Origin of the sequence: Actinokineospora pegani, from assembly GCF_009745975.1 — a bacterium.
Classification (GTDB): Bacteria; Actinomycetota; Actinomycetes; order Mycobacteriales; family Pseudonocardiaceae; genus Actinokineospora; species Actinokineospora pegani.
Genome location: NZ_WHOL01000077.1, coordinates 1 through 49,481, shown reverse-complemented (window position 1 = coordinate 49,481; position 49,481 = coordinate 1). Strand labels below are relative to the sequence as shown.

Genomic DNA, 49,481 nt, shown 5'->3' with positions numbered 1-49,481 from the left:
TGGTCCGGGGCGGCGCCGGCGTCTCGGTGTGTTGAGTGCGGTGCTGTCCTTGTTGTGTCCCGGTTTCAGGCGGTGGCGCGGCCCGCGGGTGGGACCGGCTCCTTCGGCGGACCCGGCGGTGTGCCGTCGCCGAAGGGTCGGCCGCCCAGGGACTCGCGACCGTGCGGGGTGAGCCACAACGACCCGTCCGGGCCGCCGGGCAGGATGTGGTTCGGGTTGGACTCGTCGAGCACCAGGTGGTAGTGGCGGTTGATGTGGTCGAAGTCCACCGTGTCGCCGAAACCGGGGGTCTGGAACAGGTCGCGGGCGTAGGCCCACAGGTTCGGCAGCTCCGCCAGCTTGTTCCGGTTGCAGCGGAAGTGGCCGTGGTAGACGAGGTCGAACCGCGCCAGGCTCGGGAAGAGCCGGACGTCGGGCTCGGTGATGGTCTCGCCCATGAGGTAGCGGCGGGTGGCCAGCCGGGCCTCCAAGGCGTCCAGGCGGGTGAACAGGGCCTGGAACGCGCGGTCGTAGGCCGCCTGCTCCTTGGCCATGCCCACCTCGTAGACGCCGAGGATGATGTCGGCGTGCAGGTCGGCGTTCAGGGCGTCGATCTCCTCGCGGAGGGCCGCCGGGTAGAGCTCGGGCGCGCCGGGGCGGTGCAGCGGGCGCCAGTCGGTGGCCAGGTCGAGGGTGATGGTGTCGAAGTCGTTGGTGACCACGTGGCCGCTGCGGACGTCGACCACCGCGGGCACCGGGAAACCGCCGTCGTAGTCCGGGTCCGCGGCCAGGTACGGCTCACTGACGTAGCGGACCCCGAGCACCGGGTCGCGGCCGTCGGGGTCGAGGGTGAACCGCCAACCGCGCTCGTCCTGGATCGGGTCGACCACCCCCAGCGACAGCGCGTCCTCCAGGCCCAGCAGTCTGCGGGAGATCAGCACCCGGCCGGCGAACGGGCACGCCCGGCTGGCCAGCAGCCGGTAGCGGCCCGCTTCGACCGGCCAGGGTGAACCCGCGCGGACGCGGGCGTCGAAACGGCTGGCGGTCATCACCGGTTCGTCGGTTCCCATGCCACCTCCTGGTTGTCCTCGGTCGAGACTGGCAGATCCGGCGCGGCCGCGCCGGACCGCCTGCCGGTGAACAGCAGCACCGCCGCGACGGCGTTCAGCGCGGCCAGCGCCAGGCACAGCGCCACCAGTCCGCCGATGGCCACCATCACCCCGGCGATCACCAGGCTGCCTGCCGCGCCCGCGGCCCCCATCGCGAACTCGCCAAGCCCCTCGGCCCGCGGCCGCAGCGGCTCGGGGGTGACCTCGATGAGCCACATGCTGCCGCTGATCAGGTGGGCGTTCCACAGCAGCGCCACCAGCACCAACAGCACCAGGTCCACCACCAGGTTCCCGCTGAGCAGGCCGAGCAGCATCAGCGCGGCCATGCCCACCATCGCGACCAGCGCCAGCCGCTGCGCACCCAGGCGGGCGGCGAGCGCGGCGGACAGCGGCGCGAAGCCGAACATCGCTCCGATGTGGACGGCCATGACGACCCCGACCAGGTCCAGCCCGGCGCCGTGGTGCTGCAGGTGGTTCGGTGCGGCACCCATCAGCGCCACCATGGACAGGTTCCCGATGCCGAGCACCGCCAGCGGCCGGACCCGGCCGGACACCCGGACCGGGTGGTCGGTGCGCGGCGGCTCGACCACCGGCGTGGTCTGCCCGCGCAGCCCCAGGCCGATCAGCGCCGCGATCGGGAACACGACCACGGCGAGCAGGTGCAGCGCGGTCTCCGGGGCGAACCCCAGGGCCGAGGCCACCGGACCCAGCGGCCCCAGCAGCAACGGCCCCACCACCGCGCCGATGGTCACCGCGCCCACGGCGATGCCGATGGACCGGGCGACCTTCTCGCGCGCGGCCACGTCAGCGGCCACGTAGCGGCCCAGCATCACCCCGGTCGTCCCGGCGCCCAGCAGCACGGAGCCGATCAGCAGCGCCGCCATCCCCCACTGCGGGGAGAACACCGCGATGGCCGCGCCGAGCGCGGCGGCGAGGTAGCAGGCGAGGATGCCGTACATCCGCCCGCCGCGGCGCATCACCCAGGCCGCGGCCGGTCCGGACACGGCGGACCCGGCCACCAGGGCGCCCATGGCGACGGACCCGGAGGCCGCCGACCCGGTGATCAGCTCGGCCAGCAGCGGCCCGGAGGCCGCGCCCGCCGCCAGCCCCAGTGATCCCACGACCTGGCTGACGCACAGTAAGACCAGCGCACGGTTCATCACGACACTCCTAAGACAAGGATCGGCAACAGGGGACTCGGCAACCAAGAGACACAGCAAGGACAACGAAAGCGGCCGGTGGCCAGCCCGCGGGACGACAGCGGGGCGGCCACCGGCCGTGTGGCAGACAAGGTGTGCGCCGCGGCGGGCGTCCGGACCGGCGGGGTCACCGCTCGGCCCACCAGCGCACCCGGTCGTCGACCATCCGGTCGGTCGGGCTCATCGTGGAGCGCATGGTGGAGGACAACCGGGCGACCAGCCGGACGATGGGCGCGGGCGCCTGCGCGAGCATCCCCTCCAGCAGCGTCTTGGCCAGCCGGTCCACGGCCTCCTGGACGGCCGCGGGTTCCCCGGCGGCGCTGTGCCGGTCGATCCGGTCCATCAGCCGCCCCGCCACCGTGGGCAGCCGGAACCGGACCGGGACCAGGTCGATGGCCGGGGACGAGGACGGCACGGCCAGCGGCGCCTCGAAGGCGTTGAGCAGCGCGCTGGCGCCCGAGGTGCCCATCGGGCCCGCCAGGTCGGGACACCCGTCGTGCCCGTCGGAGTCGTCGGCCAGCGGCACCGCCGCCAGCCCCTCCTCGGCGAGCGCCCCCAGCACCAGGTCGAACGCGCGCACCGGGTGGACCAGGTCGCGCACCGCGTGCAGCCCGGAGGCCTCCTCCCCCGCGCCCAGGGCGGTGGCCAGCAGCAACCGCGCGCACTCGCGGGCGGACTGGATGTGGAAGCGGTGCCCGGTGTCCGGCAGCCACACCACCGAGTCCCGCTCCCCCGCCCGGATCAGCCGCTCGACCAGCGGCGCGGGGTCCACGACGTGCGCGGCCCTGGCCACGGCGGTGCGCAGCAGCCCGCGGGTGGCGGCGTCGGCGACGATCAGCTCGGCGACGCGCTCGGCGGCGGTGACCGAGTCGCGGGAGTAGGGCATCAGCGACCGCTCGGTCGAGCCGAGGACCAGGGCCCCCACCCGGCTGCCGATCGCCGCCTCGACCACGTGCCGGGTGCCCAGGATCGTGGTGGTCGCCCGCTCCGGGCCGGGGTCGTGGCCCAGGCCGTAGTCGCTGTGGCCTGGGAGGTGGAAGACGATGTCGGGCCGGGCGGCGCTGAAGACCGCGGCCACCGCGGTCCGGTCGCGGACGTCCACCACGTGGTGCTCGACGGGCCCGGCGGGGGCCGTGGGGGTCGCGGCGACCGTGCTCAGCACCCGGGGGCCGAGGTCGAGCAGCGCCGCGCACAGCGCCGCCCCCACCTGGCCGGACGCGCCGGTCACCAGGATCCTGCGGTGCGCGATGAGGTCGTGGACGCGCACGACCGGGATCGCGATGTCGCGCTCGGCGGCGTCCAGGAAGCGCCGGTACTCCGCGGCTCCGTGCCGGTGCAGGCGCACCAGGGCGGTGGACAGGCCACGCAGCCGCTCGCGGGTGCCCGGGTCGACCGGCGCACCCCGCGGTGGGGTCGCGGATCGCAGTTCCGCGAGCACCTGCTCGATCTCGCGCGCTCGTCGCATCCCTGTCGCCTCACCCACCGGACCGTTGTCGCTCTGACGGTAGAAAGAACCGCTCTTCAGGCGGTCTCAGCCGCGAAGAGCGCGGGTGGTGGGCAACCCGTCCGGCCGTCCCACCACCCGTCCGCCCCGGGGCGGCCGTGCGCCCCTACGCGCCTCCCTTGATCCCGCTGATCACGCCGTGCGGGGTCCAGGTGTCGCCGGGGGCGCGGTGCACCTCGGCGAAGCCCGCCGCGCGCAGCCACTCCTCGTAGTCGCTCCAGGGGTAGATCATGCTGCGCGGGGCGGTGAGCGTGGCGAAGTACGCGTTGTCCAGCGCGGAGTACAGCGGCCCGTCGCCGGAGTCGTCGGACATCACGTTGAACACCATGACCTTGCCCCCGTCGGGGAGGGCGGCGTGCGCGAGGCGCAGCAGGTCGATGTTCTGCTCAGCCGACCAGATCACCAACTGGTTGGCGAAGAGCACCGCGTCGTGGCCCGCCGGGTACTCGTCGTGGAAGATGTCCAGCGGGGCGAGGTCGATGCGGTCGGACAACCCCGCCTCGGCGATCTTGCCCCGGGCGATCTCGATCGCCCCGGGCAGGTCGACCACGGTGAACCGCACACCCGGGTTGGCCCTGGCCAGGGCGATGGCGTTGACGCCGTCGCCGCCGCCGACGTCGAGCACCCGGGACACGCCGGTCAGGTCGGCCTTGGCCACCAGGACCGGGTTCGACAGCCGCGACCACGACCGCATGGACCGGTAGAACAGCGCTTCGAGGTGCGGGGTCTCCGGCAGCCGGTGGTAGAGGTCGTCGCCCTCGCCCGCGAACCGGGCCAGGCCCGCGTTGGTGTTCGAGCGCAGCGACTCCACCAGGTCCGACAGCGGCAGGTAGACCAGCTCGGCCTCGAAGGCCACGATGTCGGCGAAGATCTCCCACGAGCCGTCGGTGAACATCTCCGCGAGCACCGGGGTGTTGCGGTGGCGGCCGTCCTCGGTCACCTCGGTCAGGCCGAGGGAGGTCACACCGAGCAGCAGGATGCGGGTCGAGCGCTCGGACAGACCCAGGGCCGGGCCGATGTCCGCGGCGGGCAGCTCGCCCTTGTCCTGCAACAGCCCGAACAGGCCGAGTTCGACGCCTGCGCGCAGCATCTGGAAGGCGGCGGCGCCGAACAGCGGGCCGACCAGGTCCTCCCTGGATGAGATCTTGGTCATCGGGACTCCTCTCAGGACACGTCGAACAGGGTGCCGGGCACGGGGTTGCAGCGCTGCTCGCCGAGCGCGCCCAGCGTGGCCATCTGGGCCGCGTCCAGGGTGAACCCGGTGAGGTCGAAGTTCGCCCGGATGCGGTCGTCGCGCTCGGACTTGGGGATGACGACCACGCCGAGCTGCAGGTGCCAGCGCAGCACGACCTGGGCCGGGGTCCGGTCGACGGCGCGGGCGATCGCCACCACGTCCGGGTGCTGCAACAGGCCCTGGTTGCGCCCGATCGGGCTCCAGGCCTGGGTGATGACGCCGCGCTCGGCGTGGGCGGCGCGCAGCTCGTCCTGCGGGAACATCGGGTGCAGCTCGACCTGGTTGACCGCGGGCACGACACCGGTCTCCTCGGCCAGCCGGTCCAGCTCGGGCACGCCGAAGTTGGACACGCCGATCGACCGGACGCGACCCTCCTCGCGCAGCCGCACCATGGCCCGCCAGCTATCGACGTACTTGCCCAGCGCCGGGCGGGGGAAGTGGATGAGGTACAGGTCGACGGTGTCGAGGCCGAGCTTGTCGGCGCTGCGGTCGAAGGCGCGCAGGGTCTCGTCGTGGCCGTGGTCGTCGTTCCACAGCTTCGTGGTGACCACGAACTCCGAGCGCGGCACGTCGGAGTTGGCGATCGCCTTGCCGACGCCCTCCTCGTTGCCGTAGGCCGCGGCGGTGTCGATGAGCCGGTAGCCGGTCTCGATGGCCGAGTTCAGCGGCGCGACCACGTCCTCCGGGGAGATCATGAAGACGCCGTAGCCGATCTGCGGGAGCGTGGTCCCGTCGTTCAGTTCAAGGTGCGGCACAGGGGGCACGGGCTCTGTCCTCTCGGGCTAGGTCGTGTTTCGGGAGTCCGTTCGATGAGAGTCGTGATCGGGGTGGTTCCAGGGGCCGCATCCGGCGCGGCTATCGCGGACAGCGGCTTCCGAAACACGACCTAGCTGTAGCGGGCGGGCTCGGGGACCTCGTCCAGCAGCCGGAACAGCCCGACCTCGCGGCGCTGGTAGGCCACCGGGTGGTGCAGGGTGTGCGTGCGCACGTTGCGCCAGAACCGGTCGAAGCCGAAGGAGTTCGCGGTGGAGCGGGCGCCGGTGACCTCGAAGATGCGGCTGGTCACCTCCAGGGCGACCTCGTCGGCGCGGGCCTTGACCGCGGCGGTGCGGACCTTGTGCTCGCCGCGCATGCGCGGGGTGACCGAGAGCCGGTCGCGGTGCAGGGCCAGGGCCTCCTGGGCGACCTGGTCGGCGAAGGCCTCCGCGGCCCAGACCTTCGCGGTCAGGTCACCGATGGTGTCCTGCACGCGGGGCTCGTCCACCGTGCGGTCGTAGCCGCCCCAGCCGCGCTTGCCCTGGGTGTACTCGATCGCGGCGTTGAGCGCGCCGTTGGCCACGCCCAGCCACAGGTTCGCGAACAGGAGCTGCCCGATGGGGATGTTCATCGTCATGTAGGGGTGCGGCTGGAACTTCTTGTCGGTGAAGCCCAGCGCGTCCTCCCACGGGACGCGGACGTCGCGGATGGACACGCCGCCGCTGTCGGTGAGCCGCTGGCCCATGTTGTCCCAGTTGTCGTGGTAGACGATGCCGGGCTGGTCGGTCGGCACGACGCCGATGACGTGGTCGCCGTTGTCCAGCACGCCTTCGAGCACGGTGTGGTCGGAGACCTTCACCCCGGTGCAGAAGCTCTTCTTGCCGCTGAACACGAGGTGCTCGCCCTCATCGGTGGCCACCACGTCGGCGTCGCGCGGGTTCAGTGCGCAGCCGAAGAACCAGTTGCCGCGGGCGGTGTCGCGCTCGACCCGCTCGATCTGCTCGGCGGTGCCGACCATGCGCGGCAGCCAGCACCAGGTGTAGTGGTCGCCGACGAGCTGGCCGATCGACCCGTCGGCCGAGCCGATGGCGCGGACGACGCGGTAGGCGGTGGGCCACTCCTGGCCGCCGCCACCGTGCTCGGCGGGGCCCAGCAGGGTCGCCAGGCCCGCGTCCTTGATGACCTGGACCTCCGCGTGCGGGGTGCGGTGGTCGCGGTCGCGCTCGGCGGCGCCCACGGCGATCACCTGGGCGGCTTCGTGCGCGCGGGCCACCCACCCGTCGGGGGTGGTGGGGTGCTCGGACCACTCGGGGTGCTCGGTGTCCGCGGGTGCGGGAAGGGTGCTGGTCACGATCATCTCCTTCTGTCGGGCGTGGACGGCGGGCCCGGCGGCGGGTCAGGCTTGCGGCGTGGTGGTGCCGTGCGGGTTGTCGATGACCGAGCGCCAGAGGCCGTCCGCGCCGCGGCGCAGGACGTCGGTGCTGGAGCCGGTCAGGCACAGGTGCGAGCCGTCGGGCGCCTCGCCCTCCACCCGCCAGTCGGCGATGATCAGCGCGGTGTCGTCGGCGACGTAGACGTGCCGGTCCTGGATGTCCATGGGCAGGCCCAGGGCCAGGAAGTCGGCCACCGCCTGCCGGGCGTCGGCCCCGGTGACCCCGTCGCCGGGGCCGCGGACGAAGACCGCCTTCGGGTCCATTGTGGCCACGACGGCGTCCGGGTCGCCGGAGTTGAACGCGCGGGCGAAGTTGGCGGTGTGCTCGTGCGGGTCGGCGACCGGCGCGAAGGTGTCGGTTGAGGGGGCCATGGGTTTCCTCTCGTTGTCAGGCGGTGACGGCGGGCTCGGGCCAGGCCGAGTAGGACCGCAGCCCGTAGAGCAGGGGGCGCCGGACTCCCCGGCGCAGCACACGTTCGACGGTGCCCATGACGACCGTGTGGTCGCCCACGGTCTCGGAGCGGACCACCGCGCAGTCGGCCACGGAGTGCGCCGCCGAGCGCAGGTGCGGGCCGCGGGCCTCCTCGTCGACCGTCCACTCGACCCGGTCGAACCGGAACGGGTCACCGGAGGCGAAAAGCTCCGCGGTGCGCCGCGCGTCGTGTTCGAGCAGGTTGACCGCGAAGGTCGCGCGGTCGAGGACCGCGGCCAGGGTCGGACTGGCGGTGCGCAGGCACACCAGCAGCGTCGGCGGTTCGACGGTCACGCTGCACACCGAGGAGCAGGTCATCCCCCACGGCGCCCCGTCGTCGGACAGGGCGGTCACCACGGACACGCCGGTCGGGAACCCCGCCATGAGCGCACGGAAGTCGTCCTCCCGCACGTCCTGGGGTTCATTTCGGTCTGACATGGACACCGCCTCTGCCGGTAGGGGGCCGCGCACGGCCCTCACGGACTCGCGATCACCTCGCCACCCACGCTATGAGCGCGTCCTCTCGCCCCACTCTCCGCAGCCTCTCCCCCGCCTGATCGCCCGCAAACGCGTCACGGCCGCCGGGCGAGCCCGGCGGCCGTGACGTGGGTTTTCGGTTGTGCTGCGTGAGGTGCGGTACCGCTCAGGCCCCGGGCCGGACGGCCTTGAGCGCCTCTGCGACGCGGGCGAACCTGCCGCCGTGGAACTCGGCGGCGGCCTGGACGTGCTTGCGCAGGTCCTCGTCGGTGTGGGTGGCGCTGATGCCGTACGGGTTGCCACCGGCGGCGTGGATGATGTCGTAGTCGGCGTAGCCGGTGGGGACGATGATCGAACCCCAGTGGTGCATGACGTTGTAGAGGGCCACCAGCGTGGTCTCCTGCCCGCCGTGCAGTTCGTAGCTGCTGGTGAAGCCGGTCGCGGCCTTGCCCACCATGACGCCCTCGTTCCACAGCCCCGACGTGGAGTCCAGGAACTGCTTGAGCTGCGAGGACACGTTGCCGAAGCGGGTGGGCGTGCCGAAGGCGAAGCCGTCGGCCCAGCGCAGGTCGTCCGGGGTGGCGACCGGGATGTCGGCGGTGGCGTCCAGGTGCGCCCGCCACTCGGGGTTCTTGTCGACCTGGTCGTCGGGCACCAGCTCGGCGGCGCGGCGGAGCCGGACCTCGGCCCCCGCGGCCTCCGCGCCGCGGACGATCCCCTCGGCCAGTCGGTGGATCGTGCCCGTGGACGAGTAGTAGATCACCGCAATCCGAGCAGCCATCGTTCACCTCTCAATGATTTGTTTTCGAACTGTTGTTGTACGAACAGTACGTGGAGGACTATTCTCATGTCAACTGTTGCGAGCTAGACTTCAGGGATGACGAACGCTCAGGAGCAGGCGTGGGGCGCGGTCTACCGGTTCACCGCCATGGCCAACACCCGACTCGACGCCGCCTTGCGCACCGAGAGCGGCATGTCGCTGGCCGAGCACGAGCTGCTGGCCACCCTGGACGCGCACGGCGGCACCGCCCGGATGGGCGAACTGGCCAAGGCCATGGTGTTCTCCAAGAGCGGCACCACCCGGCTGGTCGCCAAGCTGGAGGAGCACAACGGCTGGGTCGTGCGCACCCTGCGCCCGACCGACCGCCGGGCCACCTGGGCCGAGCTGACCCCGCGCGGCCACCAAGCGCTCGCCACCTCGCGCCCGGTGTACCAGGCCGCGGTGGCCGCGGTGTTCGGCGACCACCTGCCCGACACCGACCTGGTCCGGATGGCGGGCGGCCTGGAGCACGTCATCGGCGCCAACGGGTGGTCCGCCGACCCCGGCACCTGTTCGGACAGCTTCGCCACACCGGGGCCCTGATCGGCGAGCGCCGCGCTCATCGCGCCTGCGGGGAGGTCAACTCGGTGACGTCGGTGCTGAAGTCCCACCGGTCCAGGCCCGCGGCGGGCACCCGCACCCCGGTCGCGCGGTCGCGGTGCCGGGCGGCGAAGCGCAGTCCCTCGGCCTCCAGCAGCAGCCAGCCGCCGGGGTCGGACTTGACCATGTCGATCATCTGCTGGCAGGCGCCGTTCGGGCACTCCAACAGCTCGGAGTCCTCCGGGACCCCGCTGAGCAGTTGCTCGGCGCGCTGGGCCAGGCCGAGCCAGCAGTCCGCGGTCCGGTCGAGCAGTTCAGCGCGCTCGGCCGCGGTCATCTCCCCCAGTGCCCGCTCACGGGCGTAGAGACCACCGAGCCGGTGCATCCGGTAGCGCATGACGCCCATGTGGTCGTCGCCCGCCGCGTGCAGCAGGCCGCGGTCCACCAGGTGTTCCAGCACCGTCTCCACGGCCGGGATGGGCGTGTTCGTCGCGGCGGCCGCCACCCAGGCGCCGAAATCGGGGACCTGTAGCAACCCCACCGCGATCCACGCCCGCCGCGCCTGCTCGGACAAGGCGTCCGCGCTCGGCTCCAGGTAGGACCGCATGTCCAGGTTCCCGTGCGAGAGCTCGTCGAGCCGCCGGTAGGGGTCGTTGAGCCGCCCCGCGAGGTCCTCGACCCCCAGGTGCGGGCGGGCGGCCAGCCGCGCGGCGGCGGCGCGCACCGACAACGGCAGCCTGCCGGTGGCGCTGACCAGGCGGTGGACGGCGTCCGGCTCGGCGGCGACCCGCCCCGCGCCGACCACGTTGGACAACAGCCGCACGGACTGCTCGACGGTCAGCACCCCCACCTCGACCGGCACCGTCCCCGGCACGTCGGACATGTGGCAGCGGCTGGTCATCAGCAGCGCGGCCTCGGGGTGCGCGGGCATCACCGGGCAGACCCAGTCCGAGGTGGGCACGTCGTCGAGCAGGATCAGGACGCGCTTGCCGTCGATGAGGCTGCGGAACAGCCCGGAGCGCTCGGCCTGGTCCGCGGGGATGGCGGAGTCGGACACGCCGAGGGCGCGCAGGAAGCGGGCCAGCACCTCCGGCACCGCGACGGTGTCGGAGCGGGACCCGCGCAGGTCGACGTAGAGCTGTCCGTCCGGGAACTCCCCGCGCAACTGGTGCGCGACGTACACCGCGAGCACGGACTTGCCCGCGCCGAAGTTGCCGTGCACACCGCACACCCGGGGCGCGACCTGGTGGCGACCGGTGAGCGCGGCCCGGATGGGGTCGGCGTACTCGGGGCGGTCCACGAAGTCCGGCACGGTGGAGATGAGCTGCGCCGGGACCGGGATCGCGCGCGCCGCGGGCTCGACGGCCGCGGGCTCCCCCGCCAGGATGCGCTGCTGCATCTGGCTGAGCGCACGGCCCGGTTCCAGGCCGAGTTCATCGATCAGCCGGGTGCGGCCGCGGGCGTAGACGTCCAACGCCTCGGCTCGGCGATCGGCACTGTAGAGCGCGTGCATCAGCTTGGCCCGTAAACCCTCGCGTAACGGATGTTGCTCGACCAGCGCCGTCAACTCGTCGATCAGCTCGCGGGCGCGACCGCACTCCATCTCCAGCGCGACGCACTCCTCCAGCACGGCCAGCCTGCGCTCCTCCCACTGCGCGGCCATGGCCTGCACGACGGGACTGTCCACCTCGGCCAGCACCGGACCGCGGAACAGGGCGAGCGCGCAGCGGAACCGCTTGGCGGCCATGGACTTGTCCCCGCCCGCGGCCAGCGCGCGGGCCTCCTCGACCCCCTGGGTGAACTGGTGGGTGTCGATCGCCTCCTGGTCGACGCGCAGGCTGTACCCGGCGGCGGTGGTCTCGATCAGGTCGGGGGCCCCGGCGACGGAGAAGGACCGGCGCAACCGCCAGACACAGGTCTGCACCTGCTCGGCGGCGGTCTTCGGCGGGCGGCCACCCCACAGGGCCTCGACGAACTCCGGTATCGAGACCGTCCGTCCGGGCGCGGACAGCAGCAGGACGAGGACGATGCGCTGCCGGTTGCGCCCGACATTGACCGCCGCGCCACCGAAAGCGGCTTCCAGCGAACCAAGAAGTTGGAAGAACATCCTATGATTGCCCCCTATTTTTCTTGGGTTCCCCGCCGACAACACGCAAGATCCCTTGTTGTCAATACCGGAAGATCAACCAAAGGGTATCAGCGGGCCCAGAGGACTGCCCAACCGGACATAGCCATCACCGGAATGGAGTAACGCCCATTACTGAAAGTCTTCGCAGAAAGCCACGACTTGTTGTCGTATTTCCGCTCTCTTAATACGCGCGCATCCGCGCGTACAGCGCCTGGACACCCCCCTCCTGGCTTATTTGCCCAGGTCACGACCTGTTTGAGCAGTCGCGAAAGACATGCTGAGTTTTACTCATAACGAACTCTTCCCGATCAAAATGAACAACAGGTGCCGCAGTCACGCATTAACAGGTCTACCCCTGTTCGGCCTGTCCGCCACTTTCCCCAAGCGGCACGGCAAAGAGCAGCATAAACACCGGGTGCGGCGCGGCGGCGCGACTGGGCGGTGGGGCGCTCCCGAACGCTTCCCGCGCCAACCCCCGGTCCACCCCCCATCGCGATCCACAGCGCCGACGTTAGCGATTCGCGTTCTCAACCCGCTCTTACACCGACCCAGGTGCCCACATCGAGCGCCGTTCAACCCCCTGCGCTCTCGCCGGGGCGCACCGAGCCGCATCCGCGCACTTCACGGGGCTCGAATCGACCACGCCACGTCGTGTGCGGGGAAATCGGATGACGGGATGATTGACCCGGTCCATGTCCGGAGAGTTCCGAGCGCACGTCACACGGCTGCTCTCGGTGATGGCCGCCAGTCCGGAGTAGCTCGTCAGGGAGTTCTGGGGCCGTGGTGCGCCGATCGCGTGAACACCAAGTGAGAGCGTCGTCAGCCATCTGAGGCCCTACGCCACCCACCCAGGTTGTGCGCGGTCGGCGATGTTCCCTTGCCCACGCCTGACCTGCCAGGATGCTGGAAGACGAAGAACGGCACCACGACCGGACCGCCGACCTCACGCATCGGTGACAAGTCTCAGCGCATCGATGTCAGCCGACAATACTCCCTCCTCCTTCGCGGAGGAGTTCAGCGAGCGCGGAGCACGGACGCCCACCAGGGCTGCTCGGCCACGGTCAAACGCGCCGAGCACCCGCCTGGTTCACACCATCCACCGGAACTGTCGCAGAACTCTAAGGACGGCCATGAGTTTGCAGCGCGTGATCACCGACGATCAAGACTTGCAGGTAGCCCCCGTGTTCGCACAGCGCATCGACGAGGACACCGTCCCGAAGGGACGGATCCCGGAGGACCCGATGCCCGCGAACGTCGCGGAGGGCATCGTGCGGTCCCGGCTGTTGCTCGACGGGCGGGCGGCGCTCAACCTCGCCACGTTCTGCACGACGGCGGCGGAGCCCGAGTTGGAGCGGATCTACGCAGAGACCGCCTCGATCAACATCATGAACCGCGAGGAGTACCCGGCGAGCTCCCACATCGAGCAGGAGTGCGTCAACGCGCTCGCCGACCTGTGGCACGAGGACGACGGTCGGTTCATCGGGTGTTCCACGAGCGGCAGCTCGGAGGCGTCCATGCTCGCCGGGCTGGCCATGCTGCGCCGGTGGCGGGAGGGCGGGGGCACCGGCAGGCCCAACATGGTCTTCGGGACCCACGTGCACGTCTGCTGGCCGAAGTTCTGCAACTACTGGGATGTGGAAGCGCGGATGGTGCCGCTCGCGGAGGGCCGCACCACCCTGGACCCGGCACTGGCCGCGGCGGCGGTCGACGAGAACACGATCGGTGTCGTCGCGGTGCTGGGCAGCACCCAGGACGGGCGCTACGACCCGGTCGCGGAGATCGCGGCCGCGCTCGACGGCGTGGCGGCCGACCGGGGTGTCGACGTGCCGCTGCACGTCGACGCGGCCAGCGGCGGGTTCGTCGCGCCGTTCCTCGACATGGACGTCGCCTGGGACTTCGCGCTGCCGCGGGTGGTGTCGATCAACGCGTCCGGGCACAAGTTCGGCCTGGTCTACCCGGGCGCCGGTTGGTGCCTGTGGCGCGATCCGGAGCACCTGCCGAAGTCGCTCATCTTCGACTGCAACGTGCTCGGCGGCCACCACCCCACGTTCACCCTGAACTTCTCCCGACCGGCCTCCGGCGTGATCGCGCAGTACTACCAGTTCCTGCGCAACGGGCTCGCCGGCTACCAGCTCATCGCGCAGCGGTGCCAGGAGGTCGCGCGGTACGTCGCGAAGGGCGTCACGGCCATCGGACCGTACGAGGTCATCAGCGACGGCGAGGACCTGCCGGTGGTGGCGCTGCGCGTGCGCGACCCGGAGGCGGTGGGCTTCACCGTCTACCACCTGTCCGAGGCGCTCAAGAGCGACGGCTGGCACGTGCCCGCCTACAGCCTGCCGCCCGACCTGGAGCACGTGGACGTCATCCGCGTGGTGTGCAGGCAGGGGTTCACCCTCGACCTCGCGGCGAGGTTCCTCGAGAGCCTCGCCAAGCACACCGAACGGCTGACGGTGCACCCCTTCCCGCTGCCCGAGCCCTCGGCCGTGCTCACGTTCGCGGACTGACGCCGTGCCCACCATCTCCGAACTCGAGACCGACCCCTACCCGGTCTACGCGCGGCTGCGTGGGCAGGAGCCGGTCACCTGGGTCCCGGAGGCCCGCCAGTGGCTGGTGACCGGCTGGCACGACGCGCACACCGTCCTGACGGATGCGGAGCGGTTCACCACGGACCAGCCGGGGTCGCCGATGGTCGACCTGTGCGGTGGGACACCGCTGCTGATGCGGGAGGGCGGGTCCCACCAGGACGTGCGGGGGGCGTTCCAACCCGACTTCGCGCCGCACCGGGTGACCGAGTTCCTGGACTCGGTCGCCTGGCCCGTGGCGTACAAGGTCGCCGACCAGCTCGTCCCCTCCGGGCGGGCCGACTTGGCCGCGGACTACTTCGAGCCGGTCGCGGCCACCGCCATGACCACGCTGCTCGGGCTCGACCCCGGCGCGGGCGCCGACACGCTGCGCCGCTGGGGGAACCTGCTGACGAAGGTGGCCAACGACTTCGGGCGCGACCCGGCGCTGCACGGGGCCGTGGCGGCGGCGATGGCCGAGGACGCGGCCGTGACCGAGGTGGTCGAGCGACTGCGCGCGGGGCCGGACAGGTCGGTGGTCTCCCACCTGCTGCACACCAACCGGCCGCGCGGTCAGCCGAGACCGGACGCCGACGTGGTGCCGGTGCTCAAGCACCTCGCGCTGAGTGTGGTCGAACCCGGCTGGCTGGCGGGGTGGACCCTGGTGGCGCTGTGGTCGGCGCCCGACCAACTCGCCGCGGTCCGCGCCGACCGGGCGCTGCTCGGCCCGGCGGTGTACGAGGCACTGCGGTGGAGTGGTCCGGTGGGTGTGCTGAACAGGCGCACGACACGCGCGGTGACGCTGGGCGGACGGGAGATCTTGGCGGACAGCATGATGGCGGTGGCGATCGCCTCGGCCAACCGCGACGACGCGGTGTTCAGCGAGCCCGACCGGTTCGACCTCCACCGCGACACCCGCACGCATCTCGGGTTCGGCACCGGGCCGCACCGGTGCCCGGCGCACCCCTTGGTCATCGCCTTGGCCCGCACCGCGCTGGAGGTGCTGCTCGAGCGGATGCCGGGCGTGCGGCCCGCCCCGGGCTGGCAGGTGGCGCCACACGGCTGGAAGCTGCGGCTGCCCGGCCCGCTCGACGCGGTGTGGGACACGATGCTGCCGGAGGTGTCCTGAGCGCGGCTGTCGATGTGCGCCGACCGGGCAGCGTTTCCGCTTCCGTTGGCGGGGAGCACCATGCCGCGGCTGAGGAGCACCATCGCGGTCAGCGCAGGCGCCGGGCCGCGGCGCCTGCGCTGACCGCGTTCCGGCCCGCTCGATGGTCCACGGCGGTCTCGACTCGGGCGGACGCCGAGGGGCGCGGGTCAGCGCCTGCGGTCGACGCGGCGTTCGTCCCAGACCGGTTCGGCGGTCTCGCGGACCTCGCCGTCGGAACCGAAGACGAGGTAGCGGTCGAAGGTGCGGGCGAACCACCGGTCGTGGGTGACGGCGAGGACGGTGCCGTCGTAGGCGGCGAGCCCGTCCTGGAGGGCCTCGGCGCTCTCCAGGTCGAGGTTGTCGGTGGGCTCGTCGAGCAGCAGCGCGGTCGTGCCCGCCAGCTCCAGCAGCAGGATCTGGAAGCGGGCCTGCTGGCCGCCGGAGAGCTTGTCGAACCGCTGCTCGGCCTGGCGTTCCAGCTCGTAGCGGCGCAGCACCCCCATGGCCTTGCCGCGGTCGTGGGAGTGGCGGTCGGCCAGGATCTCCAGCAGGGTGCGGTCGAGCAGCTCGGGGTGGGCGTGGGTCTGGGCGAAGTGCCCGGCCAGCACCCGCGCGCCGAGCTTCCAGGCGCCGGTGTGCGCGACGTCCTCGCCCGCGAGCAGGCGCAGGAAGTGCGACTTGCCGGAGCCGTTGCTGCCCAGGACCGCGACGCGCTCGCCGTAGAAGACCTCGAGGTCGAACGGCTTCATCAGCCCGGTCAGCTCCAGACCGGCGCAGGTGAGCGCGCGCACACCGGTGCGGCCGCCGCGCAGCCGCATGGTGATCTCCTGCTTGCGCGGCGGCTCCGGCGGCGGGCCGACCTCCTCGAACTTGCGCAGCCGGGTCTGGGCGGCGGCGTAGCGGGAGGCCATGTCGTGGCTGCGGGCGGCGTACTCGCGCATGTCCAGGACGAGCTTGCGCAACTGGGCGTGCTTCTCGTCCCACCGCTTGCGCAGCTCGTCGTAGCGGGCGAAGCGCTCGGTGCGGGCGGCGTGGAAGGTGGCGAACCCGCCGCCGTGCACCCAGGCGTCGGCGCCCGCGGCGCCGGGCTCGACGCTGACGATGCGCTGGGCGGCGGTGGAGAGCAGCTCGCGGTCGTGGCTGACGAACAGCACGGTCTTCGCGGTCTCGGCGAGCCTGGCCTCCAGCCACCGCTTGCCGGGCACGTCGAGGTAGTTGTCCGGCTCGTCGAGCAGCAGCACCTCGTCGGTGCCGCGGAACAGCGACTCGAGCACCAGCCGCTTCTGCTCGCCACCGGACAGGGTGCGCACGTCGCGCCACTTGGCCACGTCGTAGGGCACGCCCATCGCCGCGGTGGTGCAGATGTCCCAGTGGGTCTCGGCCTCGTACCCGCCCGCCTCGCCCCAGTCGGCGAGGGCCTGGGCGTAGGCCATCTGGGCCTTCTCGGTGTCGGACTCGATCATCGCCGTCTCGGCCGCGTCCACCGCCCGCGCCGCCTCGGCGACCCGGGGCTGGGCGACGGTGAGCAGCAGGTCGCGCACGGTCCGGTCGTCGCGCACCGACCCGATGAACTGCGGCATCACCCCGAGCGCCCCGCTGCGCGTGACCGACCCCCCGTGCGGCGCCAACTCCCCGGACAGCAGCCGCAGCAACGTCGTCTTCCCCGCGCCGTTCGCCCCGACGAGCGCGGCCACGGCCCCGTCGCCGACCCGGAAGGACACGTCCCCGAGCAGCGCCCGCCCGTCGGGCAGGTAGTACTCGACGTGCGCGGCCTCAAGGTGTCCCATCGTGCGCGCTCTCCTCGCTCGGCACCGGCTCCGCCCGCGCCCCGCGCGGTCCAGACACCCATGGGCGGCAGGGCGGCGGGCACGCAAGGGTACAGGGCACGGCCGCGTCCGATCCGAGCCAGTCGAGCAACGCCCGCATCGCCCGCGGCCGTCCATGACCGGTGTCGTGGCTCCACGCCGTGCGAGACCAATGGCGGCTCCGCGCGCGGGGTCCGTTCGACACCGAACCCTACGTGCGGAGCTTCTTCTCGCGGATCGGCCAGTGCGCCCCGACTTCGTCTTCCCTGTGCGGTGCGGGCCTCAACCGGTCCCGTGCCTCACCGGGAAGCGGTGGTCGCGAGTTCGGCCTTGGGGGTGCTCGGCGCCGCCGTCGGGGTGCTGCCGGACGCCGGGGCGGGCTCGGTGCGGCCGAAGAAGTCGTTGGGCAGCGACAGGCGGATGACCTTCTTCCAGGCGGAGGCCACCTGTCGGGGCAGGCTGCCGGTGGTGTAGCTGAGCCCGTAGCGCTGGAACAGGTCCTGCACCTTCGGCGCGATCTCCTGGTAGCGGTTGCTGGGCAGGTCCGGGAACAGGTGGTGCTCGATCTGGTAGGACAGGTTGCCGGTCATGATGTGCATCAGCCTGCTGCCGCTGATGTTGGCCGAGCCGAGCATCTGCCGCAGGTACCACTCGCCGCGGGTCTCGCCCTCGATCGAGTTGCGCTCGAAGGTCTCGACGCCCTCGGGGAAGTGGCCGCACATGATGACCGAGTGCGACCACAGGTTGCGGATGAAGTTCGCGGTGAGGTTGGCCGTCAGCGTCGTGGCGGCCGAGGGGCCCGACAGCACTGGGTGCACGACGTAGTCCTTGGTGGCCTGTCGCCGGATCTTGCGCAGGGTCTGGCGCACGCGGGAGCGGAACTCGGGGTTGCCGCGCCGGGACTTGCGCAGGTTCTTGCCCAGTTCGAGGTCGTAGGCGGCGATCCCGTACTCGAAGACGCAGGCGTTGACCAGGTTCCACAGTGGCTGTCCCAGGTGGAACGGGTGCCACCGCTGGCCCTCGTCGACGCGCATGATGCCGTAGCCGAGGTCGTTGTCCTTGCCGAGGACGTTGGTGTAGGTGTGGTGCAACTGGTTGTGCGAGTGCTTCCACAGCTCCGCGGGTGTGGCGTGGTCCCACTCCCAGGTGGTGGAGTGGATCTTCGGGTCGCGCATCCAGTCCCACTGCCCGTGCAGGACGTTGTGCCCGATCTCCATGTTCTCCAGGATCTTCGCCACCGTCAGCGCGGCGGTCCCGAGGAACCAGGCGGGTGGGAACCTGGAGGCCAGCAGGACGGTGCGGCCGCCCATCTCCAGCACCCGCTGGGTGGTGATCACCCTGCGGATGTAGGCGGCGTCATCGGCGCCGCGACTGGCGATCACCTGCTCGCGGATCGCGTCGAGTTCGGCGCCGAGGCGCTCGATGTCCTCGGCGGACAGGTGGGCGATCGGGTTGTTCGCCTGCTTCTGGATGGTGGTCATGCTGTGTTCCTCGGATCGCTGGTGGGTTCAGATATCGAGCTGGCAGGGGCCCGCGGCGGCGGACACGCAGGTCTGCACGAGCACTCCGTCGCCGGGGACGGCGCTGGTGACCTGCCCGTTGCGCAGGTCGCGCACCGACCCCTCGCGCAGCGGGACGACGCAGCCGAAGCAGATGCCCATGCGGCAGCCCGAGGGCATCAGCACTCCGTGGGACTCGCCGGTGTCGAGCAGGGAGGTGGCCGCGTCGGCGTCGGCGGTGACCGCCGAGCCGGTGAACGAGACGGTGCCGCCGTCGCCGACGGCGATCAGGGCCGGGCGGAACCGCTCGGTGTGCAGCCGCGCCCCGCTGCCCGCGGCGTCGTAGGCGTCCTGGAGGGCGTCGAGCATCCCGTTCGGACCGCAGGCCCAGGTCTCCCGCTCGGTGAGGTCGGGGACGAGCGCGGCCAGCCCGCCCGGGTCGAGCATCCCGTCGGCGTCGGTGTGCCGCTCGATCAGGCGCAGGCCGCCGCGGGCGGCGAGGCCGCGCAGCTCGGCGCCGAAGATGACGTCCTCCGGCCGGGGGGCGGAGTGCACCAGGACCACGTCGTCGAGCTGGTCGGCGCCGTCGCGCAGCATCCCCATCACCGGGGTGATGCCACTGCCCGCGGTCACGAACAGCGCCTTCGCGGGGCGGGTGGCGGGCAAGGTGAACTCGCCCGCCGCCTGGTCGAGCTGCACGATCGTCCCGGCCTGGAGGCGGTGCACCAGGAACTGGGACACGGTGCCGCCTGGCAGCGCCTTGACCGTGACCGTGACGGTGCCGTCCGGTCTCGGCGGCGAGGTCAGCGAGTACGAGCGCCACTGCCGCACCCCGTCGATGTCCACCCCGAGGCGCAGGTACTGCCCCGCCGTGTGGCCCGCCCAGCCGCGGCCGGGACGGATGACCAGGGTGGCGGCGTCGGCGGTCTCCGGCAGCACCGCTTCCACGCGTCCGCGCAGGTCGCTGCTCGATCCGAGGGGGTCCAGGATCGACAGGTAGTCGCCGGGGACCAGCGGCGTGGTGACCAACCGGGCCAACCGGCGTGCGCGGGCGCGCAGCGTGTCACGGAGGGGAACCGGGGTGTGCGTCGTCGCCATGACTTCATGATGACTGCACTGGCGGTGTAAGTTCCAGTGTCCGGGACGTGAATCGGGGAGCAAATCTTGTTCGCAGAGAACAGTTCACTCGAATCTGAGGGTTTTCGCCTACCCGCGGGCATGGCGGAGGCGATGCGGTCGGTGCTGCAGTCGGTCGCCGAGCGCACCGTGGCCGCGATCGTGGCCGAGGTGCCCGCCTACACGGAGGTGTTCACCGACGGCACCGGCCGCAAGATCGAGAACGCCGTGCAGCTCGCCCTCGGCGGCTTCCTCGAGCTGACCGCGGGCGCCGGGGGCGCGGTGGCCAGCACCCCGATGGTGCCCGCCCTCGACGGCGCCTACCAGCTCGGCGCGGGCGAGGCCCGCAGCGGCCGGTCGATGGACGCGCTCCAGGCCGCCTACCGGGTGGGCGCGCGGATCGCCTGGCGCGAGCTGAGCACCATCGCCACCGCCTGCGACCTCTCGCCCGGCGCGATGGCCCGGTTCGCCGAGCTCCTGTTCGCCTACATCGACCAGCTCTCCGCCATCAGCGTGGCGGGCCACGCCGACGAGCTGGCCACCACCGGCCGCGTCCGGCAGCAGTACCTCGACCGCCTGGCGCGCGGCCTGCTCACCGGGGGCCACCCGGACGAGCTGGCGGTCGCGGCGGACCGGGCCGGGTGGGGACCGCCGCGCTCGCTGACCGCGGTGATCATCCCCGAGGCCCGCGCCCGCGGTGTCCTGGTCCGCCTCGACCCGCGCACCCTGCAGGCCGTCGAGGACGACCCGGGGCTCCACGACGGCCGGACGGTGGTGCTGCTGGTGCCCGACGCCGAGGGCCCGTTCCGCGGCTCACTGGTGGCGGGGCTCGCCGGTCTGGGCGCCGTGGTCGGCCCGGCCCGGCCGTGGACCGGGGTGCGCGCCTCCTACCTGCGGGCCCAACGGGCCGCCCGGCTCGGCCTGGGCCCCACGGCCGAGACCACCGTGGACACCGAGCAGTGCCTTGCCGACCTCGTCCTGCGCTCGGACCCCGACGCCCTCGACGACCTGCGGGCCCAGGTCCTCGCCCCGCTCGACGGCCTGCGCGCCCCCCAGCGGGCCAAGCTGGAGGAGACCCTGCGCTCCTGGCTGCTGCACCACGGGCGGCGCGAGGAGATCGCGGCCGAGCTGTTCGTGCACCCGCAGACCATCCGCTACCGGATGGGACAGCTCCGCGAGCTGTACGGCTCCCGCCTCGACGACCCCGGGACGGTCCTGGAACTGACCATCGCCCTGGGCGCGGGCTGAGCCGCTACGCCGCCGCGCAGGGCGCCGGGGTCGAGGTGCCCAGGGCGACGGCCGTGCTGGTGGGCGTGGTGGAGGTGGGCGGGTCCTCGGTGATCGGCGGCCCCTGCGCGGCCGGGCGGGTGCCCGAGCACAACCCGGTCTCCACGACGCCGTCAGCCGCGTCGCCGGAGGCGAACACCACGTAGCCCTCCCAGACGTTGAGCCGGATCCCGCAGGTGGCGCCTGCCACCGACGTGTCGAGGTTGACCAGGATCGGCGGCTGCCCCTTGTGGGTCTGCAACCGGAGCACCCGGTAGCGGATCACGTCGTCCAGCGCGGTGTCCGGGTCGGCGCCCGCGAGGGTCTCCTCGCCCACGACCAGTCCGGTGAAGACGTGGTCCGCCCGGTCATAGCGCGAACCCTCACCACCGGGGAAGCACGAACACGCGCTGGCGGAGGTGACGAACAACCCGCCGAGCATCGCCGAGACCGCCAGGACAACCGCGAGCACACGCCCGAACCGCCGCCTGCGCGTCGTGCGAAAACGAGACACGTCGTTCCTCCATACCCCGCGCCGTGATCCGGTCCCCCAGCCTAGACAGCCACCGCACCGCGTAGCACCGCCGATCGCGGCAATGACCCGCTCGGGGCACGGGGGTAATGGATCACCCACAGCGGACGACTCCTTGGACGTCGGAGTCGACCGGGAAGAACGAAGGACGAGCATGTCGAGAACACAGGTGGCCGCGGTCCTCGCGTCCGTCGCTCTGGGACTGGCCGCGTGTGGGGGCGACCAGACGCGCGAGGACGCCACGACGGCCGGGAAGGGGCGGCAGGCGAGCACGGGCGGGAGCGGGACCGGCGAGGCGAGCGAGCCGACCAGCGCGGTGAGCGCACGGCCGAGCTGCACCGTCCGTGGTTCCTTCACCCCGGACGATTCCCAGGAGACCGGCGAGAAGCCGACCCTGGCCGACATCGAGGCCCAGCGGTTCCCGGCCTACGAGCTGGACGGCCCCGCGGCCGGCCTGCGCTTCTGGTCCACCACGGCCCGCGGGACGGTAGGTGGCTCCGGTCCCCTCAAGACCTACGGGGTTGAGTTCTACGACGACGCCGCGTCCGTCGGCTTCAACGTCGACATCACGCTGTTCGCCACGTCGCCGACGAAGAGCAAGGTCGAGGTCCGCGCGTTCGACAAGCCGATCGGCACGACGACGAGCAGGTCGAAGGTCGTCACCTGGGGTGTCGACGAGAAGACCGTCGACGCGGCGGGTCTGGCCGATGACGGCAGCGGCGGTCGCATCACCTTCGTCACCGCTCGGGGCGGCCGGAGCGAGAGCACGGGCAACAGCACCTACTTCTACCCCGTGCGCGTGGACCTGGATTTCAGCGACTGCCCCCCGGCCGAGTGAGAGCCCGTCCCCCGGGCCCCGCCCAGGGGAAGTCGGCGGTCAGCTCGGTCCCGCCCACCGCGGTCGTGGCGAAGCGCGGACGGACGATGCCCTCCACGACGGTGAGGCTGAGCCGGTGGTCGTCGTCCACCCGCTCGTCGGGCGGCGGCCACGGCCCGACGTCGTGGACGCGGAGGGTGACCAAGTCGTCGCTGACGAGCAGGTCCACGGTCACCGTGGTCTCCGGGCCGCCGTGCTGGACGGCGTTGGTGACGGCCTCGTTGGCCACGATCAGCACGTCGGTCGTCACCGGTTCCGCGACGTCCTGGCGGCGCAGGAACGTCCCGACCACCTGTCGGGTGGTCGAGACAGCCGCGAGTTCCCTCGCGAGCACGACCCGGCACGACTGAGGCGGCTCCACGGCGACGTCGGTCACCCGCGCGATATTCCTCCGTGCGCGCGAAGACCGGTCTGCCGATCGCTTTGCGGTCGTGTGACGGTCGTCCGACCTGACGTGAGCCCCCGTCGCTCGCCGGCACGGCGCGGTGACGGGTGCTCGTCCGCGGGGGTCCTGCGGTTGCAGAAGCTGTCCACCAGGGCGATCAGCAGGGCCAAGAGCCCCAGGACGACCGCGAGTCGCGGCACGCCCTCGATGCCTGCCACCACGGCGACGGTCACGGCCGGGGTTGTCGCCAGGAAGCTCCACGGGTCCAGCGGACCGAGCACGGCGTTGCGGCGCGGTCCCGGGTCGTGTCGAACAGGAGTCATCACCTCCAGTGTCGTGCAGGCAGGGGGCGCCCGCCCACCGATGTTCGCGCATCGGCATCAGGCCTTCACCCCACCGCAAAGTCGGCAGCCGACACACAACCGCAACGACCTCGGCGGGGCCCGCTCAACCTGCCGTCTGGAGGCTGGGCACATGACCGACACCGACACGCGCGAAGTGGCCCAGGCGAGTCGAGTCGTCTTCGCCCAGTCCGCGCACGTGCTGCTCCCCGCGGGCGAGGACGTGTCGATGCTGCCCGCCGACACGTGGCCGGTGTTCGCCTTCGCGGTCTCGGACGCGGACCTGGGCGCCTCGCCCGCGGGGCGGGTGCTCCTCGAGGTCCTGCGGGCGCGGCAGCCGGTCCGGTTGCTCGACACACCCGCCACGTGGACCGTGCTGGCGCAGGACCCGCCCCTGCTGTGCCTGCGCCTGTCCGCCACGGCGCCGACGCCGTTCGCGCTCTCGATCGCGGTCGCCGCCAGTCCGTTCGCCGACCGCCTCGACGCGCTCGCGGAGGGCGCCACCGTCGCGGTCACCACCCCGGGCCGGGCGCGGGAGCTGACCCCGGGCATCGGCCGGGCCGACGCCCTCCACGCGCTGGTGTTGGCGCGCGCCGAGCGCTCGACCGCCGTGGAGTCCCTGGCCTGCCGCGCCTGAGAGCTCAGCGGGCGTGTCGCCCCCGCTCTCGCGACCTGGCGTCCAGGACCATCGTCGACCGGCTGGTCCCCCTGGTCGCTGCCATCCCCGCCGAAACCGCGCGCGTGCGCCCGGGTCAGCGATCCTGCTCGTCGTCGTCGGCGCGGGGCAGCACGACGTGGAAGCGCGCTCCGCCGCGCGGGCCGCTGACGCAGGCGACCGAACCACCGTGCGCGGCGATGGTCTCGGCCACCAGGGCCAAGCCCAGCCCGTTGCTGGTGGTGGAGCCGCGGGCGGCGCGGCCGGTGGCGAAGCGCTCGAAGATGCGGTCGCGCTCGCTCTCGGCCACACCCGGGCCGTCGTCGTCGATGTCCACCACGATGGTGTCGTCCACGGTGCGCAGGGTGATCGCGCTGACACCGAGCCCATGCCGGTCGGCGTTCTCGACGAGGTTGGTGAACGCCCGCACGAGGGCGAGCTTGTGCCCCCGGATGAGGCCGCTGCCGTCGGCGTGCAGCAGGTCGGCCGCCCGGTCGCCGACGACGTGCTCGAGCAGTTCGCGCACCTCGACGGGTCCCACGTCGTCGTGGTGCAGGCCTGCCTCGGCCCTGGCCAGGGCGAGCAGGTCCTCGACCATGCCGCGCAGGTGGACCAGCTCGGTGTCGACCAGCCGCAGGGCGGTGCGCGACCGCTCCGACATCTCCCCCGCGTGCTTTCCGAGCACTTCCACGCTGGTCACCAACGTGGTGAGGGGGGTGCGCAGCTCGTGGGTGACGTCGCCGACGAAGCGGCGTTCGCGCTCGATGCGGTGCTGCAGCGAGTCGACCATGGTGTTGAACGACGACAGGATGGGCCGCAGGTCCGCGTCGGCCTCCTCGGGCAGCCTGCTGTCCAGCTTGCCGCCCGCGATCCTGGCCGCCGTGGTGGCCAGCGGGCGCAGCGGGCGCAGCACCCGCCTGCTGGCCCACAGACCGAGCGTGGCGCCGCCGATCGTCGCGGCCAACCCGCAGGTCAGCAGCACCACCCGCAGCACCTGGATCGTGTTCTGCAGTTCCACGACGGGGGTGAACTCGTACAGGACGCCGTCGTCGATCGGCACGCCGCTGATCAGGTAGGGGATGCCGTCCAAGGTGGTGGACTCGGTGGCGGTCCCCCCGTCGGCCAACGCCTCCGTGAGCAAGGGGGACGGGTCCTGCGCGGGCACCACGGGGTCGCTGGAGGCCCAGGTGCCGCGCCACCGCAGCAACAGCACCGTGTCGGCTGACGGGTCGAGCGCCTCGAGCGCCTGATCCGGCCCGACGCCCGCGATCGTCAGGCTCCGGGCGATGAAGTCGGCGTCGGCCTCGGCGAACAGCACCGCCGAGCGCTCGCGCTGGGCCAGCAGGTAGCCGCGGGAGATGGTGAACACCGACAGCGCCAGCACCAGCGACACCAGGGCCGCGCCCGCCGCGAACGACAGGGTCACCCGTCCGCGCAGCCCCAGCCCGCGATCCGCGGACGCGCGCTGCTCAGCGGACATCGAGCCGGTACCCCAGGCCGCGCACCGTCACCACCACCCGCGGCGCGGACGGGTCCTTCTCGATCTTGGTGCGCAGCCTGCGGACGTGGACGTCGACGATCCGCTCGTCACCGAAGTAGCCCCGGTCCCACACCCGCTCGAGCAGGCTCGACCGGCTCAGCACCCGGCCAGGGCTCTCCGCCAGTTCGCACAGGAGCCGGAACTCGGTCAGGGTGAGGTGGACCTCGGCGTCCCCGCGCCGCACCGTGCCCGCCGCCACCGACAGCACCAACGGGTCCGGGCCGGACTCGAGGACCTGCTCGGGCACGGGCTGCTGGTCGACCGGGACGACCACCGCCGCCCGCCTGCGCAAGGCCCGCAGGCGGGCGGTGATCTCCTTGGTCTGGAACGGCTTGGTGACGTAGTCGTCCGCGCCCGCCTCCAGCGCGGCGACCACGTCGTGGGTGTCCACCCTGGCGCTGACGACGATGATCGGCAGGTTGCTGCTGCGCCGGACGGCGCGGATGCAGGTGAAGCCGTCCATCTGCCCCAGCATCAGGTCGACGATCATGAGGTCCGGCTCCTGGCCGGTCGCCAGCACCAGCAGGGCCTCCTCGCCGCTGGCCGCCTCGTCGACGGTGTACCCCTCGTCTTCCAACGCCAGGCGCAGCGAGGTCCGGATGCGGTCATCGTCCTCGACGATCAGCAGTCTCGTGCGCACCGTGTCATCCTGCCCGACGGGCACGCTCCGGGCACTCGCGCACCGCCGGGCGGGCCACGCAGAGCCCGCGCAGGCGCGCGCGAACGGCGGAACGGGCAGCGGCGGGGGGTGGGTGCGGTGGCATGCCGCGACTGTGCCCAGCGCTCCTGTCGACCGACCGTGTCACCGCTTTGCGATCGCGTGACGAAGCCGCCCGGGGCTGATCACCGACTGTGGACGACCAGCGCGGCGGCCCTAGGTCGTGTTTCGGAAGTCCGTTCGATGAGAGTCGTGATCGGGGTGGTTCCTGGCGGTGCGGGGTGGAGGTGCCGGTACAACACCGGTACCGGCACCTCCGCCCCGTGCCGCCAGGGGCCGCTCCGGCGCGGCTATCGCGAACAGCGGCTTTCGAAATACGACCTAGCCCGCCGCCGCACGGTCGTCCCCGGAACCGGGATCGGCCGCGGGGGCGCGAGTCGGGGAGACCATGGTCCGGCGGTCGCGGCTGAACTGCTTGTACAGAGCCACGCACATGGCGAGCATCACCACGCTGAACGGCAGCGCGATCGCGATGGCGACCCCCTGCAACGCGGACAGCCCACCCGCGAACAACAGCGCGATCGCGACGACACCCTCTGTGACGCCCCAGAACACCCGGCTCCACTTCGGCGGGTCGGTGTCGCCGCCGGAGGCGAGCATGTCGACCACGAGCGACCCGGAGTCCGAAGAGGTGACGAAGAAGAAGATGATCAGCAGGACGCCCAGGCCGACGACGACGGCGCCGCCGGGCATCGAGTCGAGCAGGGTGAACAGGGCGCCGTTGGTGTCGACGGTCGCCGCGCCGGTCTCGTCGGTGCCGACCAGGCCGCCCTCGCCGACCAGCTCGCGGAACAGGCCCGCCCCGCCGAACACCGAGAACCAGAAGAAGCTGAGCAGGGTGGGCACGAGCAGCACGCCGCCGACGAACTCGCGCACGGTGCGGCCACGGGAGATGCGGGCGATGAACACGCCGACGAACGGCGCCCAGGACATCCACCACCCCCAGTAGAACGCGGTCCAGTACCCCTGCCAGGTCTCGCCCTCGGGTCCTTGGTAGGCGGTGGTGTTGAAGCTGAGCCGCACCAGCTCCTGGAGGTACAGGCCGGTCGACTGCACGTACTCGCGCAGGATGAACAGCGTGGGCCCCGCGATGAGCACGAACAGCAGCAGCGCCCCGGCCAGCCCCATGTTGGCGTTGGACAGCCACTTGATGCCCTTGCCGACGCCGCTGACCACCGACGCGATGGCCAACAGGGTGATCGCGCCGATCAGCACGACCATGGTCAGGTTGCCCGGGTCCCGCACGACCCCCATGAAGTCCAGGCCCGCCGCGATCTGCGCGACGCCCAGGCCGAGCGAGGTCGCCACGCCGAACAGCGTGCCCACGACGGCGATCACGTCGATGGTGTCGCCGAGCCAACCGTTGACCCGCTTGCCCAGCACCGGCTCCAGCGCCCACCGGATGGACACCGGGCGCTTGCGGCGGTGCACGGCGTAGGCGATGGCGAGGCCGACGATGACGTAGATCGCCCAGGGGTGCAGGCCCCAGTGCAGGAAAGTCCGCACCATGGCCGCCTGCGCGCCCGCCTCGTCGGCGGCCTCGATCCCGGAGGCCCGGTTGGGGATGCCCGCGAAGTGGTTCAGCGGCTCGGCCACACCCCAGAACACCAGGCCGATGCCCATTCCCGCGGCGAAGAGCATCGCCAACCACGACAGCCGGGAGAACTCCGGCCTGTCGTCGTCGTCCCCCAACCGCATCGTCCCGAACCGACCGAGGCCCAGCCAGATCGCGAACACCACGAACCCGGAGACCAGCACGGTGTAGTACCAGCCGAAGGTGCCCACGATCCAGGCCGAGACGTCGCTGACCGCGTTCTGCGTGGCCGTCGGCGAGATGGCCGTGGTGGCCACGAACGCCGCCACAATGCCCACGGCGGGCCAGAAGACCTTGCCGTAGACGCCCCTGCGGGCCACCTGGACCTGGGGCTCGGGCGGCTCGTGCGCCGACTCGGTCATTGTTCCTCCTGCTCGCGCTGGGACGATCACGGCCAGCGGACCCTAGCGAACGAACTTGACGACTGTGTGACGGCGACCGAGGGGTCCACTGTGCTCGAAAGGCCCGGTGAGCGGCGTTCGACCGCCCGTGTGCGCGCTTGGCCCCACGGGGAGCCCGGCGCTCACTCGCGGTCCGACGGCCGGTCCTCCTGGTAGACGTCGGGAATGCCGTCGGCGTTCTCGTCGACCTGCTCCTCGGCAGAGATCCGCCGGTGGACGCGGTTGCGCGCGCGCAGCAGCACGGTCGCCAGCAGGGCCGCGACGAGGGAGCCCACCAGCACGCCCACCTTGACCTCGGCGTCGCGTTCGGACCCGGCGCCGAAGGCCAGTTCGCCGATGAGCAGCGAGACGGTGAACCCGATGCCCGCCAACAGGCCGAGCCCGAGCACGTCCCACCAGCCCAGCCCATCGGCCATCCGAGCGCGGGTGAACCGCTGCACCAGCCACGTGGCGCCGACCACACCGATGGCCTTGCCCAGGACGAGGCCCAGCGCGATGCCGATCGTGATCGGGTGCGTCAGCGCGTCCGCACCGCCCGCGTCGGCGATCGACACGCCCGCGGCGAAGAACGCGAACACCGGGACCGCCACCCCCGACGACAGCGGGCGCCACCGGTGTTCGAAGTGCTCGGCCAGCCCCGGCCCCTCCCCCGGCGCCCGCCGGACCACCGGGACCGCGAAGCCCAACAGCACTCCGGCCACCGTGGCGTGCACTCCGGACTCGTGCACCAGCACCCACGTCGCCACCGCCAGCGGCAGCAGCAGCCACCACGACCGCACCCGCTTCTGCACCAGCAGCGCGAACAACGCCAACGGCACCACGGCCAGCGCCAGCGGGATCGGGGAGAGGTCCTGCGTGTAGACCACCGCGATGATGAGGATGGCGATGAGGTCGTCCACCACGGCCAAGGTCAACAAGAACGTCCGCAACGCCGTGGGCAGGTGCGTGCTGATCAGCGCCAGCACGGCCAGCGCGAACGCGATGTCGGTCGCCGTGGGGATGGCCCACCCCGACAGGGCGCTGGGGTCGCTCAGGTTGACCAGCACGTAGATCAGGGCGGGCACGATCATCCCACCCACCGCTGCGGCCACCGGCAACACCGCCCGCCGGAATTCGCGCAGGTCGCCCGCCACGAACTCGCGCTTGAGCTCCAACCCCGCGACGAAGAAGAAGATGGCGAGCAACCCGTCGGCGGCCCACTGCGCCAGCGTCAGGTCGAGGTGCAGGGCCGCAGGCCCCACGCGCAATCCGCTCAGCCACTCATACCCGGCCGACCACGGTGAGTTGGCCCACACCAGGGCGATTCCCGCGGCGACGGCGAGCAGCACACCGCCCACCGTCTCGGTCCGCAGCACGTCGCCGATGCGTCGAGCCTCCGACCAGGACCCGCGGCCGAAGATGGTGAACGTGCGACTGTCAGGCTTCTCAGCAGACACCGAGCCTCCATAAAGGGTCGACAACGACGGTGCCGACCAGACTTCCCGGCTCACCCGCGCATCACCCTTCCCGACCCGGGCCCTGACCGCAACTCAGTCGGATCGGCCGGGCGGCCCACCCGTCGACGGGGCGAGGACGTGGAACGCCGCAGGTCGACAGCGCCCTCGGTGGACGCGTGCCCGGGCGGCTCGCCCAACCAAAGCCGGTGGGCGCTCGACTCCGTGGCGCATCGCACACGGCGAGCGGGAGGCGGCGCCGACGATGGTGCGGCCTGCCCAGGCGTGCTGCCCGAGCCGATGGCCAGGGGTGTCGTCCTCGGCTCTGCCGGGGCGCCCGGTCAGGCGGACGCGGGCAGTGGGGCAGGCGGTGCCGCGCCCGGTTCGCGGGACGCGTGGTCGCCCAGTGCGGCGGCGAGGCGGGCGGTGGCGGTGGCGGGGTCGTCGGCCAGGGCGGTGGCCAGCGTGCCGCCGCCCGCGAGCGGGGTCAGGGACCACCACGGGCCGGTCGAGGCGGTCGCCGGGTCCTCGTCGCCGACGACGAGTTCGGTGGCCAGGACCTTCGCGCCCACGAGGTGGCCCGGGCTGGCCAGCAGTCTGGGGTCGGTGAGGTCCAGGGTCTGGCGCAGGAGGGGGGAGCCGGACAGGACGACGTGGGTCGCGGTGGTCAGCCTGCCGGGGTCCTCGGCGTGTCGGCCGAGGACCAGCACCTCCCGGGTCCGCAGTCGACTGCCCGCGGCGAGGTCGGCGCGCAGTTCGGTGTGGTGGTCGGCCCCCGCGCAGACGATCGTCTCGTCCGGCAGGTACTCCAGCACCCCGCCCGGCTCGACCTCGATGCGCACGGTCGCGCGGCTGGGTTCCCCGCCGGGGCCGGGCAGTGCCAGCGTCGCGCCGGTGCCGACCAGCCGCAGGTGCGCGCCCGCGCCCACCCGCACCCGCAGTTCCAGCAGGTCGCCGCCCAGCGGACCGGCGGCCGAGGCGACCATCCGGACGGTGGCGCTGCCGTCCCGGCTGGGCACCGCCGGGCGGCGCGGGATCAACCGCGTCGGCGACTCCGAGCGCAACTCCCGGATCGCGGTGCGGCCGTCGGCGGCCCGCTCGGCGCTCACGATCGCGACGGAGCGCACCGCTCAGACGCCCAGCGGGACCGCGAGTTGCGCCCGCACCCAGTCCGCGACGTCCGGCGCGTTCGGCGTGCGGGTCAGCGACTGGGTGATCACCGGCAGGGCGCCGCGCATCCGGTGGGCGTCGGAGACCATCACGGCCATGTCGGCGCCGACGTGGTCGGCCAGGTCGATCTTGTTGATCACCAGCAGGTCGGCGGTGGTGACCCCCGGTCCCCCCTTGCGCGGCACCTTGTCGCCACCGGCCACGTCGACCACGAAGATCTGCCGGTCCGCCAGCCCCCGGCTGAAAACGGCCGTCAGGTTGTCCCCACCGCTCTCCACGATTACCAGCTCCAGCCCCGGGTGGCGTTCGGTGAGCCGGTCCACGGCGTCGAGGTTGGCCGTGATGTCGTCGCGGATGGCGGTGTGCGGGCAGGCCCCGGTCTGCACGGCCTCGACCCGGTCCGGGTCGAGGACTCCCGCGGCGCGGAGGAAGTCGGCGTCCTCGGTCGTGTAGATGTCGTTGGTGACGACCGCGAGGTTCACCGCGCCGCCGAGCGCGCGGCACAGCGCGGCGGTCAGCGCGGTCTTGCCACTGCCGACCGGTCCGCCGATGCCCAGCCGGAACGGCCGACCGTGCCACGGGGTCTGCGCGTGCGGGTCCGGCTCGGTCGCGGTCGGGTCGAAGTTCACCGGGTGCCGGTGGCCGTGGCCGTGGCCGTTCCCGCCGTGCGGCCGGGTGTTGTCAGGAAGCAAAGAGACGCACCTCTTCTCGGTGGTGGTGATCGTGTGACTCGGCGAGCAGGTCCAGTGCGGGCGACCCGGGCGCGGGCAGGTCCGCGGGCGGGAGGTGGGCCGAGGCCGACGCGGTGTCGGCGAGGTCGTCGAGTTCGGCGGTCAGCTCGATCAGCAGCGCGTTGACCGCGAACGGGTCGAGGCCGAGCAGCCGCACCGCCGCCGACGACGGGCCGCTGACCGAGTGGTAGCCGGCCACCAGCGCCGCATCCCGGGCCCCCGCGCCGGAGGCGGTGATCAGCACGCCGAGCACGAGTGGGTGGTGCGGCCGCCCGGTCGTGGACACCAGGTCGGACAACGCCTGCGACTGCCAGGCCGCCCGGCCCGCCCGCAGCAGACCCCACCCCTGCGCGCGGGACGCCGCGCGTTGCGCGGGCGACGGGGTGCGGGCGTCGAGTTCGGCGTCCAGCCCCGGCCAGTCCGCGCGGCGCCCGGCGGCGGCGTGCGCGGCCGCGGCGGCGAACACCGCGGCGACCAGGCCCGCCGAGCGCAGGCGACCGAACAGGAACTCCCGGAGGTGGCCGACGTCGGTGATCAACCCGCGGGCCACCGCCTCCTCCACCCCGCCGGAGTGCACGTGGCCCCCGTTGGGGAACCGGGAGTCGGCGAGCGCCAGCACCGCGAGCCCACCGCGGGTGCCCGGCATCAGAACAGGAAGTAGCGCTGGGCCATCGGAACCTCGCTGACCGGGTCGCTGGTGACCCGCTCGCCGTCGATGGTGACCTGGAAGGTGTCCGCGTCGACCTCGATCCGCGGGGTCGCCCGGTTCTCCCGCATGTCCGCCTTGGTCACCTCACGGGTCCGGTCGATCGCCACCAGGTCGGTCGCGATGCCCAGTTCGCGCAGCGCGTCGGTGTTCGCGCCCGGTGCGACGAAGAACGCGCTGCCCGCCGCGGCGGCGCGCGGTTGCGACCCGAACATGGGCCTGCCGATGTAGGGCTGCGGGGTCGGGATCGCGGCGTTCGCGTCCCCCATCGCCGCCCAGGCGGCGAACCCGCCCTTGAGCACGATGTGCGGGCGCACCCCGAAGAACTTCGGGTCCCAGAGCACCAGGTCGGCCATCTTGCCGACCTCGACCGAGCCGACGTGCCGGTCGATGCCGTGCGCGATGGCCGGGTTGATCGTGTACTTCGCGACGTACCGGCGGGCGCGGAGGTTGTCCGCCTTCCCGTCGTTCTCCCGGTCCGGCCGCTTGGCCTTCATCACGTGCGCGGTCTGCCAGGTGCGGGACACCACCTCGCCGATGCGGCCCATCGCCTGCGCGTCCGAGCTCATGATCGAGATGGCGCCCATGTCCTGCAGGGTGTCCTCGGCGGCGATGGTCCCCTCCCGGATCCGGCTCGCCGCGAACGCCATGTCCTCGTCCAGCGCCTTGTTCAGGTGGTGGCAGACGATCACCATGTCCAGGTGCTCGTCCTTGGTGTTGACCGTGTGCGGGCGGGTCGGGTTGGTCGACGACGGCAGCACGTTCGCCAGCCCCGCCACCTTGATGATGTCCGGCGCGTGCCCGCCGCCCGCCCCCTCGGCGTGGAACACCGCGATGGAGCGGCCGTTGACCGCGTCCCGGGTCGACTCGTAGAAGCCCGCCTCGTTCAGGGTGTCGGCGTGCAGCGCGACCTGGATGCCGGTCTCCTCGGCGACCCGCAGCGCCGTGTCCAGCACGGCGGGGGTCGCGCCCCAGTCCTCGTGGATCTTGAGGCCGCCGACGCCGCCGTCGAGTTGCTCGATCAGCGCGTCCGGATTGGTCGAGCAGCCGTTTCCCAGGAACAGGACGTTGGCCGGGACGGAGTCCAGCGCCTGCATCATCCGGGCCACGTTCCACGCGCCCGCGGTGACCGTGGTGGCCTTGCTGCCCTCGCCGGGCCCGGCGCCGCCGCCGATCAGCGTCGTCAGCCCGGAGGCGAGCGCCGTCTCGGCGGACTGCGGGCAGATGAAGTGCACGTGGCAGTCGACCCCGCCCGCGGTGACGATCTTGCCGTTGCCCGCGATGACCTCAGTGGACGGTCCGATCACCAGCGCCGGGTCGACCGTCGGGTCGGTGGCCGGGTTGCCCGCCTTGCCGATGCCGGCGATGCGGCCGTCCCGGATGGCGATGTCGGCCTTCACCACGCCCCAGTGGTCCAGGATGACCGCACCGGTGATCACCACGTCGGCGGTGCCGCCCCCGGCGCGGGTCCGGTTCGACAGGCCCATCGACTCCCGGATGACCTTGCCGCCGCCGAAGACGACCTCGTTGCCCGAACCCGCCGCCCCCTGGCTGCGGTCCTCGGTGACCTCGATGAACAGGTCGGTGTCGGCGAGCCGGACGCGGTCGCCGGTGGTGGGGCCGAACAGGTCGATGTAGGTCTCGCGCGGGATGGACACCGCAGGCCTCCGGTCGTTCAACGGATCGGTCCCTCGCCCTTCGCGCCGAACCGGAACGGGGTCGGCTCGTGCGACCGGTGGTCCAACTCGCCTGCGAACTCCGGGCGCAGGCCGGGGATCTGCCGGTCCCCACCCATGCGCACCAACTCCACCGGCCCGTACCGGCGCGGCTCGAACCGCTTGGCCGTCCCCGCGGGGATGTTCAGGCGGTACCCCCAAGCCGCCGCCCGGTCGAACTCCAGCGCCGGGTTGACCGCGGCGAAGTGGTAGTGCGAACCGACCTGGACCGGCCGGTCCCCGGTGTTGTCCACGGTGACCTCGATCAGGTCCATTCCGGGGTTGAGCGGGACATCACCGGTTCCGGGCAGAATCTCTCCTGGCTTCATTCTCGGGCGACTCCTGTTCACCTCGACACGACTGTCCACTCGACCCGACTGTCCACCTCGACACGACGGATCGGCGCATAAGAGGAAGATCGACATCACGGCGACGGAATCGCGCCCGCCGAGGTCGACGGGTTCCCTTCCGCCACGACGGCCGGATAGTCACGGCAGGTGGATCGGGCTCTCCGCGACGACCAGCTTGGTCCCGTCGGGGAAAGTGGCCTCGACGTGGACCTCGTCCACCATGTCCGGCACCCCGTCCATCACCTGGCTCACGTGGACCACGCCGCGCGCGGTCTGCATCAGCGTCGCGACGGTCTGCCCGTCCCGCGCGCCTTCCAGAATGTGCCGCGTGATCAACGCGACCGCTTCCGGGTAGTTCAACAACACCCCACGCGCCAATCGCTCCTCAGCCAATTTCGCTGCCACATAAACCAAAAGCTTGTCGCGCTCATGAGGAGCCAGGTGCATGCCGCAATGCTAACACGATCACACGTTCGCAAGCCCCCCTTGAGTTCATCCGAAAAGGTGATCATCATCGACGCGTCGTCTCCGCGTCCTCGAAGCCGGATGTCCGAGCACCTGGAACACGACCGCCGCGGCGGACGAACACGGCTGCCGGAACCCAATACACTCCCGGCAGCGCGACGACTGTCGGGCGAACACTGAGAAGGGGTTCCGGTGGCCACCTCGCACATCGTCCTGTTACGCGGGATCAACGTCGGCAAGCACAACAGGATCGCGATGGGCCCATTGCGGGACATGCTGACCGCCCTCGGCCACACGAACGTCCGGACGCTGCTCAACAGCGGCAACGCCGTGGTCACCACGGACACCGACGACCCGGCCGCGGTCGCGCGGGAAGTCCGGAAGGGCATCGAGGACACCTTCGGGCTCTCGATCCACACGGTCGTGCGCAGCCGGGGCCAGGTCGAGCGGATCATCGAGCGCAACCCGATGCCCGACGAGGCCGCGCGAGAGCCGAAGTTGTTCCACGTCGGCTTCGGCGACCCGGCGCCCGAGAGGAAGACGGTCGACGCGATCGACCACGACGCACTCGGCGATGAACGCGTCGTCCTGGACGAGGGCACGCTGTACGTGTGGTTCGCCGACGGCGTGCGCGACTCGCGACTGGCCAAGGTGCTCTCGGCCAACAAGCTCGACCGCTCGGTCACCATGCGGAACTGGAACACCGTGCGCAAGCTCGTCGACCTCGCCGAGTCCTGACGCGCGTCGGGAGGACAGCGGTCACGGGCAGCGGTCACGGGCAGCCGTCAAGGTGGACCGGGCGGGCCGTTGAGCATCTGGGGCAGCAGCGCTCCCCGGGCGATGGTGTAAACGGTCAGAATGGCCACCGCCACGGCCGTCCGCTGCCGACAAGCATCGACGGGGTGGTGCTCCGGGACCGCGATCAGCCGTGGAAGAAGTCGGCGAGCGCGTCGGTGAGCGCGTCCGGGGCTTCCTCGGCGACGTGGTGCCCGGAGTCGATCCCGTGACCGCGCACGTCTGGCGCCCAGTCCCGCCAGATCCCCAGCGGGTCGCCGTAGAGGTCTTCGAGGTCGTCCCGCAGCGACCACAGGACCAGCGCCGGGCACCGGATCTGCTTGCCTGCCCGTCTGTCGGATTCCTCGTGGCCCCGGTCGACGGTCAGCCCGGCCCGGTAGTCCTCGAGCATCGCCCGCACCACACCGGGGTTGCGCACGGCCTCGCGCCACTCGTCGTGGTTCTCCTGCCCCATGCTGTCCGGGTCGCCGTGGTACCAGCCGTCCGGATCGGCGTTGATGACCCGTTCGGGGATGTCGGGTTGGGCGAAGAAGAACCAGTGCCACCACTGCGTGGCGAACTTCGCGGTGACGCGGGACAGGTGCTCGCTGATGGGCAGGCAGTCGAGCACGGCGATCCGCGACACCGCTTCGGGGTGGTCCAGGGCGAGCCGGAGCGCCACGGCCCCGCCTCGGTCGTGCCCGGCCAGCAGGAAACGGTGGTGCCCCAGCGACCGCATCACCGACACCACGTCACCGGCGACCGCGCGCTTCGAGTGGGCCTCGTGGCCCGGGGTCGGGGCCGGTCCGCGGGATTGACCGTAGCCGCGCAGGTCCGGGCAGACGACGGTGAACCCGCGGTGGACCAGGGCGGGCGCGACGCGGTGCCACGTCGCGGAGGTCCTGGGGTGGCCGTGCAGCAACGCCACCGGGGGTCCCGCTCCCCCGTAGCGGGTGAAGATGGACGCGTCCTCGACCTCGATCGAGCGCGAGTGGAAGCCCTCGAACATCTCCGACATCACCGCGTCGCCGGGGCGAGGCCGTCGAGCAGCCCGAGGATGGACGACGCCTTCTCGGCGGACAGCAGCCGCAGGCCCATGAAGTTGTCCCCGGGGTTGAACCCCGGCAGCGCCCACACCTGTTCATAGGGGATGTGCGGGCGGCACAGGGCGCGGAAGCTGTAGACGTTGCTCCACAGGCAGCGCGCCGGGTCCGGGCGCCACAGCGCGCGGGCGAAGCCGGGGTTGCGGAAGGCGTGGCCGACCTCGCCGACGGCCAGGACGTGCTTGCGGCCGGTGAGGAGCACGACGTCCCCGGCCACCAGCAGGTCGGCGCGCTTGTCGTGCTTGTCGGAGGCGCCCCAGAAGTGGGCCCGCCCATCCGGGTGCTGGGCGTCCAGGGCAGCCGCCTGGTCGTTGGTCAACGCCTCCGCGAGCCGCGGCGCGCGGTAGTCGACGAGCCGGTCCAGTGTGTCGGCCCAGTGCCTGCGCGCGTGCTGGTTGCCGAACGAGGGCTGGATGACCACGTGCCGCGCGGGTGCGGTGGCCGAGCGGCCCCCGGCGGGCGCTGCGCCCCGCCTGGCTCGCGTCGCCCCCGTCGAGGTCCTGCTCATGGGACCCAGGCTAACCCAGCGACGAGTCGGGTGCGGGGAGCCCGGCCCCGGCCTGCCGGGCTCCTCGGCGGGTGTCAGAGCTTGAACAGTCGGTACTCGTAGTTGAAGCCGGTCCCGCAGTTGCTGCCCATGCGGGTCGCGGTGTAGGACCAGCCGGGCGGGGGGTAGCAGGCCCAGGCGCCGTTGGTCGGGATGACGATCTTGTACTCGTAGTTGAAGCCGGAGCCGCAGTTGAGGCCCTGGCGGACGCCGTAGTAGGTGTGTTCGGAAAGGACTGTGCACATCCAGATGCCGGTGCTGGGGGTGGCGAGCTTGTACTCCCAGGAGATGGCGGCGGGGTTGCAGTTGCTGCCCTGGCGGGCGCCGGTGTAGGACCAGCCGGAGGGGACGGTGCAAGCCCAGAGGCCGTCCGCGGGTGCGGTGACGTTGTACTCGTAGGGCGAGAAGCCGCAACTGCTGCTGTGGCGCGCTCCGGTGTACGTGCTGCTCGCCGGGTAGGTGCAAGACCACACGCCGGTGACCCCCGCGGGCGCGGACGTGGCCGTGCCGGCCCCAGCCACCAGCGCGGCGGCCGCGAGCAACGCCACCGCCATCATGCCGAACACCCGTCTGTACCTGGACATAACCCGGTTCCTCTCAATCATCGAGAAATCGTCCGCACGAGCAAACCAGTCAGTGGGCCTGACGCTCGTCCGCCACTGGGGTGGCGGCCACCGCCATTGGGGTGATCACGTTGCGCACCCGACCGGCCCGCGGTGAGCACCTCCCGGCGCCCCTGCGGATCGACGTGGCGGAGGCCCGGTGGAGCGTTCGGCGAGCAACGACTGCCTGACGGGTACCGTTCGCTGTTGGGCACCGCCGGGGTGGCCCTCGCCGCTCTGCGGGCCTTCACCGCTGCGGTGGGTCATGGGAGGGATCTGAGCGACATGTCATCGGGGTCTGGGGAGGCCGTGATAGCGGTGGTGGGCGCGGACAAGGCGTTCGGGGACCTGGTGATCCTGGACGACGTCAGCTTCGTCGTGCGGCCGGGTGAGGCGGTGGGGGTCGTCGGCGCGAACGGGTCGGGGAAGTCGACTTTGCTGAAGTGCGTGATGGGGGTGGAGGAGTTGGATTCGGGCGAGGTGTTGCTCGATGGGGCCACGTTCGACGAGGCGAGCCCGGCGGTTCGGGCGGCTGTGGCTTGTCTGTTGGACGACATCGACTTCTTCCCGGACATGTCGGTGATCGAGCACCTGCGGCTGTGCGCGTGGGCGCACGGGGCGGAGGGGCCCGAGGCGGCGGCGGCGCGCGTGGCGGAGGAGGTCGGGCTGGGGGCGGCACAGGACCAGTTGCCGGTGACCTTGTCGACCGGGCAGCGGCACCGGCTGGGGTTGGCGTCCTGTTTCGTCCGGCCGAGGAGGTTGTTGGTGCTGGACGAGCCGGAGCAGCGCTTGGACGCCGAGGGGATGCGGTGGCTGACGAAGAGGTTGGTGCGGGAGAAGGAGCGCGGCAGCGGGTTGTTGATCGCCTCGCACAACGCGGGGTTGCTCGACGCGGTGGTGGATGTGGTTGTTGAGGTTGGTGTCTAGGTGCTCCGTGGGATGACGACAGAGGTGCCGACCGCGGGTGCGGCGCGGCGGGTACTGCGGTCGTACCGGTCGCGGCGCGTCTCAGCGCGGCAGCGGCTGGCCGATCTGGTGCTGGGCGCGGCGTATGTGGCGATGGTTCTGGGGCTGGGGGCGGGGGCGGCGCAGGTCGGGTTCGAGCGGGCGGTGGCCAGGGCGCCGGACGGCGGGGCGTTGGTGCTGCGGCAGTGGGGCGTGGCGCTCGGTGTGGTGCTGGTTACCGCCGCGTGGGCGAAAGTGGCACTGGTGCTCGGGCCGGTGCTGGTGCGTGGACCAGCGCAGTCGTGGTTGTTGAGCACACCGATCGACCGGCGGGCGCTGCTGGGCGGGCGGTTCGTGGTCGTGCTGTGGGCCGGGTGTGTCAGCGGCGCGCTGGTCGCCCTGCTCGCGGTGATCGCTGGTGGCGGTGAGCAGGACGCCGTCGTGGGAGCGCTCGTGGCCGGTGGGGCGATTGGGGTCTCCGCAGCGGCGACCGCGGTGTCGGCGCAGACAAGCGCGGCTAGGGTCCGCCGGGTGCAGGTTGGCCTGAACGTCGTGCTGGGCTTGTGCGCCGCGGGCATGGTCGCGGTTCCGGTGGTGCGCCCCGGGACGTTCCCGACCCTGCCCGCGGGCGGCGTGGTCGTGGCTGTCGTCGTCGCGGGTGTGGTGGTCTGGTTCGCGCAGGCGGGCCTCGCGCGGCTCAGCCGGGCCCAGCTCGCGGTCGGCGCGGACGTGGCCGAGGCCACGACGGTGGCGACCACGTTCCTGGAGCCGACGATCCTGTGGGGCGTCCTGCTCGTCAAGCGCGCCCGCCGGGTGGGGCGGGTGCGGTCGGTGCGGTTGCGCGGCAACCGGTTCACCGCCCTGGTCGCCGCCGACCTCGTGCGGGTGCGGCGGGCCTGGACGGGGCTCGCGGTGTGGGTCGGGCTGCTGCCGGTGCCGTACCTGGCCGAGGCCACCGTCTCCCCCGCCGCGCTCCCCGCCGTGCACGTGATCGCGGCCTTCCTCGCCGCCGACCGGCTCGCGGGCGGGCTCAGGATCATCTGCCGGAGTCCCGCCCTGCGGCGGCTGCTCGGGGGCGGCGACCGGGAACTGGTCCTGGCCCACCTCGTGGTCCCCGCCACCGGGGCCGTGGTGTGGTGCGCGGTCACGGCGCCCGCGTTGCCGGGCATGGCGGCGGTGGTCTGCGTGCTGTCCGCGGTCGGGTCGGTGCTCGTCATCCACCGCATGGCGGCGCGCCCCCCGATCGAGTACACGAACCCGGTGCTGGAACTGGGTTTCGGCACCGGCGGGATGCCCATTTGGCTCTCGCTCCAACTCAGCCGGGGCCCGTCACTGCTGGTGATCCTGGCCTGGGTCCAGGTCGCCCTCGCGGGCTGACCCGCGACCTGTTCGGCGGATGCGCGCGATCCTGGTCGCCTTGAGCCGATTGGGTATCACCACGTCGATCTTGGTCTCCCGCGCGCCTGCGACCGCCCCAAATGGACCTACTCCTCGGGCACACGATCAATTACTGTCCGTACGAGATCGCACCGATCCTGACGGAGACGAGGAACCACATGCGTGCTCTCCTACGCGGAGTCGCGGCTGCCACCCTGGCCTCAGCCATCGCCATCTCGATGCCGGTGGTCGCCGCGGCGGCCAGTCCGAACGACCTGTGCCGCACCAACAGCTCCGCGACCCTCTACACGAGTCCGACCTCGGGCATCTGGGTTCCCGAGAACTCGCTGGTCCGCATCCTGGATTACCGGGGGCCGTACCACTACCTCGCCCGCTACGACGGGACCGTGGGCCAGCTCGAGCGCAGCAGGGTCATCCAGTCGAGCTGCTACTAGCGCGGATGAGCTGCCCAGTCGTCCCTGCGCCGCACCGTCGGACTGAGCGGCACCGGTACTCGGTCTAATCGTTGTGCCAGAACGATTGTGGGCGCTCCTGCCCGGGTCGACACGGGAATCGATCCGGGTGGGGCCTGGATTCGGCGCGACCGCGATCGGTCACGTGGATTCAGTGGCCTGGTGGCGGGCGGGTCGGCCCGCCAAGCCGCGGTCGATGGTGTTGGCGATCCACGTGCGGCCTGCGCGTTCGGCTCGGGGGCGCAGGAGGGCGGAGCGGAGCAGGGGGTCGGCGAGGCGGGCGGCCGTGGCCGCGCCGCGAACCGCCAGGGCGGGGATGGTCGAGCGGGGGATGCCCAGGTCGTCGGGGATGTCGGCGTTGATCTCGGGGACCAGCTCGCGGCTGAGGAGCCTGCGCAGGAGCGCGGCGTAGAAGGCCGGGGGTGCGGGTGGGCCGACCTCGAGGGCGGGCAGGCCCTCGAACAAGACCCGGATCAGCGAGCGGGAGTCCTCGGTCGGCGAGTAGAGGCCTTGCGCCAGGCGGGCGTCGATGACGCGCTGGTCGGCGTTGGTGGAGCAGGTCAGCTCGGGCGGGGCGCCGATCAGGCGGGTGATGTAGCGCCACATCAGGTAGTGGCTCTCGGCCTCGTCGGGGTCGGGTCGGCCGCCCGCCTCGGCGATGGCGCGCAGCCGGATGGCGCCGAACAGGAAGGTCCCGCCGGTCGTCTCCAGCGCGTTGATCGGCACCGGGCTGTCGTGGGCGGCCGTGCGCTGGATGCCGGTGCGGACCATGGTGTGCATGAGCCGGACGCGGACCACCCGCTCCCAGCCGGGGCCGCCGGGGCGCATGCTGTCGACGTCGAGCGCGGCGGCGAACAGCGTCATGCTCTCGAACAGCCGTCGGGGCAGCAGGCGGCGCAGGTTGTCGCCGCGGCCGAGCACGGCGGCGACCTCGGCGTTGGTGTAGGTCATGGCCAGCGAGCTGAGCAGGCCGACGAGGAAACCGTGCGGGTTGCGGGAGCCGAACGCCGCGCCGGGGCGCATGGCGTCGAAATCGGCCCAGGACGGGACGGTCTCCACGTCCAGGAGCAGCGCCTGGCACGCGGGGTCGCCGTCGGCGGCCATGGCCCTGACCGCGAGCAGGGCGTCACCGCGGTGGCCCGCGTGCCGGATGGCGTGCCACGCGGCTTCCGCCAGCGGGTCGCCCACCCGCAGCCAGGGGGTCAGCTCGACGGTGGCGGGATCGACGTGGACCTCTCGCGCAGACTGGGCCGCGAGGGCGCGGCACGCGTCGACGATGGCGTGGTCAGTGGTCATGGGAGAAGCCTAGGAAGCGGGCGACCGCGCGGTGAATGCGTTCTCGGGACACCTATTTGCTAGTTTGGGACAGTGGGGCCGGGCAAGCCGAGATGGGACTACCGCCGGAGCAACCTGGCCGTGCGCGGGATGGTGCTGCTGGGCGCCCGGCGCGACATCCCGGTGAGCAGGCTGCTGGCCACCAGCGGGCTGGACGCCGCTGACCTGGCGGACGACGGGGGCACGGTCGAGGCGGCCCAGGAACTCGCCGTGGCCCGCGCCCTGGTCACCGAACTCGGGAACCCGCCGGGGCTGGGCGGGGAGATGGCGGCGCTGAGCAACCTGGGCAGCTTCGGCCTCCTGGGGTTCGCCATCCTGTCCAGCCCCACCGTGCGCGACGCGGCCCGGGTGGCGCTGCGGTACCTGGAGCTGGGGCACGCCTTCGTCACCCTCACCGCGACCGAGACGCCGACCAGCGCACGCCTGGCCATCGACGACGACCTGCCCGACGACCTGCCCGACGACGTGCGCGACTTCCTCGTCGAACGCGACCTCGCGGTCATCCTCGGGGTGGTCATCCCCGGGTTCCTCGGCTCCGCCGCCCAGGCCCGCCAGGGCGAGATCCACCTCGCGCTCCCGTTCACCGCCGACCGGGGCGCCGCGTTCGCGGCGCTGCTGCCCACGCGGAACGTCACCTACGGCCGGCCCCGGACCCTGATCACCATCCCGGCCGACATCCTCGACCACCCCGCCGCCCTGCCCAACCCCGACACCGCCCGCGTGTGCGAGCAGCAGTGCCTGGAACTGCTGCGCAGGCGCCGCCACCGGGACGGCCTCGCCGCGCGGGTGCGGGGCAGGCTCCTGCGCGATCCCAGCGACATCCCCACCGCCGCCACCATCGCGGCCGAGTTGCACATCGACCGGCGCACCCTGCACCGCCGCCTGTCCGCCGAGGCCACGACCTTCCGCGCCCTCCGGGAGGAGGTCCGCCACACCCTCGCCGTCGAGATGCTCACCACGCTGCGCCTGGCCATCCCCGAGGTCGCCCACCGGCTCGGGTACGCCAGCCCGTCCGCCTTCACCCACGCGTTCACGCGGTGGACCGGCACCCCGCCCAGCCGCTACACGAGTGCCTGACCCCGGCGGCGGCGGCTCACGCGGTGATCAGTCGGGCTCCGCGGCGCAAGCGAGGTCGCGCTCGGGGTGTTCGCCCGCGGTCAGGAATCTGGTCACCGTGTCGTTCGCGCAGTCGTTCTCGGCGAGCAGGAGGTAGGCGCCGTGGCCGCCCTGGTCGGCGGTGACCAGGCGGGCGCGGTCGCCGAGCGCGCGGCGCAGTTCCCGGGCGCCGACCAGCGGCGTCCCCGGGTCGCGGAGGTTCTGCACCAGCAGGACGTTCGACGGGCCCCGGTCCCCGATGCGCACCCGCGGCTCGACCGGCTTCGGCCAGAACGCGCACGGGCCGATGTTGGCCCCCGCCGCGCCCAGCATCGGGTAGCGGACCCGGTCCACGGCGACGTCGCGCTGGTAGCCGCGCACCGAGGTCGGCCAGCGCGAGTCACCGCAGATCACGTGCAGGCGGCTCGCGAACACGTTGTCCAGGTCGCCCACGGGCGCCGCGATGGGCGGTGGCTGGCCGGTGTCGAGCGCCCGCCAGATCGCGGCGAGGTTGGGCATGGTCAGGTCGGCGTAGAGCTTCTCGAAGGTGATCCCGCGGAACAGGGACCCGTCGATCCCGTGGACCGGCGTCTCGTCCAGCTTCGCGGCCAGCTCGAAGAACTTCGCCCCCACCTGCTCCGGTGTGCTGCCCAGCCCGTGGTGGGGGTTGGCGGCGGCGAACTCCGCGAAGTCCGGGAACCGCTCCTCGAGGCCGCGGCCGAACCTGCGCATGGCCGTGATGTCGTACCCGCCCGGTCCGAGGTTGCTGTCGAGCACGATCCGGTCGCCGCGCCGCGGGAACATCGTCGCGTACACCGCGCCGAGGTACGTCCCGTAGGAGGCGCCGAGGTAGGACAGCCGCGGCTCGCCCAGCGCCTCGCGGATCAGGTCCATGTCGCGCGCGGTGTTCGCGGTGGTGATGTGCGGCAGCATCCAGGCCGTCGCCGAGGTCGCGCACTGCCGGGCGACGGTCTCGGCGAACTCGGCCTGCTCCACGACGTCGGCCGCGGTGTCCGGGTACGGCAGGTTGCCCCGTGAGATCTGCTCCGGCGTCAGGTCGCAGGTCACCGGCGCGCTGTGGCCGACACCGCGCGGGTCGAACCCGATCACGTCGTAGCGGTCCCGCACGCCCTGGGGCAGGGGCGTGGGGAGAGCGGGGTTCGCGAGGATGCCCGGGTAGTCCAGTCCCGCGCCACCCGGACCGCCTGGGTTGGTCAGCAGCACACCGCGCCGCCGCGCCGGGTTCTCGCTCGCCAGGCGGGAGATCGCGATCTCGATCTTCCGACCGCCTGGATGTCGGTAGTCCAACGGGACCTGGAGCGTCGAGCACTCCAGGCCGGGCGAGGTGACGTCCGCCGGGCACGGCCCCCACCGCAGCGCCTCCGGCGCCTCCGCCTGCGACACCACCGGGACCACGACAACCGCCGCCACCGCGGCGGCGAGAGCCACCGACACAGTTCTCCGCATTCGACTTCCTCCTGACGGCGCGCTCGACGCCGGCGCCACTGGGTGAGCGGCCAGGGCTCGCACAGCCCTGGCGACACCCAGTTGAACCTGTGCCCCTACGGCACAGTCAACAGGGGCGAGTGCGGCCCGCCTGGCCCCGCCGTCGTTCACGCGCTTCCCGCACAGTGCCATAGTCCGTACAACGAGCCAGTTCGAGGACAGTGGAGGACGTATGCGCTACCGGGACTGCCCGACCGTGGAGGTCAGCGAGCGGATCGATACCACACCGGAGGCCGTGTGGGCGCTGGTCACCGACATCTCGCTGCCGGTCCGAACCTCCGCGGAGCTGCGGGAGGTGGAGTGGGTGGAGGGTTCGGAGGTCGCGGTCGGCAACCGCTTCCGCGGCCGCAACGAGCACCCGGACATCGGGCAGTGGCACACCGAGTCGGTGATCGTCGAGGTCGAGCCGCTGCGCCGCTGGGTGTACGACGTCCAGGGCCCCGACGGCCCCGTGGCGACCTGGGGTTTCGAGGTCGACCCCGGCCCCGGTCCGGTCACCCTGCGGCAGTGGGCGCGGATGGGCCCGGGCAGGTCCGGCCTGTCGGCGGCCATCGAGTCCATGGCCGAGAAGGAGGGCCGCATCGTCGCCCGGCGGCTCGCGGGGTGGGAGTCGGGCATGCGCGCCAACCTGGCCTGGGTCAAGCAAAGCCTGGCCTGACCGCCGGGGGTGGGATCAGAGCAGGACGGCGGCCCGCCCCAGGTGGTTGTCCCAGTAGGCGGCCAGCACGGACCGACCGGCGCGGTACACCACCGGTCGCGAGGCCGGGTCCAGGACGAGGTACTCGCCGGTCGCGGCGTTGTAGCCCGCCACGGTCAGGAAGTGCGCGACGTTGGCGCCCGACCAGGGCAGATCGATCATGTTGCCCGCCATGACGGCCTGGCCACCGGCGCGGACGTGGGACAGGGAGGCGTCGAAGCCGGTCGAGAGGGTGCTGCCGAAGCCGTTGGCCGCCAGGGCCCGGCGCACGTCGGTCTCGTTCGTGCCGAACTGCGCCGGGTTGTTCCAGGTCGGGTCGTACCCCATGTCGCGGCGGGCCTGGTTGACGGCGGCGACCGGGTTGGCCGGGTTCCAGCCGCGCGGGGCGGCGCCCGCCGCGAGCAGGGCGGACACGACGCTGGCCGGTCCGCAGTCCTCGCCCTGGTTGGGCTGGCCGTGGAACTGCGAGACCGGGATCAGGCTGGGCGCGCTGGACCCGCCGCAGTCCGGCACGCCGGGTATCCGGTAGTCGTGGCCGGTGGCCATGTACGCGTCGGCGAGGTAGCCGCCGAGCGCGGGCACGTAGTCCCACAGGTCGCTGGTGAAACCCCTGGTGTTGGTCACCGACTGCCCGGCGGCCTGACAGGAGACGTCGACGGCCCGGCCGTCCCAGACCAGGCCGAGCGAGGCGCTGGCGCGGGTGGGCGCGGACCGGACGCTGAGCCCGTCGCCGTCGGTGTTGCCGACGGTGGCGGGGGCGGCGGACGCGGTGGCGGGCAGCCCGACGGCCGTCGCGGCGGCGAGGGCCAGGGCCAGGGCGAGTCGACGGATCACCAGGGAAGTGTGTGTCCCCTCCACCCGGCTGGCAATCAGTTCGCCAACAACTCGCGATTTCGCGCCGTCCCGATCGCGGCCGGCACGGGTTCCAGCCCCGGGAAAGCCGCCACTCGGCCTAACGACTCACCGGTTCGGACGCGGCACAACGGCGCAAGCACGCACCGGAATCACCAGCGCGAGCAGGCTGGGGGTCAGGTCCATCCCTTGCCGCGCCCGGTGTCGCGGTCGAGGATGCCCGTGATGGGCAGCGGCGGGAATTCCGCCGAGCGCGGGAGGGGGTACTCGTCGATCTGTCCGGTGCGGACGTTCCAGCGGACGAGACGGGGCGGGAACTGGGCCGGGAACACGAGGGGGTAGGCACTCTCCCAGGTCGGGCCGCGTTCGCGAGATTCGCTGACCAGGGACACTTTCGGCAATGTCACCGAAGCACACGTCGACCGATTCAGCTCCACACATAAGGGACATTCGGCAGCTATGGCTGGGTTCACGCTATCGTGTGGACACATCCTGAAGCCTCACCCAAGTGGCTACCATTTCCTACCTTCGGGGTGATAGAACACCACTCGCACAGGTGAACTTGATTTTCATGGCCGTTTCCCACTCCTCGCGCTGGTAAATTCTACGGCTGTCCGGATAGACAGGGCCGCAGTTACAAAAACTGTCGGCTCATGGTAAATGAGCCTTCGAATCGAAGTGCCATCCAACATAGGAGGGGAAATTGTGAGAAAGTTCGCACGAGCTATACTGATAATTTCCACCGTTGGCATAGCAATGTTCCTCGGGACAGGGATTGCCAGCGCCGCCACTCTGTACATCGACGAAGTTCAACACGGCGTGAAGCGGCCCGTGGCCATCTCCGAATGCCGGGCCGACGGTTCGACGTGTCAGATCGCCGCCGGAAAGACGATCAGCGCCTCGATCACCGCCGGGCTCGGGGTGACAGTGGGCGCGATTAACGCCTCTTTGCAGACGCAGTACCAGCAGACCTACACGGTGACGACCACGTGCACCTCCCCGGTGCTCAAGCGCGGGCAAGTGTACATTATGTTCCCGAGGGGAGACTTCGTGTTCTTCCGGGTCGACGACAGAAAAGGCACAGCCTTCCTGCCGACAGGGGTGTTCTGCGAGGTGCACAGCGATTGGTGAGAGGATATTTCCGGTGATCAGCAGGAGCGGCACGTCCATGGTTCTGGCGGTAGCGACCGCTGGCCTGGTGACAGTGTCGTGCACGAATCAACCCTCTGGCGATGGCTCAGACACTTCGCCTTCCACGCAGACATCGACGACCTCGTCCGGGGGAGCAATCCTCGGGGTTCCGGCCCCGCATGGTGCCCCTCCGGCCGAGTGCGCCGAACCGATTGTCGCACGCAAAAAGAATGTACCCACCGCGGAGTTGACCGTCCTCGGGCGAGAAGGTGATCAATTCGCCTATGAGATAACGAAGAAGGATGGTTCACGAGTTTCGGGCCAGAGTGGCGTGTTCACGGCCGGCCAGACGGATGTCATATTCACCACGGGTGTGCCGAACAGTCAGATTCAACTGGTCACCATCACCGCGCAAGGCCACGACGGCGAGACCGGGAAGTGTGCTATCACCACAATCAAGTAGTCCAACTCCGAGCGGCCGCTTGGACTGGACCTCACTCGGGCGATGCGGCCGATGCGCGCTCATCGGCCGCATCGCTGCCGCTGCGAGATGCTCAGCCTGGGAGTGCTGCTGCCCGGGCAGGTCGTCGGGTAGAGGACTGCCGCCCGGGGCGGTTCGAGTGCGAGCCTGCCGGACAGGGCGAAGACGATCTTGTGGCGCAGCATGTCGCCGTGGGGGCGTCGGTGGGGCGCCACTCATCGCGGGAACAAAGACAGCAACGTCAACCTCGAGCGCCCGTCACGATCTGTATATCTCCGCCTGGTTGACGTACCCTTGCTTCGCGCGATCAGAATTCACACCGCGTGAAATACGAGCCACATTCATCAATGAACGGTCTCGGACCTGTCCGCCGTCCGAGGCCGCTGACCGGAGGTCCCGACGTGACGAACCCGTTCGACGATGACAGCGGCCGCTTCCTCGTCCTGGTCAACGACGAGAACCAGCACTCGCTGTGGCCCTCGTTCGTCGACGTCCCCGCGGGCTGGACGACCGTCCACCCCGAGGACAGCCGCGAGGCATGCCTGGCCTACATCGAGCAGAACTGGACCGACATGCGGCCCGCCAGCCTGATCCGGGCGATGGCCGAGCAGCGGGACTGAGCGGCCCGGCTCGTCACCCCACGCGATCAGCGCCCGCGGCCTGGTCGAGTCGTTCGGCGCGGTGGCCGCGCTAAACGGCGTCGACTTGGCCGCGCGGGCGGATCAGGGTCACCGCTCAGCACACCGCCGTCAGAAGATCGGCGTGCCGGTGGACCATCGCCGCACAGCGGTGATCGCGGTGTTGTTCGGCACGAAGTCGAGCATGCGGCGACCCGACCCCGGACCTGTGCCTGCGTTGCACCTGGTTGCTGAACTCCGTCGGATAGGGGTCGACCGCAACTGGGCCAACGGGGTCTCCCCGTTGGCGAACGGGCCCATCGAGGGAACGCACCACTGCGGCGAAAAGGTATTAACGATCTGCTTGGCATGTACGTTTTGCGAGGTTATCGTGGTTGTGTGACGAACGTTGACACGGTGCGCAGGCTCAAGTTCGGGCGAGTGCGGGAAGTCGCGGGAATCCTGGGGCAGACGGTCGCCTACGACCTCGACAAGGTTCGGCGGTATCGGCGGCCTGTCGACGCCCCGGTCGAGGTGCGGGCGTACGCGCAAGCGTTGCGGCGCGACGGTTACGCGCTCATCCCGGGGTACCGGTCCGCGCGGGAGTGCGCGGAGTGGGCCGACCGGATCATGGCGGCGATCCCCTCGCCGCCGGACCCGGGAACTGGCAGCGACGACGACTACCTGGTCTACTCCGGATCGCGCAAGGCCGAGCTGCCCTCGGGCGGGGTGGTCGAGTGGCGCAACGCCGACGGCGTGGACGGCAAGGACAAGGGGATCACCTGCGTCTACCACGTCGACCGCGAGTTCCCCGAGTTCGCGGAGCTGCGGTCGGACCCGATGGTCTCGGCGATCATCTCGGGGGCGTGCGGGCGTGAGCTGCCCTCACGGGCGTTCAAGTGCTTCATCAACGAGTCCACCGGGCAGACCAGCGACTACCACGTCGACCAGACAGCGCAGGACCAGTTCAAGACGTTCCTGTTCCTCACCGACGTGACCGAGCAGGCCGACGGCGCCCACTCCTACGTGCCCGGCACCCATCTGCCCACTGTGGACCGGTACCTGAACTACGGCTGGAACATGGTCGACAGCAGCCGCTACGAGTTCGACATGACGCTCATGCCGACCAGGCAGCCGGTCGACCTGCTGTGCCCCGCGGGAACCCTGGCGATCGTCGACATCACCGGGGCGCACCGGGCGCTGCCGCAGGCCCAGGGCAGGCGGCGGATCGTGCTCAACAACTGCTTCGACGACTTCACCTACGGCTGACGGCGTGGTGCGCGGCT

At 71.6% G+C, this 49,481-nt stretch carries 48 protein-coding genes; 16 read left to right on the top strand and 32 right to left on the bottom strand.

The window, feature by feature from the left end; all coding sequences use genetic code 11:
- Positions 1 to 65: 65 nt before the first annotated feature.
- The 9 genes from GCL84_RS12210 to wrbA form a co-directional block, all read right to left on the bottom strand.
- Positions 66 to 1,049 carry a glutathione S-transferase C-terminal domain-containing protein gene (locus GCL84_RS12210; RefSeq protein ID WP_156755559.1) on the bottom strand — a complete coding sequence of 328 codons (984 nt, stop codon included), beginning with the start codon at positions 1,047 to 1,049 and terminating at the stop codon, positions 66 to 68.
- Entirely contained in the window at positions 1,028 to 2,248 is a 1,221-nt protein-coding gene (locus GCL84_RS12205; protein ID WP_156755558.1) for a hypothetical protein, read from the bottom strand. Before GCL84_RS12205 ends, GCL84_RS12210 begins: the two co-directional genes overlap by 22 nt.
- A gap of 166 nt (positions 2,249 to 2,414) precedes the next feature.
- Positions 2,415 to 3,752: an NAD-dependent epimerase/dehydratase family protein gene (locus tag GCL84_RS12200; RefSeq protein WP_156755557.1), complete on the bottom strand. Its 1,338-nt coding sequence runs from the start codon at positions 3,750 to 3,752 to the stop codon at positions 2,415 to 2,417.
- Positions 3,753 to 3,897: 145 nt separating this feature from the next.
- A complete protein-coding gene (locus tag GCL84_RS12195) occupies positions 3,898 to 4,944 on the bottom strand; it encodes a methyltransferase (protein ID WP_156755556.1) in 1,047 nt (348 codons plus the stop codon).
- 11 nt (positions 4,945 to 4,955) lie between these two features.
- The gene (locus GCL84_RS12190) at positions 4,956 to 5,789 is read right to left on the bottom strand and encodes an aldo/keto reductase (RefSeq protein WP_156755555.1); all 834 of its coding nucleotides are present in this window, start codon (positions 5,787 to 5,789) and stop codon (positions 4,956 to 4,958) included.
- A gap of 122 nt (positions 5,790 to 5,911) precedes the next feature.
- Positions 5,912 to 7,132, bottom strand: a complete 1,221-nt coding sequence (locus GCL84_RS12185) for an acyl-CoA dehydrogenase family protein (protein WP_235926172.1) — start codon at positions 7,130 to 7,132, stop codon at positions 5,912 to 5,914.
- A gap of 45 nt (positions 7,133 to 7,177) precedes the next feature.
- Complete coding sequence (locus GCL84_RS12180; RefSeq protein ID WP_156755553.1) at positions 7,178 to 7,585, bottom strand: YybH family protein; 408 nt, start codon at positions 7,583 to 7,585, stop codon at positions 7,178 to 7,180.
- A 16-nt stretch (positions 7,586 to 7,601) separates the two neighbouring features.
- Positions 7,602 to 8,123 (bottom strand): flavin reductase family protein, encoded by a 522-nt coding sequence (locus GCL84_RS12175; RefSeq protein ID WP_197523193.1) that lies wholly within the window; start codon positions 8,121 to 8,123, stop codon positions 7,602 to 7,604.
- A gap of 205 nt (positions 8,124 to 8,328) precedes the next feature.
- Positions 8,329 to 8,943 (bottom strand): NAD(P)H:quinone oxidoreductase, encoded by a 615-nt coding sequence (wrbA, locus tag GCL84_RS12170; protein WP_156755552.1) that lies wholly within the window; start codon positions 8,941 to 8,943, stop codon positions 8,329 to 8,331.
- Positions 8,944 to 9,039: 96 nt separating this feature from the next.
- Between wrbA and GCL84_RS12165 the strand changes: the two genes are divergently transcribed.
- Complete coding sequence (locus GCL84_RS12165) at positions 9,040 to 9,525, top strand: MarR family winged helix-turn-helix transcriptional regulator (protein WP_156755551.1); 486 nt, start codon at positions 9,040 to 9,042, stop codon at positions 9,523 to 9,525.
- Positions 9,526 to 9,541: 16 nt separating this feature from the next.
- Here GCL84_RS12165 and GCL84_RS12160 read toward each other — a convergent pair whose 3' ends face one another.
- Positions 9,542 to 11,629, bottom strand: coding sequence for an AfsR/SARP family transcriptional regulator (locus GCL84_RS12160; protein WP_156755550.1), 2,088 nt, complete (start codon positions 11,627 to 11,629; stop codon positions 9,542 to 9,544).
- Positions 11,630 to 12,831: 1,202 nt separating this feature from the next.
- On the opposite strand from GCL84_RS12160, the gene GCL84_RS12155 reads away from it, so the two are divergent.
- Complete coding sequence (locus tag GCL84_RS12155) at positions 12,832 to 14,154, top strand: glutamate decarboxylase (RefSeq protein ID WP_197523192.1); 1,323 nt, start codon at positions 12,832 to 12,834, stop codon at positions 14,152 to 14,154.
- A 4-nt stretch (positions 14,155 to 14,158) separates the two neighbouring features.
- The gene (locus GCL84_RS12150) at positions 14,159 to 15,340 is read left to right on the top strand and encodes a cytochrome P450 (protein WP_156755548.1); all 1,182 of its coding nucleotides are present in this window, start codon (positions 14,159 to 14,161) and stop codon (positions 15,338 to 15,340) included.
- 188 nt (positions 15,341 to 15,528) lie between these two features.
- Here GCL84_RS12150 and GCL84_RS12145 read toward each other — a convergent pair whose 3' ends face one another.
- The 3 genes from GCL84_RS12145 to GCL84_RS12135 form a co-directional block, all read right to left on the bottom strand.
- Positions 15,529 to 17,148 (bottom strand): ATP-binding cassette domain-containing protein, encoded by a 1,620-nt coding sequence (locus GCL84_RS12145; protein WP_156755547.1) that lies wholly within the window; start codon positions 17,146 to 17,148, stop codon positions 15,529 to 15,531.
- 317 nt (positions 17,149 to 17,465) lie between these two features.
- Positions 17,466 to 18,647 (bottom strand): fatty acid desaturase family protein, encoded by a 1,182-nt coding sequence (locus tag GCL84_RS12140; protein WP_156755546.1) that lies wholly within the window; start codon positions 18,645 to 18,647, stop codon positions 17,466 to 17,468.
- A 27-nt stretch (positions 18,648 to 18,674) separates the two neighbouring features.
- On the bottom strand, positions 18,675 to 19,763 hold the full coding sequence (locus tag GCL84_RS12135) for a ferredoxin reductase (protein ID WP_156755545.1): 1,089 nt from the start codon (positions 19,761 to 19,763) through the stop codon (positions 18,675 to 18,677).
- A 120-nt stretch (positions 19,764 to 19,883) separates the two neighbouring features.
- Here GCL84_RS12135 and GCL84_RS12130 point away from each other — a divergent pair, with 120 nt between their 5' ends.
- Entirely contained in the window at positions 19,884 to 21,029 is a 1,146-nt protein-coding gene (locus GCL84_RS12130) for a PucR family transcriptional regulator (RefSeq protein ID WP_156755544.1), read from the top strand.
- A 4-nt stretch (positions 21,030 to 21,033) separates the two neighbouring features.
- On the opposite strand, the gene GCL84_RS12125 is transcribed toward GCL84_RS12130, so the two are convergent.
- Positions 21,034 to 21,561 carry a hypothetical protein gene (locus GCL84_RS12125; RefSeq protein WP_235926171.1) on the bottom strand — a complete coding sequence of 176 codons (528 nt, stop codon included), beginning with the start codon at positions 21,559 to 21,561 and terminating at the stop codon, positions 21,034 to 21,036.
- Positions 21,562 to 21,733: 172 nt separating this feature from the next.
- Between GCL84_RS12125 and GCL84_RS12120 the strand changes: the two genes are divergently transcribed.
- Positions 21,734 to 22,417, top strand: coding sequence for a hypothetical protein (locus tag GCL84_RS12120; RefSeq protein WP_156755543.1), 684 nt, complete (start codon positions 21,734 to 21,736; stop codon positions 22,415 to 22,417).
- Here GCL84_RS12120 and GCL84_RS29230 read toward each other — a convergent pair.
- The gene (locus tag GCL84_RS29230; protein WP_197523191.1) at positions 22,392 to 22,832 is read right to left on the bottom strand and encodes an ATP-binding protein; all 441 of its coding nucleotides are present in this window, start codon (positions 22,830 to 22,832) and stop codon (positions 22,392 to 22,394) included. The two genes, GCL84_RS12120 and GCL84_RS29230, sit on opposite strands and share 26 nt — an antisense overlap.
- A gap of 483 nt (positions 22,833 to 23,315) precedes the next feature.
- On the opposite strand from GCL84_RS29230, the gene GCL84_RS12110 reads away from it, so the two are divergent.
- Positions 23,316 to 23,819 carry a hypothetical protein gene (locus GCL84_RS12110; protein WP_156755541.1) on the top strand — a complete coding sequence of 168 codons (504 nt, stop codon included), beginning with the start codon at positions 23,316 to 23,318 and terminating at the stop codon, positions 23,817 to 23,819.
- A 115-nt stretch (positions 23,820 to 23,934) separates the two neighbouring features.
- On the opposite strand, the gene GCL84_RS12105 is transcribed toward GCL84_RS12110, so the two are convergent.
- The 10 genes from GCL84_RS12105 to GCL84_RS12060 form a co-directional block, all read right to left on the bottom strand.
- Positions 23,935 to 25,317 (bottom strand): sensor histidine kinase, encoded by a 1,383-nt coding sequence (locus GCL84_RS12105; RefSeq protein WP_156755540.1) that lies wholly within the window; start codon positions 25,315 to 25,317, stop codon positions 23,935 to 23,937.
- Positions 25,307 to 26,017 (bottom strand): response regulator transcription factor, encoded by a 711-nt coding sequence (locus tag GCL84_RS12100; protein WP_156755539.1) that lies wholly within the window; start codon positions 26,015 to 26,017, stop codon positions 25,307 to 25,309. Before GCL84_RS12100 ends, GCL84_RS12105 begins: the two co-directional genes overlap by 11 nt.
- Before the next feature lie 399 nt (positions 26,018 to 26,416).
- Entirely contained in the window at positions 26,417 to 28,051 is a 1,635-nt protein-coding gene (locus GCL84_RS12095) for a BCCT family transporter (RefSeq protein ID WP_156755538.1), read from the bottom strand.
- A gap of 161 nt (positions 28,052 to 28,212) precedes the next feature.
- Positions 28,213 to 29,526: a Na+/H+ antiporter NhaA gene (gene nhaA, locus GCL84_RS12090; RefSeq protein ID WP_156755537.1), complete on the bottom strand. Its 1,314-nt coding sequence runs from the start codon at positions 29,524 to 29,526 to the stop codon at positions 28,213 to 28,215.
- Between the two features lie 338 nt (positions 29,527 to 29,864).
- A complete protein-coding gene (locus GCL84_RS12085; protein ID WP_156755536.1) occupies positions 29,865 to 30,650 on the bottom strand; it encodes an urease accessory protein UreD in 786 nt (261 codons plus the stop codon).
- Between the two features lie 3 nt (positions 30,651 to 30,653).
- Entirely contained in the window at positions 30,654 to 31,385 is a 732-nt protein-coding gene (ureG, locus tag GCL84_RS12080; protein ID WP_156755535.1) for an urease accessory protein UreG, read from the bottom strand.
- Entirely contained in the window at positions 31,375 to 32,070 is a 696-nt protein-coding gene (locus GCL84_RS12075) for an urease accessory protein UreF (RefSeq protein WP_156755534.1), read from the bottom strand. Before GCL84_RS12075 ends, ureG begins: the two co-directional genes overlap by 11 nt.
- On the bottom strand, positions 32,070 to 33,788 hold the full coding sequence (locus GCL84_RS12070) for an urease subunit alpha (protein WP_156755533.1): 1,719 nt from the start codon (positions 33,786 to 33,788) through the stop codon (positions 32,070 to 32,072). Before GCL84_RS12070 ends, GCL84_RS12075 begins: the two co-directional genes overlap by 1 nt.
- A gap of 17 nt (positions 33,789 to 33,805) precedes the next feature.
- A complete protein-coding gene (locus GCL84_RS12065) occupies positions 33,806 to 34,174 on the bottom strand; it encodes an urease subunit beta (protein ID WP_156755532.1) in 369 nt (122 codons plus the stop codon).
- Between the two features lie 159 nt (positions 34,175 to 34,333).
- Positions 34,334 to 34,642 carry an urease subunit gamma gene (locus tag GCL84_RS12060; protein WP_156755531.1) on the bottom strand — a complete coding sequence of 103 codons (309 nt, stop codon included), beginning with the start codon at positions 34,640 to 34,642 and terminating at the stop codon, positions 34,334 to 34,336.
- 210 nt (positions 34,643 to 34,852) lie between these two features.
- Here GCL84_RS12060 and GCL84_RS12055 point away from each other — a divergent pair, with 210 nt between their 5' ends.
- Positions 34,853 to 35,398, top strand: coding sequence for a DUF1697 domain-containing protein (locus tag GCL84_RS12055; RefSeq protein ID WP_156755530.1), 546 nt, complete (start codon positions 34,853 to 34,855; stop codon positions 35,396 to 35,398).
- A 184-nt stretch (positions 35,399 to 35,582) separates the two neighbouring features.
- Here GCL84_RS12055 and GCL84_RS12050 read toward each other — a convergent pair whose 3' ends face one another.
- The 3 genes from GCL84_RS12050 to GCL84_RS12040 all read right to left on the bottom strand — a co-directional run bounded on the left by GCL84_RS12050 (position 35,583) and on the right by GCL84_RS12040 (position 37,668).
- A complete protein-coding gene (locus tag GCL84_RS12050; RefSeq protein WP_156755669.1) occupies positions 35,583 to 36,443 on the bottom strand; it encodes an alpha/beta fold hydrolase in 861 nt (286 codons plus the stop codon).
- Between the two features lie 8 nt (positions 36,444 to 36,451).
- Positions 36,452 to 37,045 (bottom strand): hypothetical protein, encoded by a 594-nt coding sequence (locus GCL84_RS12045; protein WP_235926170.1) that lies wholly within the window; start codon positions 37,043 to 37,045, stop codon positions 36,452 to 36,454.
- A gap of 74 nt (positions 37,046 to 37,119) precedes the next feature.
- Positions 37,120 to 37,668 carry a hypothetical protein gene (locus GCL84_RS12040; RefSeq protein WP_156755529.1) on the bottom strand — a complete coding sequence of 183 codons (549 nt, stop codon included), beginning with the start codon at positions 37,666 to 37,668 and terminating at the stop codon, positions 37,120 to 37,122.
- 327 nt (positions 37,669 to 37,995) lie between these two features.
- Between GCL84_RS12040 and GCL84_RS12035 the strand changes: the two genes are divergently transcribed.
- The 3 genes from GCL84_RS12035 (at position 37,996) to GCL84_RS12025 (ending at position 40,463) form a co-directional block, all read left to right on the top strand.
- On the top strand, positions 37,996 to 38,613 hold the full coding sequence (locus GCL84_RS12035) for an ABC transporter ATP-binding protein (RefSeq protein ID WP_197523190.1): 618 nt from the start codon (positions 37,996 to 37,998) through the stop codon (positions 38,611 to 38,613).
- A 12-nt stretch (positions 38,614 to 38,625) separates the two neighbouring features.
- Positions 38,626 to 40,008, top strand: a complete 1,383-nt coding sequence (locus tag GCL84_RS12030) for a DUF6297 family protein (protein WP_156755527.1) — start codon at positions 38,626 to 38,628, stop codon at positions 40,006 to 40,008.
- Between the two features lie 179 nt (positions 40,009 to 40,187).
- Complete coding sequence (locus GCL84_RS12025) at positions 40,188 to 40,463, top strand: hypothetical protein (protein WP_156755526.1); 276 nt, start codon at positions 40,188 to 40,190, stop codon at positions 40,461 to 40,463.
- 159 nt (positions 40,464 to 40,622) lie between these two features.
- On the opposite strand, the gene GCL84_RS12020 is transcribed toward GCL84_RS12025, so the two are convergent.
- Entirely contained in the window at positions 40,623 to 41,777 is a 1,155-nt protein-coding gene (locus tag GCL84_RS12020; RefSeq protein WP_156755525.1) for an oxygenase MpaB family protein, read from the bottom strand.
- A 72-nt stretch (positions 41,778 to 41,849) separates the two neighbouring features.
- Here GCL84_RS12020 and GCL84_RS12015 point away from each other — a divergent pair, with 72 nt between their 5' ends.
- Positions 41,850 to 42,893, top strand: a complete 1,044-nt coding sequence (locus GCL84_RS12015) for an AraC family transcriptional regulator (protein WP_156755524.1) — start codon at positions 41,850 to 41,852, stop codon at positions 42,891 to 42,893.
- A gap of 27 nt (positions 42,894 to 42,920) precedes the next feature.
- Here the strand turns inward: GCL84_RS12015 and GCL84_RS12010 are convergent, their stop codons facing one another.
- Complete coding sequence (locus tag GCL84_RS12010) at positions 42,921 to 44,378, bottom strand: alpha/beta hydrolase (RefSeq protein WP_156755523.1); 1,458 nt, start codon at positions 44,376 to 44,378, stop codon at positions 42,921 to 42,923.
- A gap of 211 nt (positions 44,379 to 44,589) precedes the next feature.
- Here GCL84_RS12010 and GCL84_RS12005 point away from each other — a divergent pair, with 211 nt between their 5' ends.
- Complete coding sequence (locus GCL84_RS12005) at positions 44,590 to 45,075, top strand: SRPBCC family protein (RefSeq protein WP_156755522.1); 486 nt, start codon at positions 44,590 to 44,592, stop codon at positions 45,073 to 45,075.
- A 15-nt stretch (positions 45,076 to 45,090) separates the two neighbouring features.
- On the opposite strand, the gene GCL84_RS12000 is transcribed toward GCL84_RS12005, so the two are convergent.
- Both GCL84_RS12000 and GCL84_RS11995 read right to left on the bottom strand, forming a co-directional pair.
- On the bottom strand, positions 45,091 to 45,948 hold the full coding sequence (locus GCL84_RS12000; RefSeq protein ID WP_235926169.1) for a C39 family peptidase: 858 nt from the start codon (positions 45,946 to 45,948) through the stop codon (positions 45,091 to 45,093).
- A 194-nt stretch (positions 45,949 to 46,142) separates the two neighbouring features.
- Positions 46,143 to 46,373, bottom strand: coding sequence for a hypothetical protein (locus GCL84_RS11995; protein WP_156755520.1), 231 nt, complete (start codon positions 46,371 to 46,373; stop codon positions 46,143 to 46,145).
- A 349-nt stretch (positions 46,374 to 46,722) separates the two neighbouring features.
- On the opposite strand from GCL84_RS11995, the gene GCL84_RS11990 reads away from it, so the two are divergent.
- From GCL84_RS11990 to GCL84_RS11975, 4 genes are all read left to right on the top strand, one after another.
- Positions 46,723 to 47,097, top strand: a complete 375-nt coding sequence (locus tag GCL84_RS11990) for a hypothetical protein (protein ID WP_156755519.1) — start codon at positions 46,723 to 46,725, stop codon at positions 47,095 to 47,097.
- A gap of 13 nt (positions 47,098 to 47,110) precedes the next feature.
- Positions 47,111 to 47,560 carry a hypothetical protein gene (locus GCL84_RS11985; protein ID WP_156755518.1) on the top strand — a complete coding sequence of 150 codons (450 nt, stop codon included), beginning with the start codon at positions 47,111 to 47,113 and terminating at the stop codon, positions 47,558 to 47,560.
- A gap of 419 nt (positions 47,561 to 47,979) precedes the next feature.
- Positions 47,980 to 48,198, top strand: coding sequence for an MbtH family protein (locus tag GCL84_RS11980; RefSeq protein ID WP_235926168.1), 219 nt, complete (start codon positions 47,980 to 47,982; stop codon positions 48,196 to 48,198).
- Between the two features lie 396 nt (positions 48,199 to 48,594).
- Positions 48,595 to 49,464, top strand: a complete 870-nt coding sequence (locus GCL84_RS11975; protein ID WP_197523189.1) for a phytanoyl-CoA dioxygenase family protein — start codon at positions 48,595 to 48,597, stop codon at positions 49,462 to 49,464.
- Positions 49,465 to 49,481: the final 17 nt, after the last annotated feature.

Excerpts from the sequence above, each read along its gene's own strand:
- GCL84_RS12050 (WP_156755669.1), bottom strand. The coding sequence starts at position 36,443 with ATGTTCGAGGGCTTCCACTCGCGCTCGATCGAGGTCGAGGACGCGTCC.
- GCL84_RS12075 (WP_156755534.1), bottom strand. The coding sequence starts at position 32,070 with ATGCCGGGCACCCGCGGTGGGCTCGCGGTGCTGGCGCTCGCCGACTCC.
- GCL84_RS12135 (WP_156755545.1), bottom strand. The coding sequence starts at position 19,763 with ATGGCGACGACGCACACCCCGGTTCCCCTCCGTGACACGCTGCGCGCC.
- GCL84_RS12065 (WP_156755532.1), bottom strand. The coding sequence starts at position 34,174 with ATGAAGCCAGGAGAGATTCTGCCCGGAACCGGTGATGTCCCGCTCAAC.
- GCL84_RS12110 (WP_156755541.1), top strand. The coding sequence starts at position 23,316 with ATGACCGACACCGACACGCGCGAAGTGGCCCAGGCGAGTCGAGTCGTC.
- GCL84_RS12165 (WP_156755551.1), top strand. The coding sequence starts at position 9,040 with ATGACGAACGCTCAGGAGCAGGCGTGGGGCGCGGTCTACCGGTTCACC.
- GCL84_RS12175 (WP_197523193.1), bottom strand. The coding sequence starts at position 8,123 with ATGTCAGACCGAAATGAACCCCAGGACGTGCGGGAGGACGACTTCCGT.
- GCL84_RS12040 (WP_156755529.1), bottom strand. The coding sequence starts at position 37,668 with ATGTCCAGGTACAGACGGGTGTTCGGCATGATGGCGGTGGCGTTGCTC.
- GCL84_RS12195 (WP_156755556.1), bottom strand. The coding sequence starts at position 4,944 with ATGACCAAGATCTCATCCAGGGAGGACCTGGTCGGCCCGCTGTTCGGC.
- GCL84_RS12010 (WP_156755523.1), bottom strand. The coding sequence starts at position 44,378 with ATGCGGAGAACTGTGTCGGTGGCTCTCGCCGCCGCGGTGGCGGCGGTT.
- GCL84_RS12120 (WP_156755543.1), top strand. The coding sequence starts at position 21,734 with ATGTCGAGAACACAGGTGGCCGCGGTCCTCGCGTCCGTCGCTCTGGGA.
- GCL84_RS12205 (WP_156755558.1), bottom strand. The coding sequence starts at position 2,248 with ATGAACCGTGCGCTGGTCTTACTGTGCGTCAGCCAGGTCGTGGGATCA.
- GCL84_RS11990 (WP_156755519.1), top strand. The coding sequence starts at position 46,723 with ATGTTCCTCGGGACAGGGATTGCCAGCGCCGCCACTCTGTACATCGAC.
- GCL84_RS12200 (WP_156755557.1), bottom strand. The coding sequence starts at position 3,752 with ATGCGACGAGCGCGCGAGATCGAGCAGGTGCTCGCGGAACTGCGATCC.
- GCL84_RS12060 (WP_156755531.1), bottom strand. The coding sequence starts at position 34,642 with ATGCACCTGGCTCCTCATGAGCGCGACAAGCTTTTGGTTTATGTGGCA.
- GCL84_RS12030 (WP_156755527.1), top strand. The coding sequence starts at position 38,626 with ATGACGACAGAGGTGCCGACCGCGGGTGCGGCGCGGCGGGTACTGCGG.
- GCL84_RS12005 (WP_156755522.1), top strand. The coding sequence starts at position 44,590 with ATGCGCTACCGGGACTGCCCGACCGTGGAGGTCAGCGAGCGGATCGAT.
- GCL84_RS12020 (WP_156755525.1), bottom strand. The coding sequence starts at position 41,777 with ATGACCACTGACCACGCCATCGTCGACGCGTGCCGCGCCCTCGCGGCC.
- GCL84_RS12025 (WP_156755526.1), top strand. The coding sequence starts at position 40,188 with ATGCGTGCTCTCCTACGCGGAGTCGCGGCTGCCACCCTGGCCTCAGCC.
- wrbA (WP_156755552.1), bottom strand. The coding sequence starts at position 8,943 with ATGGCTGCTCGGATTGCGGTGATCTACTACTCGTCCACGGGCACGATC.
- GCL84_RS12045 (WP_235926170.1), bottom strand. The coding sequence starts at position 37,045 with ATGAGCAGGACCTCGACGGGGGCGACGCGAGCCAGGCGGGGCGCAGCG.
- GCL84_RS12095 (WP_156755538.1), bottom strand. The coding sequence starts at position 28,051 with ATGACCGAGTCGGCGCACGAGCCGCCCGAGCCCCAGGTCCAGGTGGCC.
- GCL84_RS12160 (WP_156755550.1), bottom strand. The coding sequence starts at position 11,629 with ATGTTCTTCCAACTTCTTGGTTCGCTGGAAGCCGCTTTCGGTGGCGCG.
- GCL84_RS12105 (WP_156755540.1), bottom strand. The coding sequence starts at position 25,317 with ATGTCCGCTGAGCAGCGCGCGTCCGCGGATCGCGGGCTGGGGCTGCGC.
- GCL84_RS12210 (WP_156755559.1), bottom strand. The coding sequence starts at position 1,049 with ATGGGAACCGACGAACCGGTGATGACCGCCAGCCGTTTCGACGCCCGC.
- GCL84_RS12145 (WP_156755547.1), bottom strand. The coding sequence starts at position 17,148 with ATGGGACACCTTGAGGCCGCGCACGTCGAGTACTACCTGCCCGACGGG.
- GCL84_RS12130 (WP_156755544.1), top strand. The coding sequence starts at position 19,884 with ATGGCGGAGGCGATGCGGTCGGTGCTGCAGTCGGTCGCCGAGCGCACC.
- GCL84_RS12180 (WP_156755553.1), bottom strand. The coding sequence starts at position 7,585 with ATGGCCCCCTCAACCGACACCTTCGCGCCGGTCGCCGACCCGCACGAG.
- GCL84_RS12140 (WP_156755546.1), bottom strand. The coding sequence starts at position 18,647 with ATGACCACCATCCAGAAGCAGGCGAACAACCCGATCGCCCACCTGTCC.